Source organism: Vibrio sp. E14 (genome assembly GCF_020515785.1).
GTDB lineage: Bacteria > Pseudomonadota > Gammaproteobacteria > Enterobacterales > Vibrionaceae > Vibrio > Vibrio diabolicus.
Genome location: NZ_JAHPJI010000005.1, coordinates 230,685 through 288,355, shown reverse-complemented (window position 1 = coordinate 288,355; position 57,671 = coordinate 230,685). Strand labels below are relative to the sequence as shown.

General features: G+C 44.0%; 34 protein-coding genes. 17 read left to right on the top strand and 17 right to left on the bottom strand.

What is annotated here, in order from left to right:
- Positions 1–270 precede the first annotated feature (270 nt).
- Positions 271–11,178: a tandem-95 repeat protein gene (locus LIX84_RS15845; protein WP_226421707.1), complete on the top strand. Its 10,908-nt coding sequence runs from the start codon at positions 271–273 to the stop codon at positions 11,176–11,178.
- An 87-nt stretch (positions 11,179–11,265) separates the two neighbouring features.
- On the opposite strand, the gene LIX84_RS15840 is transcribed toward LIX84_RS15845, so the two are convergent.
- The gene (locus LIX84_RS15840) at positions 11,266–11,880 is read right to left on the bottom strand and encodes an OmpA family protein (protein WP_006741557.1); all 615 of its coding nucleotides are present in this window, start codon (positions 11,878–11,880) and stop codon (positions 11,266–11,268) included.
- A 2-nt stretch (positions 11,881–11,882) separates the two neighbouring features.
- Positions 11,883–13,199 carry a TolC family outer membrane protein gene (locus LIX84_RS15835; RefSeq protein WP_226421706.1) on the bottom strand — a complete coding sequence of 439 codons (1,317 nt, stop codon included), beginning with the start codon at positions 13,197–13,199 and terminating at the stop codon, positions 11,883–11,885.
- Between the two features lie 401 nt (positions 13,200–13,600).
- Here LIX84_RS15835 and LIX84_RS15830 point away from each other — a divergent pair, with 401 nt between their 5' ends.
- The gene (locus LIX84_RS15830) at positions 13,601–19,756 is read left to right on the top strand and encodes a Calx-beta domain-containing protein (protein ID WP_226421705.1); all 6,156 of its coding nucleotides are present in this window, start codon (positions 13,601–13,603) and stop codon (positions 19,754–19,756) included.
- A 76-nt stretch (positions 19,757–19,832) separates the two neighbouring features.
- Here the strand turns inward: LIX84_RS15830 and LIX84_RS15825 are convergent, their stop codons facing one another.
- Both LIX84_RS15825 and LIX84_RS15820 read right to left on the bottom strand, forming a co-directional pair.
- Positions 19,833–21,026 (bottom strand): class I SAM-dependent methyltransferase, encoded by a 1,194-nt coding sequence (locus tag LIX84_RS15825; RefSeq protein ID WP_226421704.1) that lies wholly within the window; start codon positions 21,024–21,026, stop codon positions 19,833–19,835.
- Positions 21,027–21,187: 161 nt separating this feature from the next.
- Positions 21,188–22,591: a methyl-accepting chemotaxis protein gene (locus tag LIX84_RS15820; protein WP_226421703.1), complete on the bottom strand. Its 1,404-nt coding sequence runs from the start codon at positions 22,589–22,591 to the stop codon at positions 21,188–21,190.
- A 90-nt stretch (positions 22,592–22,681) separates the two neighbouring features.
- Between LIX84_RS15820 and yccX the strand changes: the two genes are divergently transcribed.
- Positions 22,682–22,954, top strand: coding sequence for an acylphosphatase (gene yccX, locus LIX84_RS15815; protein WP_054867047.1), 273 nt, complete (start codon positions 22,682–22,684; stop codon positions 22,952–22,954).
- A gap of 3 nt (positions 22,955–22,957) precedes the next feature.
- Here yccX and LIX84_RS15810 read toward each other — a convergent pair whose 3' ends face one another.
- Entirely contained in the window at positions 22,958–23,287 is a 330-nt protein-coding gene (locus LIX84_RS15810; protein WP_005377396.1) for a TusE/DsrC/DsvC family sulfur relay protein, read from the bottom strand.
- A 408-nt stretch (positions 23,288–23,695) separates the two neighbouring features.
- Between LIX84_RS15810 and LIX84_RS15805 the strand changes: the two genes are divergently transcribed.
- Positions 23,696–24,070, top strand: coding sequence for a hypothetical protein (locus LIX84_RS15805; RefSeq protein WP_005396572.1), 375 nt, complete (start codon positions 23,696–23,698; stop codon positions 24,068–24,070).
- Positions 24,071–24,147: 77 nt separating this feature from the next.
- Here the strand turns inward: LIX84_RS15805 and LIX84_RS15800 are convergent, their stop codons facing one another.
- The 4 genes from LIX84_RS15800 to LIX84_RS15785 form a co-directional block, all read right to left on the bottom strand.
- Positions 24,148–24,810 (bottom strand): Bax inhibitor-1/YccA family protein, encoded by a 663-nt coding sequence (locus LIX84_RS15800; protein ID WP_005396571.1) that lies wholly within the window; start codon positions 24,808–24,810, stop codon positions 24,148–24,150.
- 251 nt (positions 24,811–25,061) lie between these two features.
- Positions 25,062–25,811 (bottom strand): amino acid ABC transporter ATP-binding protein, encoded by a 750-nt coding sequence (locus LIX84_RS15795; RefSeq protein ID WP_005377400.1) that lies wholly within the window; start codon positions 25,809–25,811, stop codon positions 25,062–25,064.
- 23 nt (positions 25,812–25,834) lie between these two features.
- Entirely contained in the window at positions 25,835–26,932 is a 1,098-nt protein-coding gene (locus LIX84_RS15790; protein WP_226421702.1) for an amino acid ABC transporter permease, read from the bottom strand.
- 1 nt (position 26,933) lies between these two features.
- A complete protein-coding gene (locus LIX84_RS15785) occupies positions 26,934–28,139 on the bottom strand; it encodes an amino acid ABC transporter permease (protein ID WP_226421701.1) in 1,206 nt (401 codons plus the stop codon).
- Positions 28,140–28,210: 71 nt separating this feature from the next.
- Here LIX84_RS15785 and LIX84_RS15780 point away from each other — a divergent pair, with 71 nt between their 5' ends.
- Positions 28,211–28,351 carry a hypothetical protein gene (locus LIX84_RS15780; RefSeq protein WP_005396568.1) on the top strand — a complete coding sequence of 47 codons (141 nt, stop codon included), beginning with the start codon at positions 28,211–28,213 and terminating at the stop codon, positions 28,349–28,351.
- 6 nt (positions 28,352–28,357) lie between these two features.
- On the opposite strand, the gene LIX84_RS15775 is transcribed toward LIX84_RS15780, so the two are convergent.
- On the bottom strand, positions 28,358–29,386 hold the full coding sequence (locus LIX84_RS15775) for an amino acid ABC transporter substrate-binding protein (RefSeq protein WP_005396567.1): 1,029 nt from the start codon (positions 29,384–29,386) through the stop codon (positions 28,358–28,360).
- Positions 29,387–29,846: 460 nt separating this feature from the next.
- Here LIX84_RS15775 and LIX84_RS15770 point away from each other — a divergent pair, with 460 nt between their 5' ends.
- The gene (locus tag LIX84_RS15770; protein ID WP_006743261.1) at positions 29,847–30,767 is read left to right on the top strand and encodes a precorrin-2 dehydrogenase/sirohydrochlorin ferrochelatase family protein; all 921 of its coding nucleotides are present in this window, start codon (positions 29,847–29,849) and stop codon (positions 30,765–30,767) included.
- A 102-nt stretch (positions 30,768–30,869) separates the two neighbouring features.
- Here the strand turns inward: LIX84_RS15770 and LIX84_RS15765 are convergent, their stop codons facing one another.
- Both LIX84_RS15765 and LIX84_RS15760 read right to left on the bottom strand, forming a co-directional pair.
- The gene (locus LIX84_RS15765) at positions 30,870–31,352 is read right to left on the bottom strand and encodes a YajQ family cyclic di-GMP-binding protein (RefSeq protein WP_005377415.1); all 483 of its coding nucleotides are present in this window, start codon (positions 31,350–31,352) and stop codon (positions 30,870–30,872) included.
- Positions 31,353–31,373: 21 nt separating this feature from the next.
- On the bottom strand, positions 31,374–32,432 hold the full coding sequence (locus LIX84_RS15760) for a 3-deoxy-7-phosphoheptulonate synthase (protein WP_006743262.1): 1,059 nt from the start codon (positions 32,430–32,432) through the stop codon (positions 31,374–31,376).
- A 374-nt stretch (positions 32,433–32,806) separates the two neighbouring features.
- Here LIX84_RS15760 and LIX84_RS15755 point away from each other — a divergent pair, with 374 nt between their 5' ends.
- Complete coding sequence (locus LIX84_RS15755) at positions 32,807–33,304, top strand: DUF4442 domain-containing protein (protein ID WP_065646463.1); 498 nt, start codon at positions 32,807–32,809, stop codon at positions 33,302–33,304.
- 27 nt (positions 33,305–33,331) lie between these two features.
- Here LIX84_RS15755 and LIX84_RS15750 read toward each other — a convergent pair whose 3' ends face one another.
- Positions 33,332–34,684: a hypothetical protein gene (locus LIX84_RS15750; RefSeq protein ID WP_006743263.1), complete on the bottom strand. Its 1,353-nt coding sequence runs from the start codon at positions 34,682–34,684 to the stop codon at positions 33,332–33,334.
- 192 nt (positions 34,685–34,876) lie between these two features.
- On the opposite strand from LIX84_RS15750, the gene LIX84_RS15745 reads away from it, so the two are divergent.
- Entirely contained in the window at positions 34,877–35,710 is an 834-nt protein-coding gene (locus LIX84_RS15745) for a CvfB family protein (protein WP_005396561.1), read from the top strand.
- Between the two features lie 283 nt (positions 35,711–35,993).
- Here the strand turns inward: LIX84_RS15745 and rsmF are convergent, their stop codons facing one another.
- From rsmF to LIX84_RS15725, 4 genes are all read right to left on the bottom strand, one after another.
- The gene (gene rsmF, locus LIX84_RS15740) at positions 35,994–37,430 is read right to left on the bottom strand and encodes a 16S rRNA (cytosine(1407)-C(5))-methyltransferase RsmF (RefSeq protein ID WP_226421700.1); all 1,437 of its coding nucleotides are present in this window, start codon (positions 37,428–37,430) and stop codon (positions 35,994–35,996) included.
- A 150-nt stretch (positions 37,431–37,580) separates the two neighbouring features.
- Positions 37,581–40,229, bottom strand: coding sequence for a PqiB family protein (locus LIX84_RS15735; protein WP_226421699.1), 2,649 nt, complete (start codon positions 40,227–40,229; stop codon positions 37,581–37,583).
- Positions 40,222–41,472: a paraquat-inducible protein A gene (locus LIX84_RS15730; RefSeq protein WP_226421698.1), complete on the bottom strand. Its 1,251-nt coding sequence runs from the start codon at positions 41,470–41,472 to the stop codon at positions 40,222–40,224. The genes LIX84_RS15735 and LIX84_RS15730 overlap by 8 nt, the downstream gene beginning before the upstream one ends.
- 24 nt (positions 41,473–41,496) lie before the next feature.
- Positions 41,497–43,293 (bottom strand): ABC transporter ATP-binding protein, encoded by a 1,797-nt coding sequence (locus tag LIX84_RS15725; protein ID WP_053807440.1) that lies wholly within the window; start codon positions 43,291–43,293, stop codon positions 41,497–41,499.
- A gap of 92 nt (positions 43,294–43,385) precedes the next feature.
- Between LIX84_RS15725 and LIX84_RS15720 the strand changes: the two genes are divergently transcribed.
- The 9 genes from LIX84_RS15720 (at position 43,386) to LIX84_RS15680 (ending at position 57,667) form a co-directional block, all read left to right on the top strand.
- Positions 43,386–43,859: a GAF domain-containing protein gene (locus LIX84_RS15720; protein WP_065646467.1), complete on the top strand. Its 474-nt coding sequence runs from the start codon at positions 43,386–43,388 to the stop codon at positions 43,857–43,859.
- A gap of 98 nt (positions 43,860–43,957) precedes the next feature.
- Positions 43,958–44,584 carry an RNA chaperone ProQ gene (gene proQ, locus LIX84_RS15715; protein WP_046876216.1) on the top strand — a complete coding sequence of 209 codons (627 nt, stop codon included), beginning with the start codon at positions 43,958–43,960 and terminating at the stop codon, positions 44,582–44,584.
- Positions 44,585–44,601: 17 nt separating this feature from the next.
- Positions 44,602–46,608: a carboxy terminal-processing peptidase gene (prc, locus tag LIX84_RS15710; protein WP_104971738.1), complete on the top strand. Its 2,007-nt coding sequence runs from the start codon at positions 44,602–44,604 to the stop codon at positions 46,606–46,608.
- Between the two features lie 196 nt (positions 46,609–46,804).
- Positions 46,805–47,470 (top strand): hypothetical protein, encoded by a 666-nt coding sequence (locus LIX84_RS15705; protein ID WP_005396553.1) that lies wholly within the window; start codon positions 46,805–46,807, stop codon positions 47,468–47,470.
- 228 nt (positions 47,471–47,698) lie between these two features.
- A complete protein-coding gene (gene pepN / locus LIX84_RS15700) occupies positions 47,699–50,305 on the top strand; it encodes an aminopeptidase N (protein WP_226421697.1) in 2,607 nt (868 codons plus the stop codon).
- Between the two features lie 64 nt (positions 50,306–50,369).
- Entirely contained in the window at positions 50,370–50,588 is a 219-nt protein-coding gene (locus tag LIX84_RS15695) for a DUF2835 domain-containing protein (RefSeq protein WP_046876238.1), read from the top strand.
- Positions 50,589–50,789: 201 nt separating this feature from the next.
- Positions 50,790–55,631, top strand: a complete 4,842-nt coding sequence (locus LIX84_RS15690) for an NAD-glutamate dehydrogenase (RefSeq protein WP_226421696.1) — start codon at positions 50,790–50,792, stop codon at positions 55,629–55,631.
- Positions 55,632–55,945: 314 nt separating this feature from the next.
- Positions 55,946–56,956 (top strand): quinone-dependent dihydroorotate dehydrogenase, encoded by a 1,011-nt coding sequence (pyrD, locus tag LIX84_RS15685; RefSeq protein WP_226421695.1) that lies wholly within the window; start codon positions 55,946–55,948, stop codon positions 56,954–56,956.
- A gap of 168 nt (positions 56,957–57,124) precedes the next feature.
- Complete coding sequence (locus LIX84_RS15680) at positions 57,125–57,667, top strand: cell division protein ZapC (protein WP_005396505.1); 543 nt, start codon at positions 57,125–57,127, stop codon at positions 57,665–57,667.
- Positions 57,668–57,671: the final 4 nt, after the last annotated feature.

Sequence of the window (57,671 nt, the reverse complement as noted above, 5' to 3'; positions counted from 1 at the left end):
TCATTTGTTTCATTCTTGATAAATCAATTCATTTGGTGGGTCTAAATTTTGAATAAAGATCCCGATTTTAAAGTGAAATTGATGTTTAACAAGAGTTGAGTGGCTTTTATTAAAACAAGATAAATATGCACCTAGATTCCTATTGATGTATGACACATAATTACTTAATTGAGCATCAAATTGCTGTTATTGCACTATATAATCAGGCAATATATAGCAAATTAGTATTGTTAGTCAAAAACTTGACAGTTATTTAGGGTTAAGATTTATATGGATCGTACAGCGTTAGTGTCACTCGGTAATCAAGTCGTCGTAATAGGTTTAGATGGGGAGCTGAGAGTCCTAACAGAAGGACAACAGCCCCTACCAGGTGAAGTGGTAGTGGCAACGACAGATGCTGCACCTCTAAATTTGAGCATTCAACTAACTGAAGAGCAAGGCTCAAAAGATATTTCTGATGATGTGGCACGAATTATTGGTGCTATTGAGCAAGGTCAAGACCCTTCTATAGTTGATGAAGAACTCGCGCCAGCTGCGGGTGAAAACAGTGGTTCAAGTTTGCAAAATAGTGCCACGATTGCACGGGATGGCACTGAAGTACTGGCCTCAACAAATTTTGAAACTATTGGCTTGGAATCCCTCGGCTTATCTGAAACACAAGCGTTGACCTTAAATGACTTTTTCGCAACAAATATAGAAACCAGTGGAGATGGCTCAAATAAACCGCTTACTAATTCTCCAGTGACATTAAGCGCTATCGAAGAAGATAGCGATCCCATCACGATAACTACCGAAGAATTACTATCGAATGTCGATATTGACGATGCTGATACTCTTATCGTTACAAACGTCACTATTGAGAGTGGGAATGGCACTTTAATTGATAACAACGATGGATCTTGGACTTATATCTCAGAAGCTGATGATGATACTGAGGTGTCATTCTCCTATGACATCATTGATGACGATGGGGGTGTTATTAATGGCACCGCTAATTTAGATATTAAGCCTGTTAATGACGCGCCAATAGCGACTAACGATGCGATTCAAACTGACGAAGATTCCCAGGTTGTAATTGATGTGCTCGCTAACGACAGTGACATTGAAGGTGACGATTTATCCATTACTTCTGCTTCTGTATCAGAAGAGCAAGGTATCGTTGAGATTGTCGATGGTAAGCTTGTTTTCACTCCGGCTGAAAACTTCAATGGTAATGCAACTATTAGCTACACTATCTCAGATGGTGAGCTAGAGGATGAAGCTCAAGTCTCGGTAATAGTAAACTCAGTTAACGATGCGCCTATTGCCCTTAATGACGCAACAATTACAAAGGAAGATACCTCAGTAACGATTGATGTGTTGCCAAACGACACTGACATCGATGGTGATACGTTAAGCATTGAATCGGCGTCTGTGCCGAGTGACCAAGGTCAAGTCGAGATTATTGACGGCAAGCTTGTATTTACGCCAACTGAGAACTTCAATGGCGACGCTGAGATCACTTACACCGTCACCGATGGTGCGCTGACTGACGAAGCGACGGTCAAAGTTACGGTGAATGCTGTGAACGATACGCCTGTGGTTGAGAGTAGCATTGCAGACCAAACCTTGGCGGAAGATTTCACGCCATACACGATCGATCTGAATACGGCCTTCAGCGATGTGGATAACGTTGATGGCGAGCTGAGCTTCAGCGTTTCTGGCAACAGCAACATTCAAGTGGCGATCGTCAATGGCATTGCTACGTTCACTCCAACCGCGGACTGGAACGGCTCAGAAATCCTAACGTTTACTGCCACCGATCCAAGCGGCGAGAGTGTTAGTCAAACCGTGAACTTCACAGTTGCCCCTGTGGCGGACATCGTGGCAGACAGCGCGACGGTTGTGGAAGACACGCCTACCATCATCAAGGTTTTAGGTAACGATACGTTCGAAGGCGACGACAAAGTGGTGTCGCTTGATACCAATAACGGTCCAGCTAACGGCACGGTCTCGGTCAATCCTGATGGCAGCGTAACTTACACGCCAAACGACAACTACCACGGTGTGGACAGCTTCACCTACATCGTTACGTCCGGTGGGGTATCGGAGTCCACCACGGTGAACGTCGATGTGACACCAGTGAACGATGCGCCAATGGCGAAAGATGACACGGCAACAACACAAGAAGATACCGCTGTCACGATTTATGTTCTGCCAAACGACACCGATGTGGATGGCCATGAGCTGTCTATTCAATCGGCGTCTGTGCCGAGTGTTCAAGGTACAGTCGAAATTATTGATGGCAAACTGGTGTTCACACCGGCAGAAAACTTCAATGGCGACGCTGAAATCACCTACATCGTTACGGACGGTGAATTGACCGACGAAGCGAACGTGACCGTTACAGTAAATCCAGTAAACGATGCACCAACTATCAAAGTTGATGCCGTAGAAAGCATCACTGAAGATGCAGTGAGCACTGATACGGTAGTGGCAACCTTAACGGTTCGCGATACTGACACGCCGGAAGATGAGCTTACGGTGTTGCTAGAAAACAACTCAAACGGTTACTTCGTGTTGGTTGGCAATGAAGTCAAGCTAACTCAAGAGGGTGTTGACGCGGTTAACAACGATGAACTCGACCTTAGAGACCTGACTATCAGCGCGTCAGTGTCGGATGGTGTTAATCCAACGGCTAGCGACAGTGATAGCTTGGTTGTGAATCGTGTTAACGATGCGCCAACAGTTGATAATGTCATTACAGATCAAGTGTTATCGGAAGATTTCGATGCATACACGATCGACTTGAATGAAGTATTCAAAGATTCCGATTCCTCGCTAGAATTCTCAGTCTCTGGCAATAACAACATCCAAATTTCTATTGTGAATGGTGTTGCTACCATCACTCCGACTGCGGATTGGAATGGCAAAGAGACAATTACGTTCACAGCTAAAGACCCAAGCGGTGAAAGCGTAAGTCAAACGGTGAACTTTACGGTAGCACCAGTAGCTGACATTGAGGCTGATAGTGCGGATGTAGTCGAAGACACACCAACCATCATTAACGTCTTAGGTAACGACACGTTCGAAGGCACTGATAAAGTGGTGTCTTTGGACGCCGATAATGGTCCTAAAAATGGCACCGTCATTGTGAATAACAACGGCACGGTGACCTACACACCAGATGACAACTACGTCGGCAAAGATACGTTCACTTATGTCGTGACATCAGGCGGTGTATCCGAATTCACTACCGTTGAAGTCAATGTGACGCCGGTCAACGACGCGCCAGTGGCGAAAGATGACATCGCTACGACACAAGAAGACACCGCAGTTACTATTGATGTTCTGCCAAACGACACTGATGTGGATGACGATAAGCTGAGTATTGAATCAGCCTCTGTACCTAAAGAGCAGGGTACGGTTGAAGTGGTGGATGGAAAACTCGTTTTCACTCCTGCAGAAAACTTCAATGGCGACGCTGAAATTACCTACATCGTAACGGATGGTCAATTGACCGACGAAGCGAAAGTGGTAGTTACCGTTAACCCAGTAAACGATGCGCCAACTATCAAAGTTGATGCCGTAGAAAGCATCACTGAAGATGCAGTGAGCACTGATACGGTAGTCGCAACCTTAACGGTTCGTGATACTGATACGCCAGAAGACCAATTAACCATTTCTCTAGAAAACAACTCAAACGGCTACTTCGTGTTGGTTGGCAATGAAGTCAAGCTAACTCAAGCGGGTGTTGACGCGGTTAACAACGATGAACTCAACCTTAAAGACCTTACTATCAGCGCGTCAGTGTCGGATGGTGTTAATCCAACGGCTAGCGACAGTGATAGCTTGGTTGTGAATCGTGTTAACGATGCGCCAACAGTTGATAATGCCATTACAGATCAAGTGTTATCGGAAGATTTCGATGCATACACGATCGACTTGAATGAAGTATTCAAAGATTCCGATTCCTCGCTAGAATTCTCAGTCTCTGGCAATAACAACATCCAAATTTCTATTGTGAATGGCGTTGCCACTATCACTCCGACTGCGGATTGGAATGGCAAAGAGACAATTACGTTCACAGCTAAAGACCCAAGTGGTGAAAGCATCAGCCAAACGGTGAACTTCACGGTAGCGCCTGTGGCGGACATCGTGGCAGATAAAGCGACGGTTGTGGAAGACACGCCGACCATCGTCAAGGTCTTAGGTAACGACACGTTCGAAGGCGACGATAAAGTGGTGTCGCTCGATACCAATAACGGACCAGCCAACGGCACGGTCGCGGTCAACCCTGACGGCAGCGTAACTTACACGCCAAACGATAACTATCACGGGGCAGACAGCTTCACCTACATCGTTACGTCTGGGGGCGTCAGTGAATCCACCATTGTTAAAGTTGATGTCACGCCAGTAAACGACAAACCTGACAGTGAAGACTTTACGCATGTGGCCGATGATCAGCTTACGCACGTTGTGTTTGATACCGATACGAAACCTTTAGGTGATGGCGACTCTCAGGATCATATAGCGGATATTGAAGATGACTTAAATAGCAACGATCTACATGTTCGGATTACTGAACTGCCAACATCAGGTACGTTGTTCTTTAAAGATAGTGACGGTGAGTTGCACGAAATTAAAGAAGTAAGCGATACGCTTTATGACAAAGACAGTCTTTACTATGAAGCTGATAATGTTGGTTTCTTATTAGGTATCAAGGATCGCCCAGATACTCCTAATAGCTCTGAGTCTACAACAGACTTCAACAATTGGGGGCTAAGTGAGGACGGAGGTCCTTCACATTCCCGTACTGAGCATTTAGTAAATGGTTCCTCCATCACTATATCTTCTGATAGTGATGAGCTTGCTCAATACAACCGCCAGGTGTCACACATCGGCAATGGTATTGCTGACAATGATGGGCAGGGTATTGAGAAGGGTGAAACAATTACGATCGATTTGTCTAATAACCCTGTGGGCAGCGTAAACCTTGGACTAGATGGACTAGGTGGATTGTTTGATTACGGTGATGACAACGCAGCGCTTATTACGGTTACATACTTAGATTCAAATAATGTCCAACAGACTCAAACGTTCGAGTTTTTGAAGCCTGAAGGCAACTTCATGCTATTCCAAGAAACAAGCGTTGGTTATGGGAAAGAGCTAGCTCTTCCTGAAGCTTCGGTCATTACTCAGTTAGATTTTTCTACGAAAAATGAAGGTAACTGGGAGTTACGTTATGTAGAAGGTGTTCCTGCCGAAGACAGCTTTGGATATGTGGCCGTCGACTCTGAAAGTGGCGTTAGCGATCCATCTACAGTCAATATCGTTAATGAAATGCTAGATGGTAATGTTGCTGAAAATGGGCCAAGTCTGTCTGTGGTCGGTGATAGCGTGACTGAGGGTGACAATGTCACGTTTTCGGTTGTTCTAGATGAAGTCACCAGTACTGCTGTTAAGTACCAAGTTGATATGCTTGCTCAAGGTTCTTCAGTTGATAAGAATGACGTAAATCTATCAAATGCAACCTACACAAATGGTGTTGTTTTCTTAGGTGGTTACTTGATTGTTCCTGCAGGTATAAGCAGCTTCGAAATATCGATTCCGACTATTGATGACTTGGTTGTGGAAAGCAGCGAAACGATCGTTCTTGAGCTCGGCGGTGAAACGGGGACGGCAACAGTTCTTGATAATGATAGTACAGAACTTAGCGTAGTAGATGCCGGCGATGTCATTGAAGGAACTGACGCAATATTTACCGTTTTACTCTCTAACCCTGTTCAAGAGGCCGTTGTCGTCAATCTGAAGTCAACAACAAATGATAGCTATACTGCGGAAGATGTTGATCTAGGCACTATGGTAGTGACCTATGTGGATACTCATGGTCAAACTCAAGCATTAGATATAGCGCCTAATGGAGACGTTACTATACCTCCAGGTGTCGCTGAAATTAAAGTCGCAGTCCCGACCAAACTAGATAATGTCCATGAAGGTGATGAGAGCTTTGGTCTGACGGTTACGGAAATCGGTAGTGTCACCAGTAATGGTATTGCAACTGGTAACGCAAATATTGTGGATTCTGATCCTGCACCTTTAGTTAGTATTAGTGCCGATCAAAAAAGCGTAAATGAAGGTGAAACGGCAGGCTTTACGCTGACACTTGATAAAGTTGCAGATGAGAGTGTTACGGTTCATGTCGAATATAGTGGCGTGGCCCAAGATGGAAAAGATTTTGTTGGCGTTCTGAGTGTTGAAGTTCCTGCGGGTCAATCTTCAGCTGCTCTTGACTTACTGACGCTCACCGATGGTATTTATGAGGGCGCAGAATCTTTCACAGTAACCATTAAAGAGGTGGATGGCGCTGATGCGAGCATTGCTTCAAATAACAGCGCAAGTGTTGTGATCGTTGATGCCCAAAGTGCACCGAAAGTGACTATTAGCTCAGATCAATCCTCAGTTGATGAAGGTAGTGATGCAAAATTTATCGTCAACATTGACCAAAAAGCAGATGAAGATGTACTGGTAACATTCACAATCGGCGGGAATGTTGATGACAAAGATTATATTGCTCCAAGTACGTACACAGTCACGATTCCAGCGGGTAAAACGTCGGCGCCGATTGATATAAAAACTCTCGATGATGGTATTTACGAAGATCTTGAAAACCTAACTGTGACTCTAATTGGTACGGTTGGTGCAGATTCGACGCTTGCAAGTGACTCGAATGAAGCAACAGTCTCTATTATAGATGCTCAGCACGCTCCAGAGTTTATTTCTGGCGGCGATAGTGCTGGTGACAAACCAAATGATGATGTTTACGACTTCGGGTCAGTTAACGAAAACACGGTGAGTGGGTCCATTATTGGTACGGTCGTTGCTGAAGATCACGATAATGACGTGCTTGTATACCGCTTTGCAGATGGCTCGACCACTAATGGTATTTTTGATATCGACCCGACAAGCGGAGAGATTTCATTGAACAAGACAATCGATGATGTTGACTTGGGCGATTATACGCTTCAGGTTGAGGTTATCGATGGAACTGGCGGGATTGATACTGCCGAGGTCAATGTTTCTCTGGTAAATGTGAATGATGCTCCTGAATCTTCGCCTTCCGCGGTTGAGATGAGTGAAGATACCCAAGTGATGCTTGATTGGTCATCATTCGGTATTAGCGATGTGGACTCTAACGTATCAGAGCTCTCCGTCCAAATCACAACGCTTCCTAGCGATGGGTCATTAGAGTATAAAGATTCGCAAGGCGATTGGCAGTCTGTCCAAATCCATCAAGTGCTTGATAAATCGCTCTTTGATGAAAACAGTGTTCGTTTTGTACCTGAATTAAATGAGTCTGGCAGTGACAGTTTCGGCGGAAATCAAGTCGGAGACCAGGAGTCTAGTTACGCTCAAATTGGCTTTAAACCAACAGATGGACAGAGTACCGGTCAAGAGTCAACACTAACAATAGACGTAAACCCTATCGCTGATAAACCGAACTTAATCGCAGTGACGCACGAGAACTCATTACCCCAACAAGAGTTTAACGTTACAACATGGAGCAATGTTCAAGTTGGTTCTAGTAATGGCATGGGGGTCAGCGGAGAGACTCTAATTGCAGCGATTAACGCTCTTGATGCAGCAGATGGTACTCATTTGAGTTGGTCAAGTGTGGAAGATTTAGGGACTCATGCAACCTTGGCAAATGAGGCCGTTCTAGTCACATCTCTTGTTTATCTCGAAGCTGGCTCGAGTTACGACTTTGTCGGTCAAGCCGATGATAGCCTTGCAATCAAGTTGGGTGGTACGTTACTTGATCAAGCTCGTTGGGGTAGTGACAGTGGTGATATTAAGGGTGCTAGCTTTACCCCTTCGGTATCTGGCTTTTATCCAATTGAAATTTATCACCATAACCAAAGTGGTCCGGGTAACTTTAATGTGGATGTATCCATTAATGGACAAGCGCCTGTCAATCTGAGCAATAGTAGTCTTTACGTAGTTAGTGATGAAAGTGCACTAGAAGCAACTGATATCAGAACGTCTGAACTACAAGAAGTTAATGGTGTTGCGTTTTACGAAACATATCAGCTGAACGAAGGGTTACAAGATACAGCGATACCGCTCTCTGAAATTAAAGCAAGCTTAAATGATACAGATGGCTCTGAATCACTTAAAGTCACGCTAACTGGCTTACCTGTAGGTGCGATCCTTTCAGATGGAAACAGTTCTATTACTGTAGCAACCATTGATGAAGAACTGGACGTGACAAGTTGGGCATTAGATGCACTTACTGTGACTCCACCAGCTGGCTCCCATGATGACTTCACAATCAATTTGAAGGCAACGAGTACAGAACGCGCGAATGGTGATTCAGCAGAATCTAACTTGGCGATCAATGTTGTAGTAAATGAGAACTTACCGACGGAAACGGAAAGTGATATTGGGAAGACCAACGAAGATAATTCGCTACAGGGTAACGTATTGCGTAATGACTCTGATGACGACAACCTTCTGATGGTTGATCACATTACTATTAATGGCACTGACTATGCGGTAGGTGAAAACGTATCTTTGACCAGTGGCACTTTATTAGTAAACCAAGATGGTAGTTACGTATTTGAACCTACCGAGCACTGGTCAGGTGATGTTCCATTAATTAATTACACCACAAATACTGGCGCAACAAATACGCTTGATATCAACGTTGTCGCAGTTGCAGATGCCCCTGCGATCACGATTAATGTTGGAGATTTAGTAAAAAGAGATGCTGTTGATCCTAATCACAACTTAGCTACTTCTGCGATAGATAAGACACCTACAGAGAATGAACTCGTCGCTGCTGATCTTGGTTTGGATGATGTCGTGCAAAAAAATCACTCATACGCCGGAGTGATGCTAGGAGACAACAACGACAGAAGTGATACCGATAGTTTATTCGTTGGGACTGATTACAATGACACCTTCTACGGTGGCGGCGGTGATGACGTATTTATTGGCGGTGGTAATAACGACTCTTTCTATGGTGATGATGCGTCCACTATTACAGATTATGATGGCCAAGATACGGTTTACTTAACTGGAAACTTCAGTGACTACAAAATGACCTTCAAAGACGATCATGGAGGTCAAGTCCCATATTGGATTTTGCTAGATAATCGTTCTATCGATTCGGTAAACGACCACACAGGTAGTGATGATCGTGGTGATCACTTATATGAAATTGAACGAATTGTTTTTGCAGACAAAGTCGTTGAATTGAAGCCCGACGGCACCTATGAAGTGCTTCAAGAGCGTTGGATTCCCGTTGATATTAACGTTGATTTGGTTGATGTCGATGGAAGTGAAAGCTTGGCGCAAACTGTTTTTGTGGAAGGTTTGCCGGATGGTGTAGAGCTGTATATCGATGGACATGCCGTTAATCAGGACGCAAACGGTAATTACCTTGTCACCCTGGATGCTAACGGTAAGGTCTCTTTAGATATCAGAGTGCCGTTTGATTATGAAGGTAGTCTAGAGTTCCCACTAAGCGTTACCGCGACGTCGGTTGAAGAAGCAAATAATGATGCTGCTTCAACAACAGAGTCTGTTGCGCTTACAGCTCGTGACTATGTTCTAGAGTCGGGTTCACATGGGAACGATCAGATAACGGGCAGTGACGATCACGATATTATTGTTGGCGATGTCCAAGGATTGGAGATTATTGCGGGTCAGGACTACAACATCGCCTTTGTTTTGGATACTTCAGGGAGCATGGGTAACTGGGTAGGAACTGCGAAGCAAGAAGTACTAGATGTGTTTGATGAACTGTTAAGCGCTGCAAATCAGGGTGAGAAGCCTGGAACAGTGAATATTCACCTCAGTGAGTTTGCTTCAAGTGCGTCAGCAGTTATTTCCGTTGACTTGAGTTCTCCAACAGCAAGAGATGAGTTTGTAAAAGAACTGAATAGTGCTATAGGTGATGAGGGTGACGGCGGCACAAACTATGAGGCGGGTTTACAGTCAGCTGTTGAATGGTTTAGCAGTCAACCTAACCCTAATGGCCAAAATATCACGTACTTTGTTACTGATGGTCAACCAAATAGAGCAACGCATCTCTATCATTTAGCGCCGAATGAATTCTCGAAAGTGATTTTGGATGTCGATGATTCTGGCAAGCTTGTTACCCTGCAAGATATAGTTAGTAGCAATAATTATTCATACGGACAGACGGTTATCTACAAAGGTGATGTCGTTATAGATAGTTACGGTCAGGTATATTCACCGCTAACAGGCAGAACTCTAGGGGATATCGACAGATATTATGGTTCTATCCGTTACGATGATGAACGTGGCAGCTCAACACAAGCTCAACATATGTATCAAGTATTAGCAGCATTGTCTTCAGTAGAGTCGATAGGTCTTGGTAGTGGTGTTGATGAACAGACACTTAAGCAGTATGACACTGATGGTGTGGTAGAGTCAGATATCGATGTTACTAAGCTTGCTGAAACGATATTGGGTCAAGATGTGCCCCTGAAACAAGGCTCAGACGCTATTCAGGGTGGAGAAGGTGACGATATCTTGCTGGGTGATTTAATTGAATTTGGCGGTAATGAGCAAGGTTTGAGTGCAATTCAATCACATGTGGCACAGCAAACGGGTCAAGATGTTTCTACCATTGGTGGTGAAGACATCCATGAATACGTTAAAAATAACTTAGAAGAATTCAACCAATCTCACCAAGGTGATAAGTCGGATAACTTATCTGGTGGTGCTGGCAACGATTTACTGTTTGGTCAGGGTGGCAACGACATACTCGTTGGTGGTGAAGGTGATGATATTCTGATTGGTGGTTTGGGTAATGATATCTTAACGGGAGATGAGGGCTCTGACATCTTTAAGTGGAGTGAAGTGACCAACGAGGTTGATACGGTTACTGATTTCAACAAAGATGAGGATACTTTAGACTTCTCCGATCTGTTTGATGACTTATCAAAAGATGAAGTTGGTGAGCTTCTTACTGATCTTCAGTCCGGTGATCATACTGGTGATGTCGGAGAGTATCACGTAGAAGTGGCACCAGATGGCGGCTCGGAAGCGAACTTGAGTATTACGAAAGGTGGCTCGACATTGGACATCCATTTTGATGGTGCAAGTGTCGATGATGTGACTCAAAGTCTGATTGCAAGTTTAGAAGCGCAATACAAAGACATGTAGCATGTCTAGCCACAGGTGAAATTGAAAATCAAAAAAGGTCTAGCATTTTGCTAGACCTTTTACTTTTAAACTCCGTTCATTGCGATGTTAGCTCTTAGGAAGTGTCGTGAAAACGGTCCACTCTTTCTTCACTTCACCTTTGTGGCCAATCACCGTTGCGGTGACTCGACGGTTCAACGCATGACTCACTTGGTCGGTGCCTTGTGTTGCAAGTACCGTGTCTCCATAGCCGACAATGGTGACTCTATCTCCACTAATACCATTCATCATGAGTTCTTTTCTAACGTTCTCAGCGCGGCGTTTAGATAAGTCAAGATTGTGTTCTGCAGTACCAGTACGACTGGCATAGCCCTGAATCTCTATCGATGTATTTGGATACTCCTTCAAGAAGTCGGATAGTTCTCGAATTTGCTCCGTAAAGATAGGATTGATCACATCGGAATCATTCGCGAACAGAACTCGAATTTGCATTTCTTGCGAGGAGTCGACATACGAACCGCAGCCATCGTTATCAATCTCGGCACCTAAAGGAGTACCCGGACATAAATCGCGCTCATTAATGACTCCATCAGAATCATCATCAAGATGATCTGCCCACTGATCGGCAATTGGCGTATCAATATAATCATATTCATCGCCTTTATCGGATGAACTGCATGCCGAAATCATCAATGAGAGTGCAATAAGAGTTATGTATTTCATAATTAATACTCCACTTCTTCTAGCCATTCTTTAGGCATTTCAACCCTTAATGCACTCAACAGTTGACCTGTTGCGTTCATCACTCGATATTTGGCGTACTGCTCTGCGTATTTAGAATCTAAGTAGTCTTTACGTGCCTCAAAGAGTTCGTTTTCAGTATTCAATAGATCAAGCAGTGTTCGCTTACCAATGCGATATTGTTTTTCATACGCAATAACGGTTTCAGATGCCGAGTCTACATGATCTGACAGGAACTCTTTTTGCTGTAGGGTCAAATCCAGTGCGCTCCATGAAAGCCTTAACCCTTCTTCAACATTGCGATAAGCACCTTCACGTAAGTCTTTCGCTTTATTTAACTGATAGGCGAAGTTTTCTGAGTTTGCAGCGTCACTGCCGCCATTAAATAGGTTGTAGCGTAGACGTAGCATGGCAAGAGTCTCATCACTGCGGCCTTTTAAGCCATCAGCGTCGTCACGCCATGTTTGTGAAGCTTCAATGGAAATGGTTGGGTAATTAACACCTTTAGATTGTTTGTATTGAAACTTAGCCGAATCTACGTCTGCGAGCGCGACCTGAATGACAGGGTGCAGCTCAAATGCCAAACCTACCGCTTCATCAATGGTGTATGGAATGAAATTCTGATCCGCTCTTGGAAAGATCAACCCTTGCGGGGTTTGACCCACTAAACGAGAGAACATAGTGTGAGAGTCGTACAAATTATTTTGAGCAGCTGCCAAATTACCGTGTGCTTTTGCCAAACGTGCTTCTACCTGTGTTAAATCAGCGGTAGAGCCGATACCCGAGTTGACTCGTTTTTTAATGTCTTCGTAAATATCTTTGTGAACAGCCAGGTTGTTTTCAGACAGCTTGAGTATTTCGTAAGCTTTTACTGCATCTAGATACACTTTGGTGACTTCAAGTGCTTTATCTGATGCATCGGCTAAAAGTTGAAATCTTACTGATTCAGCGTCAGCTGCGGTACGATCGATATCATTTAAGGTTGCACTGCCATCCCATATGAGCTGAGTTAGTGTTACCGAAGCTTCCTTTCGAGTGTAATCTGTATCCCCACGTCCCACCTCGTCAGAAGGGTCTAATCCTTCATACCCAATTCCCGCATCTAGATCAATAGAGGGCAAGTAAGCACCCGAAGAGGCTTCATTTACGTATTTTCTGCTCGTAAATTCATTAAATGCACTCTTAATGTCAGGATTGTTTTTTAACGTCAATGCCACTGCTTGCTCTAAAGTTTGACCGAAAACGGGTATAGACACCATTAAACTACAGCAGCAAGCAATATTTAGTCGGTTCCATTTCACGGTATTTCTCCTAAAAATTCGTGTTGCTTTTTGCTATTTCATCTCATAACTGAGACGAAACATCATAAATAACAGTGCTTGAGTAAGGGATTTATCAACCTACTGTTAAAACTAGGCTTTTGTTTAAAAATTCCAGAATTTCGCCTTTTTAAACCTTAGCACATATGGCAAATGTTGCTCAGCAACATGGCAAGTTTAGCTCGGAGAAAAGCTTGAATTCTTAATATCATAGCGTTTCACAGCCTGTGTCACTCTGCGCTTTTTCGTAACTCTGCCCCTTGAGTTATCAAACGTCCTACAAGCTACACATACAACGAAAATATGATGATTTTGACTAAACTATAGACGTAAATGTAGAGGTGACAAACTTTTGACTTGGTTTGAAGTGGGGCGAGGTAGATATGGATCGAGTAACTTTGAGCTCATTGATGGGCAACATCGTGGTTATCGGGCTGGATGGGGAAATCAGGACCCTAGAAGAGGGACAACTACCTCAACCAGGAGAGTTAATAATTGATGAGGTATCAGATACTTCTGAGCTTGTGATCGAGCAGGTGACACCACAAGGAAGTTCGATAAATGTAACTGATGATATCACAGCGTTAATTGAAGCAATTGATAGTGGGGAAGACCCGACTGAGCTGGGTGAAGAGTTTGAGCCTGCTGCAGGTGAAGGAAACGGGTCTAGCCCACAGAATACGGGAGCTATAGATCGCACAGGTGCTGAATTACTCGCTAGTACCAATTTTGAGACAGTGGGAACTGACGGAACAGGATTTTCAAGTACTCAGGTAGAGACGTTACTCGATATTTTCCAAATACAACCACCAGAACCAACAGCAATATCAGTTCCTGCAACAGTAATTGTTCAAGAGATTTCTAGCCCAACTGTCAATGAGGGCGATCTGGTTTCCTTCGACGTCACACTTAACCAACCAACAGAAGACAATATCAATATCACTTTTTCTCTGTTCGATCAGACTGCGACTGGTGGATCTACTGACGAGAGCGGAAGTGACTACGTCAACGAGAGTGTTCTCATAACATTTTCCGATGGCACAACAGAAGAAATCTCAGTCGATGACAACGGTATTTTTACTGTGTCGGTCCCGTTAGGTGAAAATGGTTTTACGGTTTCTCTCGACTCTATAAATGACTCTATATTCGAAGGTCCAGAAACATTTACGCTTTCTGGCAACACAGAAGAACAAAGTACACCTGCAACTGGGATTGCAACCATTGTTGATGATGGTAGTGGCCCAGGTTTAAGTCCTGATGATGATCGTCCAACGGTAACGATGAGTGATGCAGGGACGATTAATGAAGGTGAGTTAGCCAGCTTTAAAGTGTCGTTATCTAATCCATCAGCTACAGATGTTGAGGTCGAACTAAGTCTCAACCTCGGTGATACCGAAGCCGGTGACTTAGGTACCTTGGAATACAACACGGGAAGTGGTTGGGTTGCAGTGCCAAACGATGGCGTGGTGACGGTGCCAGCCGGGCAAACCGAATTTGATGTGCGTATCGCTTCCATTGATGACACAGTTTATGAAGGCCCTGAAGATTTCAGTGTGACGGTGACTGGCATTGGGGCGGTACAAGGCAGCGATACGGGTACAGCTACGATTGTGGATGACAGCAGTGGTCCAGGACCAGATCCCGATGATGACCGTCCAAGCGTGAATATTACGGATGCTGGCACCATTAATGAAGGTGAAACAGCTAACTTCAAAGTGACGTTATCGAACGCCTCTGAAGCGGAAACGCAAGTGGAGTTGGGTCTTAATCTCGGCGATACCGAAGCCGGTGACTTAGGTACCTTAGAATACAACACGGGAAGTGGTTGGGTTGCAGTGCCAAACGATGGCGTGGTGACGGTGCCAGCAGGGCAAACCGAGTTTGATGTGCGCATTGCTTCCATTGATGACGCTGTTTATGAAGGCCCTGAAGATTTCAGTGTCACGGTAACTGGCATTGGCGCAGTGCAAGGTAGCGATACGGGTACAGCAACGATTGTGGATGACGGCAGTGGCCCTGGACCTGATCCCGATGATGACCGCCCAAGTGTGACTATTACGGATGCTGGCACCATTAATGAAGGTGAAACAGCTAACTTCAAAGTTACGTTATCGAATGCGTCTGAAGCCGAAACGCAGGTGGAGTTGGGTCTTAATCTCGGCGATACCGAAGTTGGAGATTTGGGCACCCTAGAATACAACACGGGGAGTGGTTGGGTCACAGTGCCAAATGATGGCGTGGTGACGGTGCCAGCCGGGCAAACCGAATTTGATGTGCGTATTGCTTCTGTTGATGACGCCGTTTATGAAGGCCCTGAAGATTTCAGTGTCACGGTAACCGGCATTGGGGCGGTGCAAGGCAGCGATACGGGTACAGCAACGATTGTGGATGATGGCAGTGGCCCTGGACCTGATCCTGATGATGACCGTCCAAGTGTGACTATTACCGATGCTGGCATTATTAATGAAGGTGATACGGCGAACTTCAAAGTGACGCTGTCGAATGCCTCCGAGTCCACTGTTCAAGTCGAGCTAGGCCTCAACTTGAGTGATACCGAAGTCGGTGACTTGGGCACCTTAGAATACAACACGGGAAGTGGTTGGGTTGCAGTGCCAAATGATGGCGTGGTGACCGTGCCAGCCGGGCAAACCGAATTTGATGTGCGCATTGCTTCTATTGATGACGCCGTTTATGAAGGCCCAGAGGATTTCAGCGTTACGGTGACGGGCATTGGGGCGGTGCAAGGCAACGATACAGGTACGGCGACGATTGTGGATGACGGCAGTGGCCCGGGCCCCGATCCAGACGATGACCGCCCGAGTGTGACTATTACCGACGCTGGCACCATTAATGAAGGTGATACGGCGAACTTTAAAGTCACATTATCGAATGCCTCAGAGTCGAGTGTTCAAGTTGAACTCGGCCTCAACTTAGGTAACACCGAAGTCGGAGACTTAGGTACCTTAGAATACAACACGGGCTCTGGTTGGGTTGCGGTGTCAAACGATGGTGTGGTGACGGTGCCTGCCGGGCAGACTGAGTTTGATGTGCGTATCGCTTCCATTGATGATGCGGTGTACGAAGGTCCGGAAGATTTCAGTGTTACGGTAACGGGCATTGGCGCAGTACAAGGCAGTGATACGGGCACGGCGACGATTGTGGATGACGGCAGTGGCCCGGGCCCCGATCCAGACGATGACCGCCCGAGTGTGACTATTACCGACGCTGGCACCATTAATGAAGGTGATACGGCGAACTTTAAAGTCACATTATCGAGTGCCTCAGAGTCGAGTGTTCAAGTTGAACTCGGCCTCAACTTAGGTAACACCGAAGTCGGAGACTTAGGTACCTTAGAATACTACACGGGCTCCGGTTGGGTTGCGGTGCCAAACGATGGCGTGGTGACGGTGCCTGCTGGACAGACCGAATTTGATGTGCGCATTGCTTCTATTGATGACGCCGTTTATGAAGGCCCAGAGGATTTCAGCGTTACGGTAACGGGCATTGGCGCAGTACAAGGCAGTGATACGGGGACGGCAACGATTGTGGATGACGGCACTGGCCCAGGACCCGATCCAGATGATGACCGTCCAAATGTCTACATCGTTGAAGATAGCGTGGGTGTTAACGAAGGTACCGATGCTGTGTATACCGTTAGATTATCGGCGGCGGCCGATATCGATGTGACCGTCAGGTTGAACACCTCAACCGACGGCAGCAACACGGCGGAAGCGGACGATATAGGTAGCTTTGTGGTGACCCTTGCTGATGGTGTGACAGTGGTGAATGCCAACAGTGACGGTACGTATACCATTCCCGCCGGTGAGAACGAGCTGAAAGTCACTGTGCCAACCACAGATGATGGCGTCTACGAAGGGGATGAAACCTTCACTGTGGCGGTACAAGGTGACACGGGCGTCCTAGGCAGTGACAGTGCGCTGGGCATTATTTACGACGGTGGTAACGGCCCTGGTCCCGATCCAGACGATGACCGTCCAAGTGTCTATATTGTCGAAGATAGCGTGGGCGTGAATGAAGGTACTGAGGCTGTGTATACCGTCCGGTTGTCGGAGGCTGCCGATATTGACGTGACGGTAAGGTTGAGCACATCAACAGGAGGAACTAATACGGCAGAGCCTGGCGACATTGGTGCTATTAAGCTGACATTATCTGATGGAGTAACTGTGGTGACCGCCAACAGTGATGGCACGTATACTATCCCAGCAGGTGAAACCGATCTCAAACTGTTTGTCCCAACCACGGACGACGATGTGTATGAAGGAGATGAAACCTTCACGGTTGCAGTGCAAGGTGCAACTGGAGTACTTGGTACTGACACTGCGTTGGGCATTATTTACGACGGCGGTAACGGCCCTGGTCCTGACCCGGATGATGATCGCCCGACCGTATCTATCTCAGATGCGGGTATCGTAGATGAGGGTGATATCGCGACGTTTACCGTGTCATTGAGTAATGCTTCGGAAGGTACAGTCCAGGTGCAGTTGACCTTAAACCCAGACGAAACAGAAGTGGATGATCTTGGCTCGCTAGAATATAACACAGGAGCAGGTTGGGTTGCTGTGCCTGTCGATGGCATCGTAACAGTGCCAGCAATGCTTACCGAATTTGATGTGCGCATTGCGACCATTGATGATGAAGTTTATGAAGGTCCGGAAGACTTCAGCGTGACCGTGACGGGTTTGGGCGCAGTTCAGGGCAGCGACACTGGTTTGGCGACCATTGTGGATGATGGCACTAAAACGGATGACGATCGACCAACTGTGTCTATCTCGGACGCGGGTACCATTGATGAAGGTAGTTTCGCTACATTTACCGTGTCATTGAGTAATGCCTCAGAGGCAGCGCTCCAGGTTCAGTTAACGCTGAATCTGGATGAAACAGAAGTAGGTGACCTTGGCACTCTAGAGTACAACACCGGTTCAGGTTGGGTAAGTGTACCTGTAAGTGGCATCGTGACGGTGCCGGCAGGTATGACGGAATTTGATCTACGCATCAAATCAATTGATGACGGTGTGTACGAAGGCCCTGAAGATTTCAGCGTTACAGCAACTGGCTTGGGAGCAGTTCAGGGCAGCGATACTGGTCTGGCGACCATCGTGGATAACTCACCACCTACAGCCCGTGATTTCATCATTTCGCTCGATGTTCAAAATGGTATTTTCCCGGTTCAGGATGTTGAGTTTGATGGATTAACGACGTCTGGGGAACTGCGTGTTGAAGATCTCGAAGATGACGCAGTTACTGCAAATGATGATGATATTTTAATTCAGGTCGTTAGCCTTCCTGAACACGGTGAACTGTATTATGTGGATGGAAATGGACAGGAAGTCATTATAGACGAAACCACACAGTTCCCTGAAAACACAGAGGTTAAGTATCGTCTGACTGAAGATTTCTTTGAGGAGCAGAGCTTTGACTCAGCCGACCTTCTTGAAGAACAAGGGAAAGATATCTTGGTGGGATCCTACACTCCTCCTAACTCGAACTTAACGTTCACTGGAGGTCAGATCACCACCATTGGCAACAGCATCATCTTTGATTCCGATGCTCAGATTTCAGTCGATTTTGCGAATCAACAGGTCGGGTTGGTTGTCGTTTCGCCAAATGAAACGGGTCAGGGTGATGAAATCAGTACTGGTGAATATATTACGTTAGAACTGGATGAGGATTTATCAGCTAACGAAGCGAAACTGAACTTAGCCAGCCTGAATGACCGCTTCAACAGTGGTGGTGCATGGTTAACGGCATACATCTTCCTAAATGGTGCACTTGTTGATGTTCAGCAGTTTTACTCAACGGATATTACTTATACCAGCAACCACGAAGGTTCTATTACCGTTGCGTTAGCAAATGGCAGCTTTGATGAAATTCGACTTACTCCAGAAACCGATAGCGCGAGTGATAAAGCGGGCTTTACCTTGGTGGGGACTGAAATCACCAGTTTTACTGACGTGAACGATGACTTTACCTACCAAGCTATTGACACTGATGGTGCGGTAAGTAACGAAGCTACGGTAGCGGTTGATTTCGAGAACGTCACGGTAGACGCTGTCACGGCGCTTGGTTATCAAACCATGGCCTTAAATTCGGATCTGAATCTGGTTATGGGGACAGATGGCGATGATATTCTGGTTGGTACTGAAGGCAATGACCTGATCATCGGTGGTTTAGGTAATGATATCTTGACTGGCGGTGAAGGTGATGACGTATTCAAATGGACAGAAATGCAATCCGCAACTGATACCGTGACAGATTTCAGTGACGGGGATCAGCTTGATTTTACCGATGTATTTGACGATATGAGTGGTACGGATATCTCCGCCTTGCTTGATGATCTTGGTTCGGGTGACTATCGCGGCAGTGTGGATGACATTTCCGTTGAAGTGACTGAAAGTGGGGGTAACTCGACGTTGACCATCAACAAAGATGGACAACAGCTAGAGGTTAACTTTGATGGTGCCTCTGCAGCCGATATTGCCAATAGTCTGATTTCTAATCTCGAGCAATTACGAGAATAGATGGTCAAAAATAAAAAAACGGAGCGTTTTTTCGCTCCGTTTTTTTATTTAATAATACGGTAAACTAACACTGTGATTACAGAACTTTACATGCAAAACCTTTCAGGTAGAAACCTTCCGGGTATGCTGTATCGATTGGGTGGTCAGCGGCTTGTTCAAAACGTTCCACAAACTTTACTTGGCGGTTAGCATCTAAGGCTGCGTCAGCAATGATTTTCTGGAACAAAACTTGATCCATTAAGCCAGAGCACGAATAGGTCAGTAGCGTACCGCCAGGCTTTAGGATTTGCATTGCTAGCATGTTGATGTCTTTGTAACCACGACATGCGCCGTTTAGTTGGGCTTTACTGTCTGCAAACTTAGGTGGATCCATGATAACCACATCGAACTGAGTTCCTTGGTCACGATACTCACGAAGCAGTTTAAACACGTCTGCGTTTAGGAACACGGCGCGCTTCTTCGAGATATCAAATTCATTCAGTTCTGCGTTGAACTTCGCAGTGTCTAGAGCAGGTTGTGATACGTCAGCGTTTATCACACGCTTTGCATCACCTTTCAGAGCGTAAAGTCCGAAGCCACCTGTGTAAGAGAAGCAGTTAAGAACTTCCTTGCCTTTCACATATTTCATCGCTTGCTGGCGACTATCACGTTGATCTAGGTAGAAACCTGTTTTATGACCGCCAACGATATCTACACTAATCTTTACGCCATTTTCTTCGATGACGACCGATTTAGGTGGCTCTTCGCCGTGCAAGACGCCCGTGGTTTCTTTCAAACCCTCTTTCTTACGTACCGCGACGTCAGAACGCTCGTACACATTACAATCAGGGAAGCACTCAACTAGAGCATCAACAATGGCCTGTTTATTGTGTTCTGCGCCGGCACTGAGAAGTTGACACACAAAGAAGTTTTGGTAACGGTCAATCGTAACGCCTGGCATACCATCAGACTCTGCCGCGATAAGGCGGTAACCCGTAAGGCCATCACGTTCGATAATGTCTTCACGAAGAAGTTGTGCGTCTTTTAATCGTTTTACGAAAAACGCGGTGTCGATTTCTTCTTTATCAAAACTCCAAATACGAGCACGAATTTGTGAAGCTGGCGAATATGCCGCCTTAGCTAGCCATTTACCGTCGTGAGTGAATACATCAACCGTTTCGCCAAGAGCAGGTTCGCCCTCAACTTTGTTGATGCCTCGAGAGAAGATCCAAGGGTGCTTGCGCTTGACCGATTTCTCACGACCTTTAACCAAATAGATAGCAGCTGTCATTTCATTAGCTCTTGTTGAATTTTGAAAGGGGCGTATTGTCCGGGATGTGAATGGTAAAAGCAATATCCCTCGGCAATCCAGTACATTGTAGTGACTTTTAAATACAAAAAAGGTCACTAAAGTGACCCTTTTATTTGAATTTGCTGTAACAGATTCCGTTGCTATGCTTTAAGTCCAGTAAGGAGCGACTCCATTGTGTCGCTTTGCTTACGCAGTTGATCCACGTTTTGTGAAGTCGTGCTGATCATATTGCACACGTTATCTGCTTGAACTCGAATTTCTTCAACGCTTGAGGCGATATTGTCCGCGACTACACCTTGCTCTTCAGCTGCTGTTGCAATTTGAATGCTACTGTCGGAGATAGTTTGATTTTTATCTGCCAAAGAGCCGATTTCGTGATTCACTTCCGTCATGAGGTTTTGTCCCTTATTTGCATTATTAACTGTCACTTCCATCAGCTTAGTAAGCGACTGACTGTTACGCTGTAACGATTCAATCATCGTTTGGATTTCAACCGTCGCTTGCTGAGTGCGTCCCGCAAGAGCGCGAACCTCATCCGCAACGACCGCAAATCCACGACCTTGCTCACCAGCACGTGCTGCTTCAATGGCTGCGTTCAATGCAAGTAGGTTAGTTTGCTCGGAAATCCCATTAATGGTTGTCACGACTTCATCAATTTGTGCGGCATTGGCATCTAACTCCGCTACTGCTTGAGACGCAGATTGAATCTCATTAGAGAGGTTCGAAATCGAGTGAAGCGTATTCTCTACTTTTACTTGTCCAGACTGAGCCACGCTGCGCGCATCATCGGTTTGCGCGCTTGAATCGTGAGCTAATGTCGCGACTTCTCGAATCGTTGATGCCATCTGTTCCGTTGCACTCGCAAGAGAGTTGAGGTGCTCTTGTTGCGTCGCAGAAATATCTGAACTGTGATGAATTGATAGATTCAGGTCTGAGCTAATTTGTTGCATTAACGCCACAGACTCTTGAATCGACAGCACCATTTGTTGCTCTCGTTCTGCAACTTTGTCTATCGTAATAGCAATTTCACTAAACTCGTCGCGAACTGGGAAGAAGTTCATTCTCGCGGTTAGGTCACCATCCGCTAGGGTGTTTAATGCTTTATTCATCGTGAACATTGCGCCGCCGATAAACGTCATGATGTAGTAAACGCCAAGCGCGAGAATAAACAAGCTCACACAGATGATGCTCACTTGAGTCGTTGATAGGGCAGCCCATAAAGAAAGTTCATGGTTTGCAACCAAGCTGTACGCACCATTTAGAACAGACACGGATTGCGGACCAGAGCCAAGAGAAACGGTTTCTGAACCAGCTATGAGGTTTGCTACTTGCGATTGAGAAAGGTTGCCTGCCTCTATCAGACCTTTCATAAGCATGAGCTCTTCTTGGTACATACTTGAGATCAACGTATTAGCCGCGCTATTAAGGACGAGAGTGAGAATGACTAAAGCAAGAAGAGGGAGAACGAAGAGCAAATAGAACTTTTCTTGAATCTTTAAGTGAATGAGATACTTATCAATCCAGCGGAATGGAATTTCTTTCATAATTATAATAACCGTGCAAAAACCCACTATCCTTAGTGGGGTGAATAGACGAAAAGAATATATCACTCAGTAAAAAGAAGCGGTACAAAGATGAACGTAAAGTGTGAGAGATTTATAGTAAAAGGTCACGTTCAAGGCGTCGGCTTTCGTTACCATACTTCCCATCAAGGATTGAAACTGGGTTTGACGGGTTACGCGAAGAACCTAAACGATGGTGATGTTGAAGTTATGGCGTGTGGAACAGACGCACAAATAGGTGCGTTTTCCGAGTGGTTGAAAGAAGGCCCGCGAACGGCAACAGTAGAGAGTGTGATACAGGAGTCTGCGTCATATAAGCCGTTGCGCGGTTTTAAGATTTTGTAAATTCTACAAGCATTTAGCTGGCTTTGGTAGGCCGGCTAATTTAGTCGCTTGTTTGGCTGGCCCCTTTTTAAACAGCTTGAATAGATACTTACTGTTACCTTTTTCTGGGCCGTGCGCTTTTTCCATTGCTTTGACAAGCATACGCACAGCAGGGGAAGTATTAAACTCTTCATAAAAATCTCGCACAAAGTGCACAACTTCCAAATGAGCATCCGTAAGCTCGATGTCTTCTTCTTTTGCTAAAAGCTCAATCATACCTTCTTCCCATTGAGTATGATCCAGTAAGTAGCCTTGAGCATCAGTTTCAATTTCTTTGCCGTTGTAAACGAACATAACGTTTTATCCGTTAAGTGAACATGGATGTTTATAGATTAGCGACAGGTGAGGATGTTCTCAACAAAAGAATCTCGAAGTAGTGCCGAGCGAAGCAAAAGCGTACAAAATGGTGAGTGCTTTTTGACTGAGCCAGGTGCTTTGATATAAATGTTCTTTTATTCAAATAAATAGGAAACTATTCAGTTTGTTAGAAATTTTTCGGGTTGAGTACCAATAAAATTGCATGGATATCCAGGCTTATTCATTTTTGTTTTGGTTTTTTCTTGGCTACTTGTCTGAATATGGAATTTTATCGGTGAATGAATAGCTTACGACGTTGTGTTTGCTCTTATAGACCGATATTCTCTTGGTTGATAAGCAACCTACATTCTGGTTGTAAACAATAATGATGACAAGGAGTTAGTCATGTCGAAACAACGTTACATTGAAATAAATGACAACGTAAAATCCATTTGGTCTATTGAGCGTATTTGGGAGCTCGCGGAGTCCCTACCTGTAGAAGAAATTGCTATTGATGATATCAAAGGCCCTAATGAAGTGACCTGGTTTAGTGATGATGGACCACAGCCAACCTGTCGTGAGATCGCGAAGCATTGCCAACGCATCAACAATGCCGATTTGTCGTATCCCGTAATTTTAACCAATGATTACCGTGTTTTTGATGGTATGCATCGAATCGCCAAGCAAATCATGTTGGGTGAAGATACGATTAAAGTGAGACGTTTTAGAGAAAACCCTGAAGCTGATGAAGTTATCGAGTTAGCAGTCGAACAGGCGTAATGTACTTAATCACTGACAAAGAAAAAGCCCGAAGGAAAATACCTTCGGGCTTTTTAAATTCATCTTGTGTTGAACGATTAATCGTCGTTCATAATACCTAGAATGCTTAGTAGGCTGATGAAGATGTTGTAGATTGATACATACAAAGTCACTGTCGCAGAGATGTAGTTTGTTTCACCGCCACGAATAATGCTTTGTGTTGTCATCAGGATCGCCATCGTAGAGAAAATGATAAACAAGCTGCTCAACGCCAAGTGTAAAATGGTTGATTGAATAAAGAAACTTGCAATCATACCCACAACAAGCACAACAAACAGCGATAGCATCAAGCCGCCCATCATAGATAGGTCACGTTTTGTTGTTAGTGCATAAGCTGATGCCGCCATGAAAGATAGCGCCGTACCACCTAGAGCGGTTAATACGATATCGCCCATCCCAGCACCGATGTACATGTTTAAGATTGGACCAATAGTGTAGCCTAAGAAACCAGTGAATAAGAACGTAAACACAAGGCCAAGGCTGTTGTTACGGTTTTTCTCTGTTAAGAATAACAGGCCGTAGAAACCAACCAACATTAGGATGATTCCTGGATGTGGCAGGTTAAATGCCATTGCTACGCCAGCAACGACTGCCGACCATAAAAGCGTCATTGAAAGTAGTGCGTAAGTATTACGCAATACTTTGTTTGTTTGTAGAGCACTTTCTTGTGTTGAAGTGCGGGTAAACATTGGACTGTTCATAATCTTCCTCGATAAGAGACTTTCTTTTAAGTACATTTATGGGATTGAAAGTTCAAAAAATCAAGCCCTAACCATGCGTAACTTAGATAAAATAATAATAGAAATAAGATGTTATGTATTTGACAACTTGTAACACAATATTACTGCAGAGCAAAGTCATAGCAATTGTCACACAGAATTTTTGAATTTAGTGACAAAAAGCACTGACTTCATTGAAATCAGTGCTTTTATTATACCAGTTGCAAAAGATCTTAGTGATGTAAGATTTGCGCTAGGAAATTTTGAGTTCGATCTGATTGAGGGTTTTCAAAGAAATCAACAGGGTTGTTCTCTTCGATGATCTCTCCTGCGTCCATAAATATCACGCGATCGGCAACCTCTTTCGCAAAGCCCATTTCATGTGTCACACAGAGCATGGTCATGCCTTCCTCGGCGAGCTCGACCATTACATCCAACACTTCGCGAACCATCTCCGGATCAAGTGCTGATGTTGGTTCATCAAAAAGCATGACTTTAGGGTTCATACACAAAGAGCGAGCAATCGCCACGCGTTGTTGCTGACCACCAGACAACTGGCCAGGATATTTCTCTGCTTGGTCCGGAATTTTAACGCGTTCCAGATATTTCATCGCGACCGCTTCTGCCTCATCTTTAGGCATCTTCTTCACCCAAATAGGCGCGAGCGTACAGTTTTCCAGTACGGTTAAATGAGGGAAGAGATTAAAGTGCTGAAAGCACATGCCCACTTCACGGCGCACAGCTTCAATATTTTTTAAATCTTCAGTTAACTCCGTACCAGAAACATAGATGCTACCAGCTTGGTGCTCTTCGAGGCGGTTAATACAGCGAATCATCGTTGATTTTCCTGACCCTGATGGGCCACAGATTACGATTTTTTCCCCGCGCTTAACATCGAGGTTAATATTTTTTAGTACGTGAAACTCACCATACCATTTATTCATATCCTTCAATTGGATCATATAGTCTTGTTGTTGCGTCATAATACGTCCTTGAGCTTGATGAGTTATCGTTTGTGACCGGTATGAAGTTTGTTTTCAAGCCATATCGAATAACGCGACATGCCAAAACAAAATACCCAAAACACTAACGCGACAAATACATAACTTTCAGTAGCAAAGCCTAGCCAGTCAGGGTCGGTGTTTGCTGCTTGTCCTATACCTAGTACGTCAAACATACCAATGATAAGAACCAAACTGGTGTCTTTAAACAATCCGATAAACGTGTTCACGATAGAAGGGATCGTAATCTTCAGCGCTTGCGGCAAGATAATAAGCCCTGTTTTTTTCCAGTAACTTAACCCAAGTGCGTCGGCAGCCTCATATTGGCCTTTTGGAATCGCTTGTAAGCCACCCCGTACCACTTCTGCCATATAAGCCGAGGCAAACATCACTACACCAATAAGAGCGCGAATAAGTTTGTCTGTCTCGGACCCTTCGGACATAAACAAAGGCAGCATAACGGAAGCCATGAACAGAACGGTAATCAGTGGCACACCACGCCAAACTTCAATATAGACGGTACAAATACTGCGAATGATTGGCATCTCTGAACGTCTACCGAGCGCGAGTACCACACCAATAGGTAATGAAACGACAATACCGACTAGCGCAATAATGAGCGTAACGAGTAATCCACCCCATTTGTGTGTATCGACCACTTCTAGCCCAAATATCCCACCGTATAACAGCCCAGCGATAATGAATGGGTAGATGTTTACGAAGAAAAGCCAAATCCAAATCCGTTTCGGTGTCTTTTCATACGCTAGCAACACAGTAAATATAGCCAATGTGATATAGAAAAGGCGAGGGCGCCACAGTTCAGACTCAGGATAGAAACCGTACATGAACTGCTCCCAGCGCACGCTGATAAATACCCAGCAAGCACCTTCTCGGCTGCAATCGTCACGCGTCGAACCAATCCAGTCCGCGTTGATAAACGCCCAATCAACGATATGCCAAATTGCACTAAAGACAAGATAAGCAAGAATTACGGTAACAATGGAATTGACAGGTCCATTAAATAGGTTTTTCCGCATCCAACCAACAAAACCGACGGTATTGGCTGGTCGTGGGAGATCCGGTTGAAATTGATGAGTACTCATATTATCTCTCCACCAGTGCGACTTTACGGTTATACAAGTTCATTAATGCAGACGTAATCAAACTTAAGGTTAAGTACACGCCCATCGTCATCGCAATGATCTCAATCGCTTGCCCCGTTTGGTTCAGGGTAGTACCTGCAAAGACAGAGACAAGATCTGGGTAACCAATCGCCATCGCTAACGATGAGTTTTTGGTGAGGTTGAGATATTGACTGGTTAAAGGTGGAATAATAATTCGTAACGCTTGCGGAATGACAACAAGCTTTAAAGTTTTCGTGCGTGGTAAGCCCAGCGACATCGCTGCTTCCGTTTGACCATGGCTAACCGCATTAATACCAGAACGTACAATTTCGGCAATGAAGGAGGCGGTATAAACGCTCAGTGCCAAAAGTAGTGCAGCAAGTTCAGGAATAATGCTAATACCACCTTGGAAGTTAAACCCTTTCAGTTCAGGATAATTTAGTGAAATTGGCATACCAGCAAGGAAGTAGACAATCAGCGGAAGGCCAACGACTAAGCCTAAAGCTATTCTTCCCATTGGCGTTTGTTGCCCAGTTAGGCGTTGCTTGTTATTCGCCCATACATTAATTAACAAGCTGGCGATCACCCCGAAGATTAATGCAGCAATAACAAAGCCACTGCCTGCCTCCATTTCTGGAGCTGGAAAATATAAACCACGAACATTTAAGAAGATGGCTTCGCCAAGGCTCAAGCTTTGACGAGGTGAGGGTAATGCTTGAAGAACAGCGAAATACCAGAAAAATATTTGTAGAAGAAGTGGGATATTTCGGAACGTTTCGATATAAACAGCAGCCAAGCGACTCACTAACCAGTTAGAGGAAAGGCGAGCGATCCCCATGGTAAAACCAATCACGGTAGCCAGAATAATACCTAATATGGAGACCAGCGCCGTATTTAGAAGGCCAATAAAAAACGTTCTGCCGTAAGAGTACGTTTCATCGTATTCAATTAGCGTCAGCCCGATACCAAACCCGGCTTCTTGATTTAAAAAACCGAAACCCGTAGCGATCCCACGAGCATCTAAGTTGTTCAGTGCGTTGTTAATAATCGTGTAAAAGAAAAATACCAGTGCAGCTATGGCAATGATCTGGAAAATAGCAGAACGAAAGGCGGGATTATAAATCAAGCTCTTGCTTCCGCTCGGTTTGGACATCGTACTTGGCGATGCATCTTTTGTCGGTTTCATACAGCGATAACCTCAAACCTTAGTTATAGATATCTGCCTGTATAAATAGTCACGTCCTTGCTGGTCGAAGCATGTTTTCACCAGAGCTAAACGGCGATATTCGAGTTGAAATAGCCTATCTAAGCGAATACTTCTTGCCATTCAATGAGCGGTCCTTACTCATACAGATGGATAAAATCAAGAAAAAGGGCGGCATGAACCGCCCTGATTAACTCGTTCTATCGGATTGGTGGCGCGTACATAAAGCCGCCTGCATTCCATAGCGCATTAACGCCACGAGAAATTTCTAACGGCGAACCAGTACCGACTGTGCGTTCGAAGCTTTCACCATAGTTACCGACTTGCTTGATAACTTGGTAGCCCCAATCATCACGAATACCCAAACCTTTGCCTTTCGGACCGTCAACACCAAGAATACGTTTGATGTTTGGATCTTTCGATTTCAGCATTTCATCCGCATTTTTCGAACTAATACCATACTCTTCGGCGTTAATCATTGCTGATAATGTCCACTTCGCAATGTTGAACCATTGGTCATCACCTTGACGAACGACGGGACCTAGTGGTTCTTTAGAAATGATTTCCGGAAGAACGGCTGCAGAAGAGGGATCTTTCAGGTTCAGGCGCAATGCATAAAGACCAGATTGGTCAGTCGTTAACACATCACAACGTCCTGCATCGAAACCTTTTGACGTTTGGGCTGCCGTATCAAATACGACCGGCTTGTATGACATACCGCTGTTACGGAAGTAGTCAGCAAGGTTCAGCTCAGTTGTTGTACCGGACTGTACGCAAACTGATGCACCATCAAGCTCTTTTGCGCTTGAGATGCCAAGATCTTTCTTCACCATAAAGCCCTGGCCATCGTAGTAGTTTACCCCTACGAAGTTTAGGCCAAGTGCAGTATCACGATGCAGTGTCCAGGTGGTGTTACGAGAAAGCACATCAATCTCACCTGATTGAAGCGCAGTGAAACGTTCTTTCGCGGTTAGGGGTACATATTTAACTTTCGTTTTATCCCCAAGAACGGCTGCAGCCAGTGCTTGGCAATATTCTACGTCGATACCTTCCCATTCACCTTTTGAGTTAGGGTTAGAGAAACCAGGTAGACCGGTACTTACGCCACAAGTAAGAAAACCTTGTTTTGTGACTTTGTCCAGAGTAGTGTCTGCTGCTTGAGCTGATGTTGCCATCATCGCAGTAGAAGCCGCTACGACGGAAGCAAGAACTGTGAGTTTATTTGCCATTTGTATCCTTCCTGTATGATCCATGTTTAATCAGGAGTGACCTGAAATAACGTGTCCAATTCGTTAGAGTTATCGTCCTACGTGATTGATTTTCGAAGAAACGGTATTCGATAGATCAACCAGTTATAAGCGTAGGAAAGGATCTGTTAATTCTCAAATATATAATTTAAATGAAGTTTTGAGAGAACTTACAAAGCGCCTTGAGATTTAGAATGACGAAATGTTAATTGTTTGTAAATAGTGCAAATCATGGACAATTTGGTGCATCAGAACAATCAATAGAAGAGTGAACAATACAAGAGAATAAAAAGTTGTTATTAAAACTGTCATTAGCTGAGCTTGGTGAAGTTCAGTAAAAATTCGAACAAAAATTATTTGTGATACCGAAACAGGGTGATGAGCTTGCCCCATTTTTGGTAGCATGGTCTGCAACAGCTAATTAGAGTAATCATGGATTGAAATGCGATATTTTCCTCTGTTCTTAGATTTAATCAATAAACCCGTTCTTGTCGTGGGCGGCGGTGAAGTGGCAAGCAGAAAGGTGGAAGCTTTGCTAAAAGCAGGGGCGGATGTCACTATCGTTTCTCCAACGTTGGTCGATTTTCTGTCTAAGCTTGCTGCAGAGCATCAAGTGCGCTGGGTGCAACGTTTCTATTCAAGTGACATTGTCACTAAAAGCTTTGTTCAAGTGTGGGCCACGACAGATAATCCTGAGCTAAATCACCAAGTGTATAAAGATGCGAAAGAATTAGGCATCCTAGTGAACGTTGTGGATGATAAGCCTTATTGTGACTTCATTACGCCCTCTATGATCAATCGTGGCCGCATACAAATTGCTATTTCTAGTGGCGGCGCCTCACCAGTTTTGATTCGAAACATCCGTGAAAAGCTTGAATCGATACTGCCACAAAACATGGGGTTGATGGCGGACTTTGCTAACTCAAAGCGTAATTCGATTAAAGAAGCACTACCTAGCGTCGATTTACGTCGTAAGTTTTGGGAGCAATTCTTCTCGAATCCTGAGGTTGAAAACGCGCGAGATAATAGAGAGTTAGAAACGATTTACCAAGCGACCATGGCAACACCTTTGGATGAAAAAGGAAGTTGTACTTGGATACAGGTAGGGAAAGACGTTGAGATGTTGCCAATTAAGGCCGTGCGCTACATGCAACAAGCCGAGCTAGCACTTTACTCAACTCGATGCGAAGCGAACGTGTTAGAGCTAATACGAAGAGATGCAGAGCGAGAAGCTTTCTCCAGCGCAGCTGAACTCTCTGATATGTTGACCAAGGCTAAATCTGAAAAGCTTCGAGTTTGCGTGTTTATCCCTAAAGGGACGAGCGAGTTCTTATTGCTGCAAGGGCAGGACTTGGTGATATAACCACGTTAAAAAGTGGGCACTTGGCTTCTCGATTAAAAGGCCAACAAAAACGCCAGCGAACTATGCGCTGGCGTTTTTAAACTAAGTTACTTCTCAGACAGATTAATCACGGAAGTTGTTAAACTGGAATGGTATGCCCATCTCTGCTTCACGAATCGCTGCCATTGTCGCTTGCAGGTCATCACGTTTCTTACCAGTAACACGTACCTTGTCGCCTTGAATAGAGGCTTGTACTTTTAACTTTGCGTCTTTGATAAGTTTCACTACTTTTTTGGCTGTTGGTGTATCGATACCTTGGCGGAAAAGCAGAGTTTGGTGCCAGTTCTTACCAGTTACATCTGGGTCCTGTGCATCCATTGCGTTTGCATCAATATTACGCTTTGCCAAGTGGCCACGTAAAATATCGCGCATTTGCTTAAGTTGGAAGTCACCTTCCGCAGACATTTTTACGTTTTCTTCTACTAGCTCAAAGCTCGCATTAACGTTGCGGAAATCGAAACGAGTAGACAATTCACGGTTAGCATTATCAACGGCGTTACGTAGTTCAACCGTATCGATTTCAGAAACAATATCAAACGATGGCATGAAGATTCCTTGATTATTTTGTTATAGGGACTTTCGGGATTTAACGGCGTTTGCCAGCATATCTAGCATTGTAGCAGTATCTTCCCAGCCTAGGCATGGGTCTGTAATAGATTGACCATACGTTAGGTTGTTGATGTCAGTCATTGGCTGATTGCCTTCAAGAATAAAGCTTTCAGCCATGATACCCGCAATACGAGTACTGCCTGACTTAATTTGGTTACAAATGTCTTGAGCAACGTCGATTTGTTTTCTGTGCTGCTTCTGACAGTTTGCGTGGCTGAAATCCACAACCAAACGTTGTGGCAAGCCAAACTCGGCTAGAGCATCACACGCTTGTTTTACTGACGCTTCATCAAAGTTAGGGCCTTTCTCTCCGCCGCGTAAAATAATATGACCATATGGGTTACCACTTGTACGGTAAACCGTCATGCGGCCATTCTTATCTGGAGAGTAGAAGTAATGCGAGGCTTTCGATGCGCGAATTGCATCAATTGCAATTTTTACGTTGCCATTTGTGCCATTTTTGAAACCAACTGGGCAAGACAGCGCCGATGCCATTTCACGGTGAATTTGCGATTCTGTTGTACGAGCACCGATCGCGCCCCACGTGATCAAATCCGCGATGTATTGACCCGTAATCATATCAAGAAACTCAGTAGCAGTCGCAAGACCAAGCTTGTTGATATCCAGTAGTAGTTTACGTGCTTTATGGAGGCCAGCTTCAAGCGCGTAAGAGCCATCTAGGTTAGGGTCGGTAATCAAACCTTTCCAACCAACTACTGTACGAGGCTTTTCAAAGTAAGTACGCATCACGATAAACAGTTCGTCTTTGTACTTGTCTTGGATTTCACTCAGGCGAGTGGCGTAATCAATGGCAGCTTCAGTGTCGTGAACAGAACACGGACCTACAATCGCAAGAAGGCGATCGTCTTCACCCGATAAAATGTTTTCAATCTGACGACGAGATTGAGCGATACGGTCTGCAACGTCATCCGTAATAGGATGTACACTACCTAGCTCTGCTGGGGTAGGCATTGGACCCAAAGGTTGGGTTCTCAATTCATCTGTTTTTATAGGCATGTTATAGCTTTATTCTCTATTGCGAAGGGGTAAAGATAACGGAATTACAGGCAGGAATAAACCGTTTCACGGGAATCTTCGCCAGGAAATACCGAATTGTATACAAAGGTGTAGGTATTCATTTAAATGACTTATGTATAAATGACAAAACTTGATCATTAAATCAATATATATACATTTGAATTTATAACCATTTCATCTATCTCACCGTTAGGCAATCAAGATAACTGCGGCAAACCTCATGTTTATCTGTGTGACAATGTCACTAAAATGGTGGCTAAATAACTCGTGAGATCGAGCTTTTGTTAACATTTCTTTGACATCTATTTCTTTCGTTGATTAACTGGTCTGACTAGATTGGTAAGGAGACCAAAATGTTATCAGCTGTACGTCGTGCAAATTTGTATCTAAATCTATTCGGCTTTTCTAAAGTGCCTCTGATTTGGCTTTGTCACCCTAAGATCATTGCGATAGATAGCGAGCACGTTGAGGTTCGAATCCCTTTGCGAAGAAGAACAAAGAACCATTTGAATAGCATGTATTTCGGCGCTTTAGCTGTTGGGGCGGATGTAGCTGGTGGTTTTCTTGCTATGAGCAAGGCGCAAGAAAAAGGAGAAGCGATCTCTTTAGCATTTAAAGGCGTCAAAGCCGAGTTTTTAAAACGTCCGGAAGCGGATGTACACTTTGTGTGTAACGATGGTGATGTTATTGATGAGATGCTCGATCATACGTTGGCAACGGGTGAACGAGTGAATCGCGATGTAAAAATCGTCGCATTGTGTCCTAGCTTACATGGTGACGAACCTATGGCTGAATTCTCGTTGACTCTTTCGATAAAAAAAGCAGCCCAACAAGGAAAAGAGGCTGCTTAGTGGTTTGCTGTTTTAAAGAATATCGCTTTAATTGAGTTCAATCTGCTCAATCGAGACGATTTTGGAGCGGTTTAAGACCACTTTCCAACGGTAATAAACAGGCTCATCGGTGTGGTTGTCCTCTTTGACAATCACATTGAGCAAATGACGTTTCTCTACCGACTCTTTGGTCACTTGCCCTTCATTTAAACGGTAAACTCGGTTTGAGCTTTTATCCATCAAGCGGATGATAGGGCGCAAACTGATGTTCAGTGTTTCTCTTGTTTGCTCATAACCACTCAAGAATAGAGAGGTCGCCATTTCGGTTTTCTCGTGATAATGAAGTATCTGCTCTTCGCGCTGCACGACGCGCTTCTTACGTATTCTTTGAATCTTATCTGGCAAGCTACTTAACGTACGATAATCGAGCCACTCTAATTTTCTGCCGACCACTTTTTTCGTTGTTGGATCAACATACTTCTTACGCCACTTTGGCTTGCCTTTACGGATCCATCGCCACATCGCATCGCGCAAATCATCTTTAAAGATTTCTCGTAGAGCATAAATAAATGACATCGCGATAATGAAGGACGCGGAAATTTCCCCAAGGTAATCGCGAGCGAGAATCACGGTTGAGGTCACGACAACCATCACCAAGCCAGTAGCAATACCTTTGATAGCACGCTTGATGTTGTTACCCATTGATATGGTTTCTTCACGAAGCACGATAGGGTGTTCAATCAAGCGTCTTAGCAAGCGCATTTTGTTAGATAGGCGAGTAACGTCTTCAACGACTCTTGGAGAGTTGTACTTGTTGAGTTTTCGATGGGCTTGCTCTTTTTCACAGAGCGTGATCAAGCGTTTCTTAATCGTGCCATAATCGCCTTCACGCGGGAGATGAGCCACTAGAGATAAAAACTTTTGCTCGGTATACCAAGACAGATAGTTATCGATGTTAACGTAGTACCGTTTTAAGTTCTCTTCATAAGGAATAGAACGTCGCAAGCGCTTTAAGATCTCAAGCGTGAGCTCGATAACTTCGTCTACTTCATCTTCCGTTACGGAGTTGTTCTGATGCTTGTTTAAACTTGCTACCGCTTTGTCTAGCGCGATAACGTATTGGTACGCGAACAAACTCAAACTTACTCGGTATTGTTGATTCGACAGGCGTCCACGTTTGGCAAGTCGACTGTGTACTAGCGGTAGAAGGATTTCAGTACTGTAATAAGAGCGTTGCTGTGTGATTGAAGTGTAATAAAATTCGGATTCACTGATGATATCGGCGTTTAAACCAAGCTCACCAGGTATAAAAAAGTAAATATCTAGGTCGACACTTTTGCTCTTTGCGAGTGCATGACTGATTTTTAATGTTATTGAGTCTTGTTTATCGACGGTGACCAAAGAAAGCTCCTGACTTTGTTAAAGCATTCTTAACTTATGCGTACTGTTGAGCAGGTAAGCATAAAAGTGCTAAAAGAGTGACTGGGGCATATAGCTGAACGACAACAGCATAACAGAGCACTATGCTTTTCTCTCTGATTTTCTTGTTAGTTTAGGTATAATTCCACGTAAATTTAAAAAGAGACAAAATCAATGATTAAAATTGGTCAAATTAACAGCTTAGAAGTCATTAAAAAGGCTGATTTTGGCGTATTTCTGGATGGTGATGATTACGGTTCTGTTCTACTGCCTAATAAGTATGTACCAGAGGGTACTGAAATTGGTGATCATGTAGACGTATTTTTGTACTTCGATTCAGAAAGCCAGCTTGCTGCGACCATTGAAAGACCTATTGCCCAAGTGGGTGAATGGGGCTTAATGAAGATTGAGGGCGTCAACGCGACAGGTGCTTTTGTAAATTGGGGCATCAAAGAGAAGGATTTACTTATTCCTTTTAGTGAGCAACGCACTCGCTTCTCTGCGGGACAAACTATTCTTGTCTATGTTTATACTGACAAAGCGTCAGGCCGCATTGTTGGTACGACTAAGTTCAACAAATGGTTAGACAAAACTCCGGCGAATTATGAAGTTAACGAACAAGTTGATTTGATCATCGCAGAGCGCAGTCAACTTGGCTACAAAGCGATTGTTAACGGAAAGCATTGGGGCATGATTTTCCCATCAGATGTGTTTGGTAAGCTTTACATCGGTAAGAAACTGAAAGGCTTTATTAAGCAAATTCGTGAAGATGGCAAAATCGATCTCGCGCTACAAAAAGTCGGCGTGGCAAAAATGGACGATCTTTCTAGCAAGATTCTTGATCTGTTAGAGAAGAAAGGCGGCTTTTTACCTTTGAACGATAAGTCTTCTCCTGAAGCGATTTTTGACGCTTTCCGTACAAGTAAAGGTACTTACAAAAAGACCATTGGTGGATTGTACAAGCAGGGCAAGATTGTTATCGAGAAAGACGGCATTCGTCTGGCGTAGCCCAAACTCACGTATAGCGGATCGGCAGCCAAAAAAACGGCCCAAACTTTTCCTTTTTTTGGGCCTAGGGGAAACGGCTCCGCAGAGCCTGCGCTAAACTTTTTCCAACAATAATTTTGTTGGTGAACATAGAGAGAAATGCCATATCAAAGCATTACTTTGATACAACTAGTTTAGTACAGCGTATCCGGATCGCTAGCGAGCCCAGTTGCTTTCATACTTACGAATTAAAAAGCCATCGCAAATACGATGGCTTTTCATTTATTTATGATTTGCTACTTCTTTAAAATAAGTTCTTATCTCGTACTAATTCGCGAGGAAGACCATTCTTTATTCTGTTGCTTACCCATTTCCCAAGGCCAATGACTGCGCCTTGATAGGTGACAAGCACTTCGCCTTTACCTGTTTTCATTCCCTCAGGAATCGTTTGTGGGCGAACATCACGTCCCATGTACCATTCGCGCGCTTCTTCAATACTGAGTTCAATGGCGTTTGCCTCAGAGCCTGTCGCTAATGCCGTTGCCACCTGATGCTGCCAACGGTAGCCATTTTTATGGGCTTCCGCGATCTTGATACCCATACGGGAGAAGCGTAATTCGCCGATCATTGGCTCTAAATAATTAGGGAACAACCAGACATCTTTATCGCGAAGCCATACAGAACTGTCATTCGGAAGTTCAATACCTAACGCACTTTGCAGCTGTTGGGCAATTTCAACCGATTCTTTTTTCGATGCTTTGGTAAACGGGAACTTGCCCATGCGCTTTTTGACCTTTGGTGGTTCAACAGCAGCCAGTTTACGAATTCTTGCAACAAAGAACCCTTCGCAGTCGTAGACCTGTGGAAAGATATGCAAAAAACCTTCTTCAGTTAGAGCAGCATTTGCGTTTTCAAACAAGGTCTCAAGGCTTTCAAACTCAACGGCATCACCAAAGGTTTCTTTCAAGTGATGACAAACTTGTTGGTTTTCTTCGGTACTGAGTGTGCACGTTGAGTAAACCATCACACCACCGGGCTTTAGTGCATGGAAGGCGCTTTCAATAAGATCTTTCTGTGTGTCAGCGATGTCGAGCACGGAAGCTTGCGTCCAGTTTTTCATTGCATCTTCGTCTTTGCGAACGGTGCCTTCGCCGGAGCAGGGTGCGTCGAGCAGAACCGCATCAAATTGTTCTGGTAGCCAACCGCCAAAAACGCGCCCATCGAAGTTACTTAGTGCGGAGTTACGTACACCACAACGTTCCACGTTGGCATGCAGCACTTTTACACGACTTGCGGCGTATTCATTGGCCACGAGAACGCCTTCATTGTTCATTAAAGCCGCGATTTGAGTGGTCTTTGATCCTGGTGCAGCTGCTGTATCTAACACGGCATCGTAAGATTCGTCATTCATAAACAGCGCAGATACTGGCATCATTGAACTGGCTTCTTGAATGTAGAATAAGCCTGACATGTGCTCGGCGGTGTTGCCTAATGGTACAACTGACTCGTCCGCTTCAATCCAAAACCCTGTGTCACACCAAGGCACAGGGGAAAGCTTCCAGCCTTTTGCGTCTGCACGTTCTAGAAACGCTTCAACGCTGATCTTCAACGTATTAATACGAATACTTTTGCGCAGTGGCTTTTGGCACGATGCGATAAAGTCTTCCATGTTGAGGTTAGCAGGAAGGATAGTTTGGATTTTTTCCAGAAACGCGTCTGGGATGTAAACATTAGGATGCAATGTGGGATCTCGTTTGCAGAATTTGTGGCAAATAATATACGAAAGCGAAGCAGAAACGAATAGTGACAAGGGCCGAGCAATAAAAAAGAGCAGCGATTGCTGCTCTTTTAAAGTGATCAAACTTCAATTGTATGTGAATTGAGCTTTATTCTAAGGCTTAGGAATCGCTGTACGCCATTGAGTCCAACCTTCTTCAGCTTGTGGATATAAAAAGAAAGATTGCCCACTTTTTGCCGCTGGTGGAATAGTCGATTGCTCTGGCGTTGAAAACGCAATTCCTCCGCGAACTAAACTATCAAATGTGCCCGCTTTGATGTTCGCACCAGTAATTCCGATGGAGACATCTACTCCTGAAACATTCCAAAACACACTGTTTTGACGAACGAGGTAAGCATATTCAGGCTGTATCTTGATGGTCGTGACGACGCGATCGGCAAATTCTCCTAGGCTCACGTCGGTGACTTGGCCGACTTCCATCTGGCGGTAAAGAATAGGCGTTCCGACTTGTACTGAGCCTCGTTGTTCACTTTGTAAAGTAAACATCATGCCCTGAACACGTTCTGAACCGTTTTCCAACTGAAAATCAAATTTAGCTTTACCTTTACCTGGCTCAACACTGATGGATTTCGACACCAATGCGCCAAGGTTTTTCACGCCCCCTAAGCCAATCTCTGGCTCAGTTAGCCAAAAATGTGAGCCTTCAACCGCAATGTTTTCTACGTATTCAGGTAGGATTCTTGCGGTAATTTCAACCATATTGCGACGAAAATTTGGTACAACCAGTGTGACTTCACCAACTTTGACGCCTTGATACTCTATCGGCATTCCTTTGGCAATTTCTTGTGAGCCGTCTGTTTCTAACGCAATAACGCGTCCAAATTTGCGTGCGGTTTTTTGATCTGTATATAACTTCCAGTTGTCTCCAATTTTGTTTTCAACGCCAGGAACAGAGTCAAAAGCGATGCCACCTTCGATTAACGATTTTAAAGGGTGAGCTTTCACACTCACACCGGCTAGCGATGCATCTATCTCGATCCCTGAACGGTTCCAAAAGACGGTTTGCGGTGTTACGAGGTAAGCAAAGCGGTTTTCGATGGTTGCTTTAATTAACACACCGCCATCAACCAATTGGAAATCGGAGACGTTACCAACAGGAAGATTACGATAGAGCAGAGGGCTGCCTTTGGAAATCGGCGGCAATTCAGAAGCAAACAGTGTGAGTGCTCTAGAGCCACTTTGGTTGTACTGTGCTAGTTCTGCCAATGATTCGTTTTGGAACAGTTGATACTTTTTTTGAATATCTTGCTTGCCTTCGCTTACAAAGCTAATGGACCCAGTTAACAACTGTTTTGCCGGAGGAACGGTAACGCTGAGGCCCGATTCCGTTAATTCTGCAGAGGCACTTCCGGTTACATAAAAACGGTTGTTTGATTTAATCAGGTGTTTGTATTCATGATCAATCAATACATCCATAAATACTTCATGTTGCGATTTTTTACCTTCTTCAACTAAGCCTACGTTGATAATTGAACCGACAACGATGCCTTTGTAAAGCACGTTGGCACCGCTATCTAGGCCAAACGAGTTGTCAGACACTAAACGAATAGCGATGGACTTTTCTTGCTGTTGGTTAAAAACGTTTTTACGAATGGCAGTAAAGCGGCGAGAGCGATCACCGGCACCTGGCACAATGGTTAAGAAGTTTCCTCTCACGAGATTGGCAATGTTTTCAACACCAGAGAGAGACACTTTTGCTTCTTCTAAGACGAATCGGGTACCTGTCGTCAGCATGTCACTGAAAGCTGGTTGAATTGCAGCTGACGCTAATATCACTTCTCGCCCTTCGGATAGGTTTAAGTCTGTAACTTGGCCAATCTCGATTCCGCGATACATAATGGGTGCGCCTTCGCCACTGATTTTACTGTCATCAGGGAGGACGATTTTAACAGCGATACCTCTACCTGCAGTTTTCAAATCTTTATACAGACGGAATTCAGTATTCTCTTCTACAGGCTCACCGTCATCCGGAGAATCGACGGCGATCGCGCCTCCGAGTAGAGCACTCATGCTTTCTAGCCTTACATCGACGCCTTCAAAACCGATGCTGGCACCGATTCCACTTACGTTCCAGAACCGACTGCGGTTGTTAATGATATGTCGGTATTGATCCTGGATGTTGGCTTGAATCGTGATAGATTTTGCGTCTTCATCCAGCTGGTAGCTGTAGACTTCACCGATTGGAATTTTCTTATAAACAATTTGAGATCCAATCGACACACCACCTAAATCGCGGCTTTTGAGTTTAATGTTCAAACCTTGTGAAACGCGCAAATCTGTTGGTGCAGAGTCTAACGCATGGAACGTTGTTTCAAACTCTTGACCATCTCCAGGTTGAATCGATATGTAATTACCCGACACGAGCGCATCGAGCCCAGAAACTCCCGTTAGGCTTGCTGTTGGTTTTACCAGCCAAAAGCGAGTTTTATCGTTCAGCAATTTTGCCGCTTCAGGGTAGATATCGGCATCAACATAAATACTGCCGAGATCTTCAGTGAGGTTAATGTCTCTCACCATACCGACTTCTAGCCCTTGGTAACGGATAGTGGTTCGCCCGGCGACCAAGCCAGCAGCGTCAGAAAAATAGATTTGCACCCGTTGTCCTGCATCGTGTATCGACTTCACCACAAGCCAGCCAGCTAAGACCATGGTCAAAATTGGCAAAAGCCAAAGAGGAGATATGCCTTTGCTCCGCTTTACATCTGGTACGTATGACGTTTGAGAACTGTTCTGATCACTCATTCATTGACTCTTTTTCTGATTGTGTTGGGCCTGTTTGGTCCCAGATTAGCCTTGGATCAATACTTTCCGCTGCAAGCATGGTCAATACCACGACAACACCAAAGGCCACGGCGCCATATCCTGGTGTGAAATCAAGTATCTGACCACGATCGACTAAGGTCATCATGATAGAAATAACAAACAAGTCCATCACAGACCATTTACCGATCCATTTAACAACAAAGTAAACCATCATTCGTTGTCTCTTAAACACCGAACGTTTGAATTGAATGCAAAGCATGATGTAGGCAAGGCCAAGTATTTTTACAACTGGCACAACAATACTGGCCACAAAAATGATCACTGCGATGCCATACATACCGCTTTTTACCAACCCAGCTACGCCTGAGAAAATGGTATCTTCCAAACGTTTGCCATTGGTCAGCAAGATGGAAATAGGAATCAAGTTGGCAGGGAAAATCGCTATCGTTGCCGCAATGAGGTAAGCCCACGTCTTCTGAATGGAGTTGGGCTTGCGATGATATAACTCGTGGTGACAACGCCGACAATGGTCACCTTCAGGTTGAGACAGGTGGCACTCATGGCAATGCACGTCTTTGTGTTCAAAGGAATAAAGACGTTCTGGCTTCCAGGCTTCCCAGTAACGACGCACACTGATTCGAGAAACTAACAAAACGGTAAATATCTGCAAAAGAACCAGACCAATTAACCCTGGGCCTACAAAAATGTCGGAATAATCTTGGAGTTTGAAGCAGGAAATGGCGATGCTAACTAAGAAAACATCCAGCATTACCCAATGTTTCAAATGTTGAATTAGCCACAGTGAAACACGAAGCCCTCGAAACCACCGTTGATGCAGCGAGATATGTGCCGTAGCCACTGAAACACAAACCGTCAGCGGCGCTAGAGAGCTACAAAATAGAATAAGCAGAGAAAGAAGAACAAAGCCTTCTTCCATCAATGTGATCATCCCTGAAGGTAGGGTTGCCGGAATCATCACACCAAAGAGTCGGATACTAATAAAGTTAAAAAAGTGTGATGGAATAAATAGCAGAATACAGGTTATCGCGACGGCTAAATTACCTGAGAGGCTAGGGCTACCGCCTCGATACAACTGTGTGCCACAACGAGGACAGTGTGCATTTTTTCCATTGGGTAAGTCGACGATATCGACAGGCAATTCGCAACCTTGGCACAAACGCACATTATTTGGCTGCATGGCGTGCTTAGACAGAGAGGTCATAACGACCTCTCTAACTTGAACGATTTAAGCGTGGGACTGTATGCCCCCATATAAGGTTTGATATAAGCCTTCTTGCTCAACTAACTCACCATGAGTACCTGTTTGCGTCACTTTTCCATCTTCAAGCACGTAGATCAAATCGGCTTGTTTTACGGCTGATAGACGGTGCGCAACGATTAATGTTGTTCTACCACGTAAGAATTCAGTCAATGCTTTGTGCAATGCCGCTTCAGTAGCGGTATCAAGCGCAGACGTGGCTTCATCTAAAATAACAAATTGAGGATCACTCAGCACCATTCTTGCGATGGCAAGGCGTTGTCGTTGACCACCTGACAAACGAATGCCGTTACGGCCGACTTGAGTATCCAAACCGTGGTTCAGTTGAGAAATAACATCTTGCAGCTGAGCTACTTCAAGAGCTCGCCAAAGTGACATTTCGTCAAAATTCCCACCGAGTGTTAGATTATGCCTCAAGGTGTCGTTAAATAGTATAGGTTGCTGTAATACCACGGCAATTTTGTCACGAATTACTTCAAAACCAATATCTTCTGTTAATTCATCATTAAAGCGAATGCTACCGGAGTTTTGACGATAAACCCCAATAAGTAGTTGTATTAAGGTCGACTTACCGCCTCCGCTCGCACCAACTAGCGCCACTTTCTTTCCTGCCGGTATATGTAAAGAAAGATTATCTAGGACTTTGTTTTCATTATTATAAGAGAAGTCTACGTTTTCTACTTTAACATCGACTTCTCTGTCTTCTTTGAAAGGATTTACCTTAGGTACTGGTCTTTGTTCTTCTTCTAATACTAATAAGTCGTTGATGCGTTTTAACGCAGCTTTCGCGCTGTACCAAGAAAACTGAATGCCGAGCAGCTCTTGAACAGGAGACAACATAAACCATAGGTAACCAAAAACAGCAAAGATTTGACCAATAGTGAGGTCACTAAACATGACCATCAGCATGGCGACGGCTCTGAATAACTCAAAACCGATTAAGAAGAGTAGGAAAGAGACGCGACCTGCCGCCTCTGATTGCCACGCATACTTGTCTGCATCCACGCGAACTTGGTTCGCACTGTCTTTGAGTTGCTGGAGAAATTCTCGCTCTTTATTGGCTGCGCGCAGCTGGTAAATGCCATCTAATGTTTCAACTAAACGGTTTTGGAAAATTTCAAAAGAATGATTTTCCTTCCGTTTCAGATGTTTAACCATACTTCCTAGTTTACGTGAGAAGTAAATGACAATAGGGTTAACTAGCAGAATAAATAGACCAAGTCGCCAGTCGAGCCAAAGCAGAACGATGGCAGTACCAATGACCGTTAAAAAACTGATAACGAATTTTGCTAACGTAGAACCAATAAATTTATCGATGGTTTCAATGTCAGTGATAAGGTGGGCGTTGATGCCTCCGCTGCCTTTGGTTTCGTATTGGCGGATGCTGATACGACCAAGTTTGTCGATCATTTTACTGCGCATCTCAAACGTGATCGTTTTAGAAACAAGTGTAAATTGTCGGCTTTGAAGGATATTTAACCCCTGACTTGCAGCTCGCATCAGGACGACCAAGAAAAGGGTGAAAAATATATAACCCGTCGGAGTGTGCCACGCTTCAGGGAGAATGGCATTCATAGCAGCTAAGCCTTTTGCTGGTTGGTCCAATAAAACCTCATCAACCATCAACGGCATGAGAAGGGGGATTGGAACACTAATCAAGGTTGCAAGCACCGCTATCAAGTTCGCTATGATCAGCTTGGACTTGTGCTTTTTTACTTGTGTTATCAACCAAGAACGGCTAATAGTGTCATTTTTCAGAAGCATTGTAATTGAGAATAAGTCCTATTATAAAGTAGGGCTGCATTTTAGCGCCATACAGTGAGAATGGAAGCTTTTATAGTAAGTAGGAAGTTAATATGAACATAGAACAATACCATAGACTAACCAAACAAGCCGTTGCTCTAATTGAGTCTGAGCCTGACTTTATTGCTAACCTAGCAAACTTGAGCTCACTGCTTTTCATGGAATTGGACGATCTTAACTGGGCTGGCTTTTACCTAGCAAAAGGTGAAGAGCTCGTTCTTGGTCCGTTCCAAGGAAAACCAGCTTGTGTCCGCATTCCTATGGGGCGCGGTGTCTGTGGTACTGCTGCAAAAACTAACACTATACAAAGAGTATACGACGTTCATGAATTTGAGGGACATATAGCGTGCGATGCAGCGAGTAATTCGGAAATTGTGATTCCGTTTTCTATCAATGGAGAGGTGGTTGGTGTCCTTGATATTGACAGCCCAAGTATTGGTCGATTCAATGAAACAGACGAAGAAGGTCTCACTCATTTCATGGCTGAAGTAGAAAAGCTGCTTAATTCACACGCGAACGACGCATAAATTAGCCCTCGAGTGTGGTTTTTCCTTGGCATGTCACTATAATACGAGAATATTTTTTCTTAATGCTTCGCGGAAATCCGCTCAAATCAGGAACCCTCATGACTGAAAAGTTAAAAAACAGCAAAGAAGTTATTGCATATATTGCTGAATGTTTCCCTAAGTGCTTTACTTTAGAAGGTGAAGCAAAACCTCTGAAAATTGGTATTTTTCAAGATCTTGCGGAACGTCTAAGTGAAGACGAAAAAGTAAGCAAAACACAGCTTCGTGCAGCGTTAAGACAGTACACTTCATCATGGCGTTACCTACATGGTGTAAAACCAGGTGCAGTACGTGTGGACCTAGACGGCAACCCTTGTGGTGAGCTAGAAGAAGAGCACGTTGAACACGCGAAAGCGACACTTGCAGAAAGCAAGGCAAAAGTTCAAGCTCGTCGTAAAGAACAAGCACAAAAAGCTCGTGAAGAGGGTAAGGCGAAAGCGAAACCAGCGGCTAAAAAGCCTCAACAGCCTCGTCGTACTAACAAACCAAAAGTACAAAAAACAACTAAGCCTGTAGAAACGCGCGCTCTAAATGCTGACGAAATCACAGTAGGTAACGCAGTTAACGTGAACATGGGCAAAGGAAACATGGCAGCGACCATTGTTGAGATCAATAAGGATGATGTACGTGTTCAACTTGCTAACGGCCTACAAATGGTTGTGAAAGCGGAGCACTTGCGCGCATAAAGGAGATACTCCTACGCATGAATTGCCGTTCAAAAGTGACACTGATTGCTGCTAGCTTATGGCTAGCAGCATCAGCTCAGGCTCTCGAAGCCAAACTACATAAAGATGACTTGCCGGTTCTCGCTCCTGAAGTTCAGCACGAAACAGCTAGCAAACGAGTCACCTCTCGATTTACCCGCTCTCATTATAAGCATTTCAGCCTCAATGATGATTTCTCCAAAGCGATCTTTGAACGCTATGTAGAATTGCTTGATTATAATAGAAATATTTTTACTCAAGCGGACATCGACTCTTTTAAAGACTGGTCAATTGAGCTTGATGATCAGCTAAAAGCTGGTAACAACCAAATTGCTTTTGATGTTTATAACCTCTCAATGCAAAAGCGTTTTGAGCGCTTTGCTTATGCGTTAACGCTACTCGACGAAGAGATCAAGTTTGATACTGACGACGAGATAGAGTTAGACCGTTCTGAAGCTGCATGGCCAAAAGACGAAGAGGAGCTCAACGAGTTATGGCGTAAGCGCGTGAAATATGACGCGTTAAATCTGAAACTGACTGGCAAAGAATGGCCAGAGATTAAAGAAGTTTTAGAGAAGCGTTATAACAACGCGATGAAGCGGATCACACAGACTAATAACGAAGATGCATTCCAGTTATATATGAATGCCTTCGCCCGACAAGTCGACCCTCATACTAGCTACCTTTCTCCACGTAATGCTGAGCAATTCCAATCGGAAATGAACCTTTCTCTGGAAGGCATCGGCGCCGTTTTGCAAATGACAGACGATTACACAGTAATTCGTTCACTTGTTGTTGGCGGCCCAGCGTCGAAGAGCAAGCAACTTGGCGAAGGGGATCGAATCATCGGTGTTGGACAAGACGGTGAAGAGATTGTCGACGTGATCGGTTGGCGTCTGGATGATGTAGTTCAATTAATCAAAGGCCCAAAAGGCACAAAGGTTAATCTACAGATCTTGCCAGAAGGTAACGATGCGAAGAGTTACATTGTCACAATTGTTCGTGACAAAGTTCGCCTAGAAGATCGCGCAGTGAAGTCGGAGATCATCGAAAAAGATGGTAAGAAGATTGGTATTTTAGAAGTGCCAAGTTTCTACGTCGGTTTGTCGAAAGATACCGATAAACTGCTTGCTGAGTTAAAAACCAAAAACGTTGACGGCGTGATCGTTGATCTACGTAACAACGGTGGTGGTGCATTAACGGAAGCGACAGCATTAACAGGGTTATTCATTAAAGAAGGTCCTGTTGTTCAAGTTCGTGACAGCTATGGTCGTATTAAGGTGAACGCCGATACTGACGGAAAAGTGAGCTACGATGGTCCACTGACGGTGTTGATTAACCGCTACAGTGCTTCAGCGTCTGAAATTTTCGCCGCAGCAATGCAAGATTATAATCGTGCAATTATTTTAGGTGAAAATTCTTTCGGTAAAGGTACGGTTCAACAGCATCGCTCACTGAATCATATCTACGATCTTTTCGATAAAGAGCTAGGCTACGTTCAGTACACGATTCAGAAATTCTACCGTATTGACGGTGGAAGTACGCAAAATCGTGGTGTTGCACCCGATATTTCGTACCCAACACCAATTGAAGCTTCTGAAACGGGTGAAAGTGTAGAAGACAATGCACTACCTTGGGATCAGATTGATAAAGCAAAATATCAAACCTTCCCAAGCAACGAAGCACTAGTTGAAAAACTCACCGCTCTTCATAACAAGCGTATTTCTGATGAGATGGAATTCCGTTTCATCAATGAAGACATAGAGAAGTATCGTAAAGAAAAAGACGATAATATGTTGTCTTTGAACGAGAAAGTTCGTAAGGCTGAATCGGATAAAGCGGAAGCACTTCGTTTGCAACGCATCAATGAGCGTCAAGCTGCTTTAGGTAAGGAAGCATTCAAAACATTGGATGATATACCTAAAGATTATGAAGCGCCTGATGTTTATTTAGATGAGTCTGTCGCGATTATGGTTGATCTGCTCAAGCAGAAAAATCAGTCATAATAACTGGCAATTCAAAGTAAAAAGAGTGAGTCTTTCAGGCTCACTCTTTTTTTTATGTCTTTTCATCTTTGTTTGTATTGAGTATCAAGTAAGATATTCGCTTATTTTTTCCCAATAATTTACGTGATCTACATCTAAAATTTCGCGAAAGTGAGGACTACTGCCTAAGCTAAAAGAAAACGATAAGGATGCCGATATGAAATGGTTCTTTATTTTACTTAGCTTTTGCTGCTTTAGTGTGTTTAGCGGAGAAAACACCAGAGAAGATGAATTAAGTCATTTTGACACGCCGTTTCTCATCGGAGACTGGTATTTAATGAACCCAAACCCCGAAGAGTCGGCTGAAAATTTTCGTGCGATAAAACTGTCACTGGGTTCCGACTACAGCTTTTCTATTGATATTCAAAAGAAAGATTATTCTGTCGATCATTGGGAAGGATTGTATAACGCCAATGAAGACACCATCGTTCTTGGCTTAAACACAGATGAGCCTCAAATTTATGCCTATCGCAATAATCACAATACGCTTGATCTTAATGGTGTGACTTTTACTAAAGGGTTGTCTAACTCGCTAGCGGGCATATGGTCTAGCTCTTATGTATCCGGAGATGGCCTTGTGGCAAACAACATCAACCATATGGATCTGATACTTCAACCTGACTTCGTGTTTATGTTTCGGGTATCCAACGAAGAAGGAGATGAGTCAATCAAGCAAGGTGTTTTCTACACAGAAGATGAATATTTAGTCTTGCTCTATGAAAATGGCGAGCACGGGACCACCTATAAGCTCAACAAAAATGAATTAACGATTGAAGATTCAAATGGCGATATGTACGCGGTACTTAATCGGGTAACGCCTTGATAGCTTATCTTGCTACGACAAATTACGCGAGCATACGGTAAATTGTCAATGTTGTTTAAATGTTAATCAAAAAACGGAGCTAGAGCACTAAAAGCTCCGTTTTTTGATGGAAAGACTTGTATTCTGATACCACAACCCCTACAAATAGCTTATATAGTGATACCAGAACTGCATTTTTGATCATGCAGTCTGGTATTTTTGTTGTTCGACATACAAGGATTTATGCTCATGTCCCAAGCTCCCCAGGCCAAATATCGTAAAGATTATCAAGAGCCATCTCACGCGATTACCGATATCGATCTTACGTTTGATCTTTATGACAATGACACCATCGTTACGGCGATATCAAAGGTTGCTCAAAAAGGCGATACAACAACGCTAGAACTCGATGGCGAGGGGCTTGAGCTGCGCGCTGTAAAAGTAAACGGTGAGGATTGGGCTCATCACGAAGTGAAAGAATCATCGCTTGTACTGACCGATCTTCCATCCGAGTTTGAACTTGAAATCGTCACCAAAATTGATCCTGAAGCGAATACAGCACTCGAAGGTTTGTACAAATCAGGCGGCGCATTTTGTACTCAGTGTGAGGCTGAGGGCTTCCGTCGTATTACTTATTACTTAGATCGTCCTGATGTTCTGGCAAAATACACGACAAAAGTGATCGCAGATAAATCCGCTTATCCATATTTGCTGAGCAATGGTAACCGAATTGCAGAAGGCGATGTAGAGAACGGTCGTCATTGGGTTCAATGGCAGGACCCGCATCCAAAGCCAGCTTACTTGTTTGCTCTTGTCGCAGGGGACTTTGACGTACTGCGTGACAAATACACAACGATGTCAGGTCGCAGTGTTGATTTAGAAATCTTTGTTGATAAAGGTAACTTAGATCGTGCAGGCCATGCGATGACATCGCTGATCAACTCGATGAAGTGGGATGAAGAACGCTTTGGCCTTGAATACGATCTGGATATTTACATGATCGTTGCCGTTGATTTCTTCAATATGGGCGCAATGGAAAACAAAGGCCTAAACATCTTTAACTCAAAGTATGTTCTGGCGAATGACCAAACGGCGACCGATCGTGACTACCTAGGTATAGAAGCTGTAATCGGTCATGAGTACTTCCACAACTGGACTGGCAACCGTGTCACTTGTCGTGACTGGTTCCAACTAAGTCTAAAAGAAGGCTTAACCGTGTTCCGTGACCAAGAATTCTCTTCTGATTTAGGCTCTCGCGCAGACAATCGCATCGATAACGTACGTATCATCCGTGGCCCTCAGTTTGCAGAAGATGCAAGTCCAATGTCGCATCCAATTCGTCCTGACAAAGTCATTGAGATGAACAACTTCTACACGCTAACAGTGTATGAAAAGGGCAGCGAAGTTATTCGTATGTACCATACGCTACTTGGCGAAGAGGGCTTCCAAAAAGGGATGAAACTTTACTTTGAACGTCACGATGGTACTGCTGCGACATGCGAAGACTTTGTTTCTGCAATGGAAGATGCCACTGGTGTCGATTTAAAACAATTCCGTCTATGGTACAGCCAGTCTGGTACACCGACGCTGCGCGTAAATAGCGAATACAATGCCAATGCAAAAACTTACGCACTAACGGTAGAGCAATTTACGGAGCCAACGCAAGACCAGGCTGAGAAGCAAGCGCTGCACATTCCGTTTGATATCGAGCTGTACGATTCGAAAGGTCGAGTTATCCCGTTGCTGATTAACGGTGAATCTGTTCATAACGTGTTAGATATTAAACAAGATAAGCAAACGTTCGTATTCGAGAATGTTGAAGAACAACCAGTGCCATCTTTGTTACGTGAATTTTCGGCGCCAGTAAAACTAGAATACGACTACAGTGATGATGAATTAGTCTTCTTGATGAAACACGCGACGAATGACTTTGCTCGTTGGGATGCAAGCCAAATGCTATTGGCTAAGTACATTCGTCAGAACGTGAAAAACGTTCAAGCCGGACAAGAAGTATCGCTTTCTGAAGGCGTGATAGATGCGTTCCGTGGTGTGCTATTGGATGAGACGCTTGAGCCAGCTTTTATTGCTCAAGTTTTCTCTTTGCCTTCAATTAATGAGATTACTGGCTGGTACCAGCAAATTGACATCGATGCCGTAGACAAAGTGCTAAACAGTATTACAGTGTCACTTTCTCAAGAGTTAGAAGATGAGCTAAGTGCAACTTATCATACACTGAAGCAAAAAGAGTACACGATCGATCATGCTGCGATTGGCAAGCGTGCATTACGTAACCGTTGTCTGCAATACCTAGCACATACGGAAAAAGGTAATGATTTAGTGAAAGCACAATACGCATCTGCAAATAACATGACAGATACGATTGCAGCGATGAGTGCTGCAAATAGTGCTCAGCTTGAGTGTCGTGAAGTTCTTATGGCAGATTATAGCGATAAATGGAAGCACGATGGTTTGGTTATGGACAAGTGGTTTGCTCTTCAAGGTAGCAATCCTGCAGAGGATGCTCTTGAAAAAGTAAAAGCAACCATGAACCACGAAGCATTTAGCTTGAAAAATCCGAACCGTACGCGCAGTTTGATTGGCTCGTTCTTAAGTGCTAACCCTGTGCGTTTCCATGATAAATCCGGTGCAGGTTACCAATTTGCCGGAGAAATTCTTCGCCAACTTAATGATTCGAACCCACAAGTCGCATCTAGAATGATTGATCCTTTGCTTAAGTTCCGTAAATACGATGAAGGTCGCCAAGCTTTGATCAAAGCAGAACTTGAAAAGCTCAAAGCAATGGATAATCTTGCTAAAGACTTATTCGAAAAAGTGACTAAAGCACTAGACGAATAGTAAACAACACAATAGGGTGGTCATTAAGGCCACCTTATTGTTTATGTCACTTAGTTTTTACTTCATGAACTATTACTACTTCAACCTCAACATTTCATATCAAACGTTTTTATCCCATTATTCTGGCGCGGCAAGTGTTGTTCAAGTCGTCACACATAACGGTTTACGTTTGCAGTTACCCGCCGCACGATTCAGACCATTTCTTAGTCAATTAGGCATTAAAGGCCAGTTTAGACTAACAACTGACCAAAATAATAAGTTTCTTAAGTTAGAAACTCTGTGATGTATTGTATTTGCAGAGAGTTAAATAGGAATCTTAGTCACAGAATCGGACATTTCACCTCTTACCACCACGATTAGTTGTTAAACATTTGTAATTATGCTTTTACAATGGGCACATGCATTACCTATGCTTAGTTTCTAAGGCAACAACCTAGCTACTAAGTCCCCCTACAAAACAACAATTCTAATGTGGAGTGTGAATATGACCGCGCGTGAAAATGTAGTGCCGGTTCTGCTTGAAAAAGTTTACCAACTGATTCAAGACAAACTCGAGCTTTCTCACCAAACGCTTGTAACTAAACTTGCTCAACACTTATTCAGTAACATTGCTGATGATGACCTGATTCAGCGAAACGAATCCGATCTTTATGGTGCTGTCGTCAGCCTTTGGCACCATATCAATGAAAAAAAACCAGAAGAGATTTCGGTACGAGTATTTAACCCGACCGTAAGTCGTCAAGGCTGGCAATCCACACACACAATCGTAGAAATTGTTGTTCCAGATAGTCCATTCTTAGTGGACTCAGTCAAAATGGCTTTAGCGCGTTTGGATCTTGTTTGCCACCTAATGTTAAACAACCCAACACAGATACAGCGTGATAAAAAAGGCCAAGTTACCGACGTAAACGGTGAGGGTGGTGTTCTTCAATCACTGTTCCATATCGAGGTAGACCGCCTTACTAGTAAAGAAGAGATGCAAGCGCTTAAAGAAGAGCTGTTAAAAATTCTATCTGATACTCGTTTAGTCGTTGATGACTGGAAGCAAATGGTTGATAAGCTTAAGCTTGTGACTGATGAACTTGAGAAAAATAAAGATCGTGTTTCTATCCAAACGGATCGTATGGACGAAACGATCGCATTTCTTCGTTGGCTAGAAGATCATAATTTTACCTTTATGGGTTACAAAGATTATGACTTAGAAGAAGTCAATGGTGATACCGAGCTTGTTCCTGCTCAAGAGAAAGGGCTTGGTCTATTTGCTGATGACAAGCGTGTACGTAGCGTCAAGCTATCTGAGCTTTCAGACTCTGCGCGGTTAGAAGCGAAAAAGCCATACGCTCTGATTATCACAAAAGGTAACAAAGCATCTCGTATTCACCGTCCAGCTTATACTGATTACATCGGTATTAAGAAGTTTGATGAAAACGGTAAAGTAATAGGTGAGCATCGCTTTACTGGTTTATATACCTCTGCCGTGTACAACCAAGCGGTACAAAGCATCCCTCTGATCCGTGAAAAAGTGGACCGTATCCTTGAAGCGAGCGGATACCGTCACGGATCGTATTCATACAAAGCATTGCACAATATCTTAGAAAACTACCCACGCGATGAACTACTTCAAGCAAATGAAGAAGAGCTGCTTGAGGTGGGAATGGGTGTTGTACAAATGCAAGATCGTGACTTGCTGCGTTTGTTTGTTCGTAAAGACCCATTTGGTCGTTTCTTCAGTTGCATGGTTTATGTCACTAAAGATCGTTACAACACAGAGTTACGTCGTCAAACTCAACGCATTCTTAAGCAGTACTTTGGTTGCGAGCAAGAGGTTGAATTTACAACGTTCTTCTCAGAAAGCCCACTAGCGAGAACACATTACATTGTTCGTGTAGACAATAACAACATTGACGTAGACGTGAAAAAGATCGAGCAAAACCTAATGGAAGTTTCTACCTCTTGGGATGACAGACTAAAAGAATCCATCATTGCTAACTTTGGTGAAAGCAAAGGCCTTCCTCTTTCAAAAGAATACATGAGTGCGTTCCCTCGCTCATACAAAGAGGACATGATGCCAGGTTCTGCGGTTGCAGATATTGAACGCTTAGAAGCGTTAAGTGATGATAATAAACTTGGCATGTTGTTCTACCGACCTCAAGAAGAGGGGGCGGATTCAAAAGCTGTTCGCTTGAAGTTATATCATCGCGATGAGCCAATCCATCTTTCTGACGTAATGCCAATGCTTGAAAACCTTGGCTTACGAGTGATCGGTGAATCACCGTATGAGATCGAGAAAAACAACGGACAGACATTCTGGATCCTTGATTTCTCTATGCTGCATAAGAGCGAGAAAACAGTTGATCTTCGTGAGGCTCGTGATCGTTTCCAACAAGCATTTGCCGCAATTTGGGCGGGCAACCTTGAAAGTGATGGTTTTAACCGATTGGTACTCGGTGCGTCGCTATCTGGGCGTGAAATTTCCATTCTTCGTGCTTATGCTCGATACATGCGCCAAGTCGGTTTCCCATTCAGTCAACAATACATCGAAGACACGCTAAGCCACTACCCAGACTTAGCAACAGGTCTAGTCAAGCTGTTCACCAAGCGATTCGATCCGAAACACAAAGGCAGTGAAAAAGGCCAAAACGATCTGATTAAAAAGCTAACAGAGCAGTTGGATCGTGTAGAGAGCTTGGATGACGATCGTATTATTCGTCGTTACATCGACATGATCATGGCGACACTTCGTACTAACTACTATCAGCTAGACGAAAGTAAGCAACCTAAGCCTTGGTTATCTTTGAAAATGAAACCGAGCGATATTCCAGAGATTCCGCAGCCTGTACCAGCGTTCGAGATCTTTGTGTACGCACCAGATATTGAAGGTGTTCACCTTCGTGGCGGAAAAGTGGCTCGTGGTGGTTTACGTTGGTCAGACCGTCAAGAAGATTTCCGTACTGAGATTCTTGGCCTAGTGAAAGCGCAACAGGTTAAGAACACTGTTATTGTACCTGTGGGTGCAAAAGGCGGCTTTGTTTGTAAACGCCAGCCATCTCTCACAACCCGTGATGAGATCTTTGCTGAAGGCCAACGTTGTTACAAACGATTTATTCGTGCGCTACTTGATGTATCGGATAACATCATTGAAGGTGAAGTTGTGCCACCACAGAACGTTGTGCGCCATGACGAAGATGACCCATACCTAGTAGTGGCGGCAGATAAAGGCACAGCAACATTCTCAGACCTAGCGAACTCTGTTTCTGCAGAGTACAACTTCTGGTTAGGTGACGCATTCGCTTCAGGTGGTTCTAATGGTTACGACCACAAAGCGATGGGTATCACTGCAAAAGGTGGTTGGGAATCTGTTAAGCGTCACTTCCGTGAAATGGGCATCAACTGCCAGACTACTGATTTTACCGCAATCGGCGTAGGTGATATGGCAGGTGACGTGTTTGGTAATGGTATGCTGTTATCGAAGCATATTCGATTGCAAGCTGCCTTTAACCACATGCACATCTTTATTGACCCAAATCCAGATTCAACCACCAGCTGGGAAGAGCGTAACCGCTTGTTTAATTTACCAAGATCAAGCTGGGAAGATTACAATAAAGATTTGATCTCTCAAGGTGGTGGTATCTTCTCTCGTCGATCAAAATCGATCCAGTTAACGCCAGAAATTCAGAAAATGTTAGGTACTAAGAAAGCATCTTTAGCGCCTAATGATCTGATTAAGATGATCTTGAAAATGAAAGTCGACCTGCTTTGGAATGGTGGTATCGGCACTTACGTTAAAGCATCGACAGAAACTCATACGGATGTTGGTGACCGTGCTAACGACATGCTGCGCATTGACGGCCGTGACTTAAGAGCAAAAGTAGTTGGCGAAGGCGGTAACTTGGGTATGACTCAGCTTGGTCGTATTGAATACGCACTGACTGGCGGCCGAGTGAACACAGACTTCGTTGATAACGTGGGTGGCGTTGACTGTTCGGATAATGAAGTCAACATCAAGATCTTCCTTAATGGACTGGTTTCAAATGGCGATCTTACGGTTAAGCAACGTAACCAAATTCTAGAGTCTATGGAAGACGAAGTGGGTGAAATTGTCTTAGATGATGCTTACCGTCAGTCGGAGTCGATCTCCGTGACTGAACAGCAAGGTGTTGGCATTGTTAAGGAACAAATTCGATTCATCCATACCATGGAAAAAGCAGGGTACTTGGATCGTGCTCTCGAATACATCCCTGATGATGAAACGCTAATCGAGCGTGAGAAACAGGGACTAGGTCTGACTCGCCCTGAGCTATCAGTGTTAGTTGCCTACGGTAAAATGGTACTTAAACAGCAACTTGTTACGGATGAAATCGCGAATGATGAATTCCATGCGAAACAGCTTGTTGAATATTTCCCAAGTGCGTTACGACGTAACTATAAAGATCAAATGGTGAATCACCCACTGCGAGCTGAAATTATCGCTACAGCATTGGCTAACCAGATGGTTAATGAAATGGGCTGTAACTTCGTCACTCGTTTGCAAGAAGAAACCGGTGCAAGTGTTGTCGATATTGCTAACGCATACAGTGCGGCTCGTGAAATTTTCGATCTAGAAGCAATTCTTAAGCAGACTCGTGAACTCGATAATATCGCCACTGCTCAAGCTCAGTACGAAATCATGTTTTATGTTCGTCGAGCACTACGTCGAATTGCACGTTGGTTGCTTCGCAACCGCAGTGGTAAATGCACAGTTGGTGAGCTGATTGCTATCTACAAGCAAGATGTCAATGTTATCACTGAAACCTTAGACACTATGCTGGTTGAGTCTGAAGTAGAAGAACACAATGAACTTGCTCAAGGGTGGATTGAGAAAGGGGTAGAAGAGAAACTTGCACATCAAGTCGCTCGTTTATCCAGCCTACAATCTGCACTGGATATCTCATCAGTGGCGAGTGAAACAGGTAAAACGGTTGAGCAAGCATCGAAGCTCTACTTTAACTTGGGTGACCGTTTATCGTTACACTGGTTCTTGAAGCAAATTAACAGCCAAGCCGTTGATAATAACTGGCAGGCACTAGCAAGAGCTGCATTCCGAGAAGATCTGGACTGGCAACAACGTCAACTTACGGCTCAGGTATTAAATTGCGGCTGTGCAACGGAAGAGCTAGACGTGATGAAAGCGTTAGAAGATTGGATGGAAACTAACGAGCAATCACTGCACCGTTGGGAAAGCATCTTGAATGAGTTCAAAGTTGGCTCTGTCCACGAATTTGCTAAGTTTTCTGTAGCACTTCGAGAATTAGTACTCTTGAATCTCAACTGTTCGTCGAAAGAGTAGATGAGTTAGTCAAATTGTAAGTAAAAGCCTCGTTATTTAGCGAGGCTTTTTTGTTGCTCATCGTTTCTATTATAGCGCTGATTGTGTTACAGCGTAACGGTGTGGGGAAGTTAAAATAGGCTGAAATCGATTGCTTTAGGGTGGTTAGTTATAAATTTTATTGTTGAAATCTTACTCTAATTGTTTGTTTTATATTTGAAAATATTAGAAAGATATAGGTTTTTACTTAATACATTCATTTTCATTGAATTACGATGAAAAACAGTAAATAATATTGTCCCGTTTATACGGGGCTTTTTTCTTTCGGAGGCACAATGCTTTACCGTCTAGCCAGAACTGGCTTTTTCCAACTCGATGCCGAGAAGGCACACGATCTTGCAATCAAGAACTTCCAACGCTTTAACGGCACACCACTTGATCTCTTCTACCGCCAACAATTACCAACTCGTCCAGTTGAGTGTATGGGACTAACATTCCGTAACCCAGTAGGTCTTGCGGCTGGCTTAGATAAAAACGGTGAATGCATTGAAGCATTTGATGCCATGGGCTTTGGCTTTGTCGAAGTTGGCACAGTAACACCTCGTCCGCAACCAGGGAATGATAAACCACGCTTATTTCGCTTAGTCGAAGCTGAAGGGATCATCAATCGCATGGGCTTTAACAACCTAGGCGTTGATAATTTGGTCGAGAATGTAAAGCAAGCAAAATTCAACTGTGTTCTCGGAATTAATATTGGTAAAAACAAAGACACACCAATTGAGAAAGGGGCAGAGGACTACCTGATTTGTATGGAGAAAGTGTATGAGTACGCAGACTACATTGCGGTTAATATCTCATCACCAAACACTCCGGGTCTTCGTTCACTTCAATATGGTGAAGCGCTTGATGAACTACTTTCTGAATTAAAAGCGAAACAAGCGGAACTTTCAGAGAAATACAACAAATACGTCCCGCTAGCATTAAAAATTGCGCCTGATTTGAGTGACGAAGAAATCTGCCAAATCTGCGATTCTTTATTGAAAAACAATATAGATGGTGTGATCGCGACTAACACAACTCTGGATCGCACGATCGTAGAAGGAATGAAACACGCCAATGAGGCAGGTGGTTTAAGTGGTCGCCCTGTGCAATTACGCTCTACGGAAGTCGTACGTAAGCTTCATGAAGAGCTAGGAGACAAACTTCCAATTATCGGTGTTGGTGGTGTGGATTCCTATGTTGCAGCCAAAGAAAAGCTGATGGCAGGCGCTAAACTTGTTCAAGTCTACACTGGCTTTATTTACCACGGCCCAAGCCTAGTACGTGATATTGTTAAGAATCTTTAACATATACATCAAAAACCACTGAAAAATCAGTAGCTATTACATAAAAAAGAGGACTTTGTTTCCTCTTTTTTTTTATCCGTTCGTTTGTAAAATTTAAAAATCACGAGTAGGTAATTAAGCGTCTTACCTCTTTACCACTGATTTAACTAGTCAAGAGAGAACGGAATAATGCTTAAACCCAGCGACAAATGGAATTGGTATTTTGACGAGCAAAAAGCTTGCTTAATGCTGGATCTGGGGGAGGAAATGATTTTCCAAACCAATTTATCCCGAAAATTGTTGGTTAACTGTGCCTTCTCAAACAATGAATTTACCGTTGATGACGCCAGTGCATTCCAAACGTTTAATGAACGTATTCGATGCCTCGACATCAGCGAATACCGCCAAGCTGAGTTAACACTGTATTGTGTTGCAGCAAAGCGCTTTCATAAACCTGTACAGCCTAAAAGCTGGTTCTTTGACGCACAGTCCTCTGGTTACGAGCCTGAAGAAGGGGACATGGTCTTTCTAACAAACCAATATTCTGATGGCATGTTCATCGTGTTAGAACCAGGCGAGACGTCGAGCTTATGTGCTTATGTTAACCAAGAAGCGTTTGTGCTTGATGGCAATAAGGCGCTTCAGTTTGGGCAACCGATTAAAGTAATGCATGACCGCATGGCTTGTGCAAATCACCTCTTTGCAATAACCCCTATGGCAATGGTGGGGTAAACCT

Bases quoted from the DNA above. Each gene is read 5' to 3' on its own strand.
- LIX84_RS15845 (WP_226421707.1), top strand. From the start codon at position 271: ATGGATCGTACAGCGTTAGTGTCACTCGGTAATCAAGTCGTCGTAATA.
- LIX84_RS15840 (WP_006741557.1), bottom strand. From the start codon at position 11,880: ATGAAATACATAACTCTTATTGCACTCTCATTGATGATTTCGGCATGC.
- LIX84_RS15830 (WP_226421705.1), top strand. From the start codon at position 13,601: ATGGATCGAGTAACTTTGAGCTCATTGATGGGCAACATCGTGGTTATC.
- LIX84_RS15825 (WP_226421704.1), bottom strand. From the start codon at position 21,026: ATGACAGCTGCTATCTATTTGGTTAAAGGTCGTGAGAAATCGGTCAAG.
- LIX84_RS15820 (WP_226421703.1), bottom strand. From the start codon at position 22,591: ATGAAAGAAATTCCATTCCGCTGGATTGATAAGTATCTCATTCACTTA.
- yccX (WP_054867047.1), top strand. From the start codon at position 22,682: ATGAACGTAAAGTGTGAGAGATTTATAGTAAAAGGTCACGTTCAAGGC.
- LIX84_RS15810 (WP_005377396.1), bottom strand. From the start codon at position 23,287: ATGTTCGTTTACAACGGCAAAGAAATTGAAACTGATGCTCAAGGCTAC.
- LIX84_RS15805 (WP_005396572.1), top strand. From the start codon at position 23,696: ATGTCGAAACAACGTTACATTGAAATAAATGACAACGTAAAATCCATT.
- LIX84_RS15800 (WP_005396571.1), bottom strand. From the start codon at position 24,810: ATGAACAGTCCAATGTTTACCCGCACTTCAACACAAGAAAGTGCTCTA.
- LIX84_RS15795 (WP_005377400.1), bottom strand. From the start codon at position 25,811: ATGACGCAACAACAAGACTATATGATCCAATTGAAGGATATGAATAAA.
- LIX84_RS15790 (WP_226421702.1), bottom strand. From the start codon at position 26,932: ATGAGTACTCATCAATTTCAACCGGATCTCCCACGACCAGCCAATACC.
- LIX84_RS15785 (WP_226421701.1), bottom strand. From the start codon at position 28,139: ATGAAACCGACAAAAGATGCATCGCCAAGTACGATGTCCAAACCGAGC.
- LIX84_RS15780 (WP_005396568.1), top strand. From the start codon at position 28,211: ATGTTTTCACCAGAGCTAAACGGCGATATTCGAGTTGAAATAGCCTAT.
- LIX84_RS15775 (WP_005396567.1), bottom strand. From the start codon at position 29,386: ATGGCAAATAAACTCACAGTTCTTGCTTCCGTCGTAGCGGCTTCTACT.
- LIX84_RS15770 (WP_006743261.1), top strand. From the start codon at position 29,847: ATGCGATATTTTCCTCTGTTCTTAGATTTAATCAATAAACCCGTTCTT.
- LIX84_RS15765 (WP_005377415.1), bottom strand. From the start codon at position 31,352: ATGCCATCGTTTGATATTGTTTCTGAAATCGATACGGTTGAACTACGT.
- LIX84_RS15760 (WP_006743262.1), bottom strand. From the start codon at position 32,432: ATGCCTATAAAAACAGATGAATTGAGAACCCAACCTTTGGGTCCAATG.
- LIX84_RS15755 (WP_065646463.1), top strand. From the start codon at position 32,807: ATGTTATCAGCTGTACGTCGTGCAAATTTGTATCTAAATCTATTCGGC.
- LIX84_RS15745 (WP_005396561.1), top strand. From the start codon at position 34,877: ATGATTAAAATTGGTCAAATTAACAGCTTAGAAGTCATTAAAAAGGCT.
- LIX84_RS15735 (WP_226421699.1), bottom strand. From the start codon at position 40,229: ATGAGTGATCAGAACAGTTCTCAAACGTCATACGTACCAGATGTAAAG.
- LIX84_RS15730 (WP_226421698.1), bottom strand. From the start codon at position 41,472: ATGACCTCTCTGTCTAAGCACGCCATGCAGCCAAATAATGTGCGTTTG.
- LIX84_RS15725 (WP_053807440.1), bottom strand. From the start codon at position 43,293: ATGCTTCTGAAAAATGACACTATTAGCCGTTCTTGGTTGATAACACAA.
- LIX84_RS15720 (WP_065646467.1), top strand. From the start codon at position 43,386: ATGAACATAGAACAATACCATAGACTAACCAAACAAGCCGTTGCTCTA.
- proQ (WP_046876216.1), top strand. From the start codon at position 43,958: ATGACTGAAAAGTTAAAAAACAGCAAAGAAGTTATTGCATATATTGCT.
- prc (WP_104971738.1), top strand. From the start codon at position 44,602: ATGAATTGCCGTTCAAAAGTGACACTGATTGCTGCTAGCTTATGGCTA.
- LIX84_RS15705 (WP_005396553.1), top strand. From the start codon at position 46,805: ATGAAATGGTTCTTTATTTTACTTAGCTTTTGCTGCTTTAGTGTGTTT.
- pepN (WP_226421697.1), top strand. From the start codon at position 47,699: ATGTCCCAAGCTCCCCAGGCCAAATATCGTAAAGATTATCAAGAGCCA.
- LIX84_RS15695 (WP_046876238.1), top strand. From the start codon at position 50,370: ATGAACTATTACTACTTCAACCTCAACATTTCATATCAAACGTTTTTA.
- LIX84_RS15690 (WP_226421696.1), top strand. From the start codon at position 50,790: ATGACCGCGCGTGAAAATGTAGTGCCGGTTCTGCTTGAAAAAGTTTAC.
- pyrD (WP_226421695.1), top strand. From the start codon at position 55,946: ATGCTTTACCGTCTAGCCAGAACTGGCTTTTTCCAACTCGATGCCGAG.
- LIX84_RS15680 (WP_005396505.1), top strand. From the start codon at position 57,125: ATGCTTAAACCCAGCGACAAATGGAATTGGTATTTTGACGAGCAAAAA.